Genomic DNA, 57671 nt, shown 5'->3' on the forward strand with positions numbered 1-57671 from the left:
TTGCGTGGATTGACCACGCGGCGGCCCGCACGCCTAGCCTGCCGCCCGATTCCCCGGCTGTGCGAGGCTCCTTTTAGGGTTAACAGGCCCTAGCCGCCACCACGTTTTTGGGATCCGCCATGCTGATACGCAAACCCGCCGATATCGTTCCCTCCGAGATCACCTCCGAAACCGTGTACCGGTCGCGCCGCCAGTGGATGGCGCGGGCGGGCGCGATGGCCGCCGCGGCGGGCCTGGGCGCGGCGGGGCTGTCCTCCCGCGAGGCCTGGGCCGCCGACGACGCACAAGGCGCGCCGCTGCCCGGCCGCGCCAATCCCGATTACGCGGTCATGGACAAGCAGACCTCGTTCAAGGACATCACCACCTACAACAATTACTACGAGTTCGGCCTGGACAAGTCCGATCCGGCCGACTACGCGCACAAGCTGGTCACCCGGCCCTGGACCGTCAGCGTCGAGGGCGCCGTGGCCCGCCCGCGCACCTTCGGTATCGACGACCTGCTCAAGCTCGCGCCCATGGAAGAGCGCATCTATCGCCTGCGCTGCGTCGAGGCCTGGTCCATGGTCATCCCGTGGGTGGGGTATTCGCTGTCCAGCCTGCTCAAGCAGGTCGAACCCACCGGCAATGCCAAGTTTGTCGAGTTCGTCACGGTCGTGCAGCGCGACAACATGCCGGGCGTGCGCTCCGGCGTGCTGGACTGGCCCTATGTCGAGGCCCTGCGGCTGGACGAGGCCATGCATCCGCTGACCATGCTGGTGTTCGGCCTGTATGGCCGCGTGCTGCCCAACCAGAACGGCGCGCCGCTGCGCCTGGCCGTGCCGTGGAAATACGGTTTCAAGTCGGCGAAGTCGCTGGTGGCCATCCGCCTGGTCGAGAAACGGCCGACCAGTTCGTGGATGAACTCGGCGCCGCAGGAGTACGGCTTCTACGCCAACGTGAACCCCGAGGTCTCGCATCCGCGCTGGAGCCAGGCCACCGAACGCCGTATCGGCGAAGGCGGGTTCTTCGCACCCAAGCGCAAGACCGAGATGTTCAATGGCTACGGCACCCAGGTCGCGTCCCTGTACACGGGACTGGATCTGCGCGCCAATTACTGACGCCGCCATGCGCGACTCCGCCAAGCCGGCCGCAGCCGCGGGCGCCCGTTGGGACGCCCGCGCGGTGGGCCGCGTCAAGCCGGTGCTGTTCGTCCTGGGGTTGCTGCCTTTCGCGCGCTGGTTCTGGCTGGGCCTGAACGACGGCCTGACCGCCAATCCGCTTGAATTCCTGACCCGTTCCTCCGGCACCTGGACGCTGGTGTGCCTGCTGGTCACTCTGGCCATCACGCCGTTGCGTCGGCTGTTGAACCAGCCCGCGCTGGTGCGGCTGCGGCGCATGTGCGGGCTGTTCGCGTTCTTCTACGGTTTCCTGCATTTCCTGGCGTGGGTGTGGTGGGACCGTGGGCTGGATCCGGCCTACATGCTGCAGGACGTGGTCGAGCGGCCCTTCATCACCGTGGGGTTCGCGGCCTTCGTGCTGATGACGGCGCTGGCCGCCACGTCCACCCAGTGGGCCATGCGCAAGCTCGGCCGCCGCTGGCAACTGTTGCACCGGGCCATCTACCTGATCGGCCTGCTGGCCATCCTGCACTATTGGTGGCACAAGGCCGGCAAGAACGATTTCGAGCAGCCGCTGATCTACGGCGCAGTGCTGGCCGTGCTGCTGGGATGGCGCGTGGTGGCGCGGTTGCGGCGGGACGGGGCGGGCTGATAGTCCCCGGATCGCAAAGCCGCTACAGCATCGCCAGCATGATCGCCGCCGTCTCGACGTCCGGCGTGCCGTCGTGCACGGCCGGCCGGTAGTGCATCTGGAAGGCGGCCAGCACGTTGCGCGTGGGCTGCTCCAGGCGGCCGTCCTGCGGGCAGTCGTAGCCCAGGCGCTTCAACTGCTGCTGGAACCACAGCACGTCGGGCAGGGGTTGCGTCTGCAGGCGCGCCAGGTGCGCGGCCTTGCCGCCCTCGTCGTACCAGCGCCCGATGCCCGCCTGCGCCAGATCGTGCCACGGGAACAGCGGACCCGGATCCACCTTGCGCTGCGGCGCCACGTCGCTGTGGCCCACCACGTTCTGGGGCTCGATGCCGTGGCGTTTCACGATGTCCTGCAGCAGCGCGATCAGCGACCGCACCTGGGCCGGGGCATAGGGTTGCCACTGGCGTCCGCCCGGGCCATCCGTCCAGCCGGCGTTGACGATCTCGATGCCGATCGAGGTGGCATTGATCGACGGCTGGCCATACCACCCGCTGGGGCCGGCGTGCCAGGCGTTGCGGTCTTCCGGCACCAGGCGGTAGATGTGCGGCCTGCTGTCGTCGGTGATGAGATAGTGCGAGCTGACGCCGCCCTGGGACAGCAGTTGCAGCGAGTGGTCGCGCGTGGTCGAGGTGTAGTGCAGCACCACGTGCCGCACGCGGCTGCCGTGGCTGACGGCCTGGATCGAGGTGTCGATGTCCAGGTCCGGCGGCGTGGGGGCTTGCGTGGCGCAGCCGGCCAGCAGCAGCAACGGCAGGCAGCACGGCAGCAGGGAATGACGGTGCGGCGTCGTCATCGATCAGCGCGCCAGGAACAGGAACAGCGTCGGCTTCTTGTCCAGGTCGGGGGCGGGATGGCGTTGCCATTCCGCGATGGTGCGCGTGCGCACCCATTCCTGATCGGTGGTCAGCGACCTTGCCACGCACAGGCGCGTGTCGGGACGCAACGCACCCAGCAACGCCTTGAACATCGCGGCGTTGCGGTAGGGCGTCTCGATCAGCATCTGCGTCTGGTTCTGCTTGGCGGAGTGCTGTTCCCAGCCTTTCAGCTGGCGGGTCCGCTCGGCCGGATCGACGGGCGCGTAGCCGTGGAACGCGAAGCGCTGACCATCCAGGCCGCTGGCCATCAGGCCCAGCAGCAGCGACGAAGGCCCCACCCACGGGCGCACGGCCAGGCCCTGGCGATGCGCTTCGGCCACTACCTTGGCGCCAGGATCGGCCACGGCGGGGCAGCCAGCCTCCGAGACCAGTCCGATATCCTTGCCCTCGCGCAGCGGGGCCAGCCATTGCTTGATCTGTTCGGTCTTGGTATCGGGCGACAGCGCGTGGATGGTGATTTCCTGCAAGGGCCGCGCGGTGCCCATCAGCTTGAGGAAGGCGCGCGCGGTCTTGGCGTTCTCGGCAATGTAGAGATCCAGCCGGCCAGCCAGCGCGCGCACTTCGGCGGGCAGCCAGCGCTCGGGCGGGGCATCGCCCAGGCCGACGGGAATCAGGTGCAGGGCAGGGGGCTGGTGTGCGCTTGTTGCGCCGTCTTGAGCTGGCGCCAGGGCGTTGTCTTGGGGCGCGGCGCTCATGCTTTGTCTCCTTCCAGCAACGGATCGATGCCGAACGCCAGCAGCATCCGGGTCAGGGCGATCAGGGGCAGGCCGATGATGGCGGTGGGGTCGTCGCTTTCAATGGCTTCCATCAATGCGATGCCCAGGCTTTCGGCCTTGGCGCTGCCCGCGGTATCGTACGGCTGCTCGGTGCGCAGGTAGGTGTCGATCGCCGCCGGCGACAGCGTGCGGAAACGGCAGCGGGTGATCACGTCTTCGCGCAGGACGCGGCTGCCATCGGTCAGCGCCAGCGCGCTGTGGAACTCGACGGCGCGGCCCGACAGGCTTTCCAGCTGCGCGCGGGCGCGCTCGAAATCGCCGGGCTTGCCGATCGGCGTGCCGTCCATGGTGGCCACCTGGTCCGAGCCGATCACCAGCGCGCCGGGGTGGCGCGCTGCCACGGCCTGGGCCTTTTCCACCGACAGGCGCAGCGCCAGGCCGGTCGGCGTCTCGCCTGGGCGGGGGGTCTCGTCGATGTCGGGCGAAATGGCCGTGAAGGGCAGGCGCAGGCGCGACAGCAGTTCGCGGCGGTACGGCGAACTGGACGCCAGGATCAGGCTCGGAATAGGCATGCGGTGATAATTGACGTTGATGCGTAAGTCACAGTATTATCTAACGTTTTGCGACGTTTTCGCTTTGTGTCCTTGCGCCGCTGGGCGCCGGCAGGGGCCGGCAGAGTGGGGCCGGTAGCGGGACGTTTGTGTGGCTGTGGGCTGCAGTGATCTGAACAGGACAGGGAGACCAGGAATGAAAGACGATTTCGATCCCCGTCGTGTCGATGTCTATGCCCTGGCCAGCCAAGGTAAAGCATTGCAGGGTAGCATTGCGCTGGTGCGCCTGTCGCGCCTGGTGGATGGGCTGCCCGAGCAGGCGACGGGTGAAGCCGGCCTGGCGCACTGGGAAGTACAGGGCGCGACCGGCCTGGGCACCGCCAGGACTGGCGTGGTCTCCGGCCAGCCGCTGCTGCATCTGCAGGTGCGGGCCGGCCTGGTGCTGGAGTGCCAGCGCTGTGGCGCGCCCTTCACGCACCCGGTGGATGCGCAATGCACGCTGCAGTTGGTCGAATCCGAGGATGACCTGGATGACGAGCTGGGCGCCCCGCAAGAAGACGATGAGAATTTTGCCGAGGACTATCCCGACAAGGTGGTGGGTTCGCGGCATTTCGACCTGTTGGCCCAGGTCGAGGACGAGCTGATTTTGAACGTCCCTTATGTGCCCAGGCATGATGTGTGCCCGGGACAGGCCGGAGCCGGCGACGCTTCGCAAGAGCCCGCCATCGAGCGCCCTTCACCGTTCGCGGTGCTCGAGCAGCTCAAGCGTAAATCGTAGCGTTAGATCAACATCGGGCCGCATCGCGTACAATGCGCCCCGTTTCTAGGAGTCATCATGGCTGTTCAACAAAACAAGAAGTCCCCGTCCAAGCGCGGCATGCACCGCTCGCACGATTTCCTGGTCAATCCCCCGACCGCCATCGAGCCGAACACGGGCGAAACGCACCTGCGTCACCACATCAGCCCCAACGGCTTCTACCGCGGCCGCAAGGTTCTGAAGACCAAGGCTGACGAATAAGCCCTGGACGCGTTCGCCCTCCGCCCGCTGCCGAGTGCTGACCTCTCACCCGTGATACGCATCGCCATAGACTGCATGGGCGGCGACGCCGGCTTGCCCGTCACCATCCCGGCAGCGGTCGAATTCGCTCAGCAGTTTCCGGATACCCGGTTGCTGCTGGTGGGCTTGCCCGATGCCATCGATGCTGCGCTGGCGCAGCATCGCAACGCCCCACGCGAACGCCTGGAAATCGTGCCTGCCTCCGAGGTCGTCGAAATGGACGATCCGGTCGAGATCGCCTTGCGCCGCAAGCGCGACTCGTCCATGCGCCTGGCCGCCCAGGCGGTCAAGGACGGGCGGGCCGATGCCTGCATCTCCGCGGGCAACACCGGCGCCTGGATGGCGATCTCGCGCTACGTGCTCAAGACGCTGGACGGCATCGATCGTCCGGCGATCGCCACGTCGATCCCCAACCAGACGGGCCGTGCCACCACGATGCTCGACCTGGGGGCCAACGTCGACTGTACCGCCGAGCACCTGCTGCAGTTCGCCATCATGGGGACCGCGCTGGCGCAGACGCTGGACCACCGCGAGAATCCCTCGGTGGGCCTGCTCAACATCGGCGAAGAGGTCATCAAGGGCAACGAGGTCGTCAAAGAGGCGGCTGAATTGCTGCGCGCCAGTCCGTTGAACTTCTACGGCAACGTCGAAGGCAACGACATCTTCAAGGGCAGCGTCGACGTCGTGGTCTGTGACGGCTTCGTCGGCAACGTGGTCCTGAAATCGGTCGAAGGCCTCGCGAAGATGCTGTCCAGCGTCATCCGCGAAGAATTCAAGCGCAATTTCATCACGCTGCTGGCCGGCGTCTTCGCCACGCCGGTGCTCAACCGGCTGCGCCAGCGTGTCGATAACCGGCGCTACAACGGCGCCGCGCTGCTCGGCCTGCGCGGCGTCGTCATCAAGAGCCATGGCTCCGCGGACGTGTATGCATACGGCTTTGCCCTGCAGCGCGCACGCGAGGCCGTGGCAAGTAAACTGCTGGAACGCACGGCACGCGCCGTGGCTCAGATAACCATGCGCGTTCAATCGGGCGAGGGTGCGCCCGGCGCGGCAGGGGGCACCGCCTGATGAGTATTCCCATGACGTATTCCGCCATTGCCGGCTCGGGCGGCTATCTGCCCGAGCGCGTGGTGTCCAACGACGAGTTGGCGGCCGAACTGGCCACGCGCGACATCGCCACCTCCGATCAGTGGATCGTCGAGCGCACCGGCATCCGCCAGCGCCACCTGGCCGAGCGCGGCGTCACCACCAGCGTGCTGGCCACCGAGGCCGCGCGCCTGGCCCTGCGGGACGCCGGCGTCGAGGCCTCCGAGGTCGACCTGATCATCGTCGCCACCTCGACGCCCGATTTCGTCTTTCCCAGCACCGCCTGCCTGGTGCAGGCCAACCTGGGCGCCGCCGGTTCCGCCGCATTCGACGTCCAGGCGGTGTGCAGCGGCTTCGTCTATGCCCTGACCACGGCCGACAGCTTCATCCGCGCCGGCCGCGCGCGCTGCGCGCTGGTCATCGGCGCCGAAGTCTTCTCGCGCATCCTCGACTGGAACGACCGCAGCACCTGCGTGCTGTTCGGCGACGGCGCCGGCGCCGTGGTGCTGAAGGCCTCGTCCGAGCCCGGCATCCTGTCCGCGCAACTGCATGCCGATGGCAGCCTGACCAAGATCCTGTGCGCCGCGGGCAACGTGGCCTATGGCGACGTCACCGGCGATCCCTTCCTGCGCATGGACGGCCAGGCCGTCTTCAAGCAGGCCGTCACGGTGCTCGACCGCTCGGCGCGCGCCGTGTGCGCCGAGGCCGGCGTCGACGTGCAGGATATCGATTGGCTGGTGCCGCATCAGGCCAACGTGCGCATCCTCAACTTCCTGGCGCGCAAGCTCGACATGCCCGCCGACAAGGTGGTCGTCACGGTCGACCGTCATGCCAACACTTCCGCCGCCAGCGTGCCGCTGGCCCTGGATGCCGCGCGCCGCGACGGTCGCGTCAAGCCCGGCGAACTCGTGCTGATGCAGGGCGTGGGCGGCGGTTTCACCTGGGGATCGGTGCTGGCGCGCATGTAGCGCGCCCGCCGTGCCGTGCGGCCCGAATGGACCGCGCGGCCCCGCCAGTACCAGAACGCAATCGTTATCGATCCATATGAAAATCGCGTTTGTTTTTCCCGGACAGGGTTCCCAATCGGTCGGCATGCTCGATGCCTGGGCCGGTAATGCCGCGGTGGCCGACGTGGTCGCCCGCGCGGGCGCCGCGCTCGGCCAGGATCTGGCCGCGCTGATCGCGCAGGGTCCGGCCGAACAGCTCAACCTCACCACTAATACCCAGCCCGCCATGCTGACCGCTGGCGTGGCGTGCTTCGAGGCCTGGCGCGCCGCTGGCGGCCGCATGCCCGACATCGTGGCGGGCCACAGCCTGGGTGAGTACGCCGCGCTGACCGCCGCTGGCGCGCTGGCGCTGGAAGACGCCGTGCGCCTGGTGCGCATCCGCGCCGACGCCATGCAGACCGCCGTGCCCGTGGGCACCGGCGCCATGGCCGCCATCCTGGGCCTGGACGACGACGCCGTGCGCGCCGCCTGCGCCCAGTCGGCGCAAGGCGAGGTCGTCGAGGCCGTCAATTTCAACGCGCCCGCGCAGGTCGTCATCGCCGGGCACAAGGCCGCGGTCGAGCGTGCCTGCGAGGCAGCAAAGGCTGCCGGCGCCAAGCGCGCGCTGCTGCTGCAGGTCTCCGCGCCGTTCCACTCCAGCCTGCTCAAGCCGGCCGCCGAGGTGCTGGCCGGCGCCTTGGCCCAAGCCGCGCTGCAGGCGCCTGCCGTGCCCGTGCTGAACAACGTCGACGTGGCGCAGCCCGCCGAGCCCGCCGCCATCCGCGATGCGCTGGTGCGCCAGGCATGGAATCCTGTACGCTGGGTCGAAACGCTGCGCGCGATGAAGCAGCAGGGCGTCACGCACGTCATCGAATGCGGTCCCGGCAAGGTGCTGGCAGGCCTGACCAAGCGTATCGATTCCGACCTGGTCGGCATGTCGATCACCGATCCCGCCTCCCTCGAAGCCGCGCTGGCGGCCGTCAATGGAAACTGAAATGTCTACCGTTGCTAACGAACTGCAAGGCAAGATCGCGCTGGTCACCGGCGCTACCCGCGGCATCGGCCGCGCCATCGCCCAGGAACTGGCGGCGCGCGGCGCCACGGTGGTCGGCACGGCAACGTCCGAGTCCGGCGCGCAGGCCATCACCGAAGCCCTGGCTGCCCAGGGCGGCCGCGGCGTGGTGCTCGACGTGACCGACGCGCAGGCCTGCGAGGCCCTGATCGACGCCTTGGGCAAGGAAGGCGGCGGTCCGCACATCCTGGTCAACAACGCGGGCATCACGCGCGATACGCTGGCCATGCGCATGAAGGACGACGACTGGTCGGCCGTCATCGACACCAACCTGGCCGCCGTGTTCCGCCTGTCGCGCGCGGTGCTGCGCGGCATGATGAAGGCGCGTTCCGGCCGTATCATCAACGTCACCTCGGTCGTGGGCGCCAGCGGCAACGCGGGCCAGGCCAATTACGCGGCCGCCAAGGCCGGTGTGGCGGGCATGGCGCGCGCCCTGGCGCGCGAGCTGGGCAGCCGCAACATCACCGTGAACTGCGTGGCTCCCGGCTTCATCGACACCGACATGACGCGCAGCCTGGGCGAGAACCAGACGGCCGCGCTGCTGCAGCAAATTCCCCTGGGCCGCCTCGGCGCGCCCGAAGACATCGCGCATGCGGTGGCCTTCCTGGCCGGTCCGCAGGCGGGTTACATTACCGGTACGACCCTGCACGTTAACGGCGGGATGTACATGCAATAACGCACGAACGCGCGTGTAGCCATCCGGTTCGCGCGCGTTTCATTGAGGCGCCGCGCGCGGGGCCGTGTCAACATCACGGTCTGCTTTTGAAAGTGCGCGGTTTTTGTCACGGCCAACGCTTGCATTGCTCAACGCTTGGCTATAATTCGCGGGATTTTTCCCATTTGGAGATCTGCATGGAAAGCATCGAACAGCGCGTCAAGAAGATCGTCGCTGAACAACTTGGCGTGAACGAAGCCGAGATCAAGAACGAGTCCTCCTTCCTTGACGACCTCGGTGCCGATTCGCTCGACATGGTCGAACTGGTCATGGCGCTCGAAGACGAATTCGAGACCGAGATCCCCGACGAAGAGGCCGAGAAGATCACGACCGTGCAACAGGCGATTGACTACATCAACTCGCACGGCAAGCAGTAAGCCCGGTAAGCCCTCGGGGCTTGCTCGCATTTGGCTTGCATCTATTTTTCCCGCGCGCAGGGCGCAGTCCCCGCGCTGCAGGGAATCGGGGCGGTTTCAGGAGTCGCCGCGCGGCGCGAACACGCAAGGGTTTTCCGGCCTTTGCGCAACGTTTTCCTCGTGTGCGGCGCATCCCGAAAACCGCCTTTGTTTTGTCTGTAATAGGAGTCATCCGTGAAGCGACGAGTCGTCATCACCGGCCTCGGTATCATCAGCCCCGTGGGCAATGACCTCACCACGGCCTGGGACAATATCGTCAACGGACGTTCGGGCATCACCCGCATCACGCGCTTCGATCCCTCCGCGCTGACCACGCACATCGCGGGTGAGGTCAAGGGCTTCGACGTCACGCAGTACATGGCCGCCAAAGAGGCGCGCCAGATGGATACCTTCATCCATTACGGCGTGGCGGCCGGCATGCAGGCATGGCGCGACAGCGGCCTCGAGGTCACCGAAGAAAACGCCGAACGCATCGGCGTCATCGTCGGCTCCGGCATCGGTGGCCTGCCGCGCATCGAAGAAACGCAGACCGAGCTGCTGGCCAAGGGCCCGCGCCGCATCTCGCCGTTCTTCGTTCCCGCGTCGCTGATCAACCTCATCTCCGGCCAGCTCAGCATCGCCTATGGCATGAAGGGGCCGAGCTACGCCGTCGTGTCGGCCTGCACCACCGGCCTGCACAGCATCGGCGACGCCGCCCGCCTGATCGAGTACGGCGACGCCGACGTCATGCTGGCGGGCGGCGCCGAGTCCACGGTCTCGCCGCTGGGCATCGGCGGCTTTGCCGCCATGCGCGCGCTGTCCACGCGCAACGACGATCCCGCCACCGCATCGCGTCCCTGGGACGTCGATCGCGACGGTTTCGTGCTGGGCGAGGGCGCCGGCGTCCTGGTGCTCGAAGAGTACGAACACGCCAAGCGCCGCGGCGCACGCATCTATGGCGAGTTCGTCGGCTACGGCATGAGCTCCGACGCGCATCACATCACGGCGCCGGATCGTGACGGTCCCCGCCGTGGCGTGGTCAACGCGCTGCGCAGCGGCGGCCTGAACCCGGAAGACGTGCAGTACGTGAACGCGCACGGCACGTCGACGCCGCTGGGCGACAAGAACGAGTCCGAGGCCCTGAAACTGGCGTTCGGCGATCACGCCCGCAAGCTGGTGGTCAACTCGACCAAGTCGATGACCGGCCACCTGTTGGGCGCGGCTGGCGGTATCGAGGCCGTGTTCACCACGCTGGCGCTGTACAACCAGGTCTCGCCTCCGACGATCAACATCTTCAATCAGGATCCCGAGTGCGATCTGGATTACTGCGCCAACGAGGCGCGGCAGATGAAGATCGACGTGGCCCTGTCCAACTCGTTCGGCTTCGGCGGCACCAACGGCTCCATGGCCGTGCGTCGTATCTGAGTTGATCGATAGCGCCCAGTCCCCGTCCTGGCAGTTGCGGCTGCCGGTCGCGCCTGCCTCCCTGCCGGGAACGCTGCGCGCTGCCGGCACGCTGGCGGCGTCCGGCTGCGCCGCCTGGTCGGTGCATCTGCTGGGCGTGCCGGGCTGGCTGGCCGCCGCCCTTCCCGCTGCGGCGGCGATGGCGGCCTGGGCGCTGGCACGCCGCCGGCCCGGCGTGCGGGTAGGGGGGCTGCGCGCCTCGTCCGACCCCGCCGCCTGGAGCCTGCTGCTGGAATCCGGCTGGCGCGGCGCGCGCCTGGTCGAATGCCGCCGGGGCGCGTTCTGGCTGTCGTTGTCGCTGTGTCCGGACGATGCGCGCGCCTTGCCGCGCCGTTTCGCCGTCACTGTGTGGCAGCCGACGCTGTTGCCGTCCGTCTGGCGGCGTCTTTGCATCGTTGCCGGCCGTGCCATGGCCGAGCGTGCGCCGATGGGGTCCGCATGAGCGAACGCGACGTCGACGCCGAACTTGTTGCACGCGTACAACGCGGCGACAAGAAAGCCTTCGATCTGCTGGTATTGAAGTATCAGCGCAAGATCTTGCGTCTTCTTGCCCGCATGATCCGCGATCCTGCCGAGATCGAGGACGTGGCACAAGAGGCCTTCATCAAGGCTTATCGTGCGCTGCCGCAATTTCGCGGCGAAAGTGCCTTCTACACTTGGCTCTACCGTATTGCCATCAACACGGCCCGCAACTGGTTGGCCTCATCCGGCCGGCGTCCCAGCGCACCCAATGCGATTGAAACCGAAGATGGTGAAACTTTTAACGAAACCGATAACCTAACCGACATCAGCACGCCGGAATCCGTCCTGGCCAGCCGCGAAATCGCCGAAACGGTGAACGCCGCCATCGAGGAACTGCCCGAGGAATTGCGGACAGCCATCGTCCTGCGTGAAATCGAAGGTATGAGTTACGAAGACATCGCCCAAAGCATGGACTGCCCGATCGGTACGGTGCGCTCCCGCATTTTTCGTGCGCGTGAAGCCATCTCCAATCGGTTGCGCCCCTTGCTGGACACCGATGCCGAGCGTCGTTGGTAAGGAGTGGCAGTCATGCAGACCGCAGCCCAGTTAGTCGAATCCCCCGAATCCCTCCAGGACGATGCCCTGGATGCCGCCATTTCCGCCTGGCTGGACGGCGAGGGATCCGACGATTTCCCGTCCCATCTCGCCACCCCTCGGGGCCGGCAGACCTGGGACACGTATCACCTGATCGGCGACGCGCTGCGCAGCACGGAACTCTCCGCGCAGCCCAGCGCCGATTTCCATGCCCGCCTGTCGCGCGCGCTCGAGGCCGAGATGCCCATCGTGGCCGCGCCGCGCCGCCGCGTGCCGATCCGCCTGGGCCTGTCCGGCCTGGCGGTCGCCGCCGCCGTCGCCACCGTGGCCTGGGTGTCCCAGCCGTACCTCGGCGGCGTGTCCAAGCCCGGCGACAGCGCTGTGCTGGCCGATGCCGGCACCAGCAACACCAGCACCAACATCGAAGACGCGGGCCTGCGCGACTACCTCGAGGCCCATCGCCAGATGGCGGGCCCCAGCGCCGTGCGCCAGGTGTCGTTCGATCCCGGGATGGGCCGTTGATGACGGTTTGGCAGTCAGTGTCCCGAACGGCACGCACTCGCGCTTCCTGGTCTCCCGCGTGGACGTCGCGCCACGCCGCCGGGTTTGCCCTGGCCGTGTTCACGGGCCTGATGGCCCTGCATGTCGAGGCGCGCGCCGAGGAGGACGCCTCGCGCGATTCCGTACAGCTCCTGTCCGACATCCAGCAGGCCGCCCGCAAGCAGGATTACGCCGGGGTGTTCATCTACCAGCAGGGCGAGACGATGCAGTCCTCGCGCGTGGTGCACCTGATCGACGGCACCGGCGAGCGCGAGCGCCTCGAGATCCTCGATGGCCAGCCGCGCGAATACCTGCGCCACAACGAAGGCGTGCAGTGCCTGCTGCCCGAAAGCAAGACCGTGCTGGTCGAACCGCGCCGCGGCGACCGCTTCCCGGGCCTGCTGCTGGGCAATCCGGCCGATCTGGCCAGGCACTACGACATCCGCGCCAGCGACAAGCTGCACCGCGTGGCCGACCGCCAGTGCCGCATCATCACCATTTCCCCGCGCGATGCCCTGCGCTACGGCTACCGCCTGTGCGCCGATGTCAGCACGAATCTGCTGTTGAAGGCGCAGACACTCGATTCGTCGCGCAAGATCGTCGAACAGGTGGCCTTCACGTCGCTGCGCCTGGGCAGCGACGTGGACCCGTCCTTGTTGAATTCACGCTGGAACACCCGCGACTGGAAGGTCATCGAGGCCTCGATGAAGCCGGTGGACCTGTCCACGCAGGGGTGGCGCATTCCGCAGCCCGACGGCTTCGCCATCGTCATGCAGGTGGCGCGCGCCATGGGGCAGGCCAACGTCAGCCAACTGGTGCTGTCGGACGGCCTGGCCGCCATCTCGGTGTTCATCGAGCCCTACGACAGCCAGCGGCACAGCCACCCTCCCGCGGGCCTGGCACGGCGGGGCGCCATCAATATCTACGGTACGCGCGTGGCCGATTTCTGGCTGACCGCGCTGGGTGAGGTGCCGGTGGCCACGCTGCAGCAGTTGGCCGGCTCCATCGAATACGTCCCCCAGGCTGCCGCCGCGCCGCAGCAAACCCAGTAAAGTACTGCTTCGCACGAAGTTTCCCCGGAGTCGTCCATGGCTTTTCACCCCGTGTCGAACGTGATGTTGCGGCGCTGTCTTTCCTTTATGGCCGCGAGCGCGATGCTGGCCGGCGCCGTGAGCACCCAGGCGCAGCCGGTGCAGACGCAGAACTCGTCCGCGCCGCCCGCCATCGTGTTGCCCGATTTCACCGGCATCGTCGAGCGCGCCGACCCCGCGGTGGTCAACATCCGTACCACGGCCACCGTGCCGGTGCGCGGCATGGGCCCTGGCGGCGGCAACGATCCCTACGAACTGTTCCGCTGGTTCTTCGGCCCCGATTTCCAGCCGCCCGGCCCTGGCGGCCAGCGCAGGCAGCCGCCGCAGCAACCCCAGCAGCCGTCGCAGCCGCAAGAGCGCACCGTGCCGCGCGGCGTGGGTTCCGGCTTTTTCATTTCCGATGACGGCTACGTGCTGACCAATACGCACGTCATCAGCGAAGCCACCGACATCTACGTCACCCTGACCGACGGGCGCGAGTTCAAGGCCAAAGTCATCGGTTCGGACGAGCGCACCGACGTGGCGCTGATAAAGATCGAGGGCAAGGACTTCACGCCGATGCCCATCGGCAATCCCAAGCAGTTGAAGAAGGGCCAGTGGGTGCTGGCGATCGGTTCGCCGTTCGGTCTGGATTCCACCGTGACCTCGGGCATCGTCAGCGCCATCGGCCGCGATACCGGCGAGTACCTGCCGTTCATCCAGACCGACGTGGCCGTGAATCCCGGCAACTCGGGCGGCCCGCTGATCAACCTGCAGGGCGAAGTGATCGGCATCAACTCGCAGATCATCTCGCGCAGCGGCGGCTTCATGGGCATTTCGCTGGCCATTCCCATCGACGAAGCCATGCGCGTGGTCGAGCAACTGCGCGCCACCGGCAAGGTCACGCGCGGCCGCATCGGCGTGCAGATCGGCGAGGTGGTGAAGGACGTGGCGGACGCCATCGGCCTGCCCAAGGCCGAAGGCGCGCTGGTCAGCAGCGTCGAGACCGGTGGCCCGGCGGAAGATTCCGGCGTGCAGCCGGGCGACGTCATCTTGTCGTTCAACGGCGAGGCCATCAAGCGCTGGTCCGACCTGCCGCGCATCGTGGGCGAAACCAAGCCCGGCACCAGCGCGCCCATGGAAGTATGGCGCAAGGGCAAGACGATCAAGCTCAGCGTCAAGGTCGGCGAAATCCCGAACGAGAAGACGGCGGCCGCCGCCAAGGGGGGCGAGGACGCGCCGGCCAAGACGCCGTCGGCCGACAACGTGCTGGGCCTGGGCGTGGCGGACGTGCCTGCCGACATGCAACGCAAGCTGCGCATCAAGGGCGGCGTCCAGGTCAAGGCCGTGAAGGGGCCGGCCTCGGCGGCCGGCCTGCAGGAAAACGACGTGATCCTGGCGGTCAACGACAGCGACGTCACCGGCGCCGAGCAATTCGCCAAGCTGGTGTCCAAGCTGGACAAGGGCCGCGCAGTGGGCCTGCTGGTGCGCCGTGGCGACCAGACCCAGTGGGTGGCCGTGCAGTTGAACAACAAATAAGCCCGCGTGCCCGGCGCGGTCACCGCTGCGTGGCGGGCATCGCGACCGGGGGGCGCCCGCTACGCACGTCCGGCACGGCAATCGAAGACCGGCTAAAATGTCTGGTTGCCGCAAGAGGGGGCGCATGGCGCCCCCTCGTTTTTGCCCGCTGGCCGGCAGGCGCATGCCGATATCCACCCGATATCCGCGGACATCCTGCCCCGGCCATCCGGCGAACCGCCGGCACGCTCCCGATTCGGCCATGCCGGGCGGCCCGCGACGGCCATGCCCAGGCGGAACCCGAAGCGGCCGAACCCCGAAGTCCCTGGGGCCCGTAAGCCCCCGGACGGATCCGGGTCGAAAGCCGGCGCAAGCCCTGCCCCTGACAATTTCTCGCCATGCAGCATATTCGCAATTTCTCCATCATCGCTCACATCGACCACGGCAAGTCCACGCTGGCGGATCGCCTGATCCACCGGTGCGGCGGCCTGGCCGACCGCGAGATGTCCGCCCAGGTGCTGGACTCGATGGACATCGAGCGCGAGCGTGGCATCACCATCAAGGCCCAGACCGCCGCGTTGCACTACACGGCCAAGGACGGCAAGGTCTACAACCTCAACCTGATCGACACCCCGGGACACGTCGACTTCTCGTATGAGGTCAGCCGTTCGCTGTCCGCCTGCGAAGGGGCGCTGCTGGTGGTCGATGCCTCGCAGGGCGTCGAGGCGCAGACGGTGGCCAACTGCTACACGGCCATCGAGCTGGGTGTGGAAGTGCTGCCGGTGCTGAACAAGATGGACCTGCCGCAGGCCGATCCCGAGGGCGCCCGCAAAGAGGTCGAGGATGTCATCGGCATCGACGCCTCGCGCGCCGTGCTGGCCAGCGCCAAGACCGGCATGGGCATCGACGAGATCCTCGAACTGATCGTCGCGCAGGTGCCGCCGCCCAAGGGCGATCCCACGCAGCCGCTGCAGGCGCTGATCATCGACTCGTGGTTCGACAACTACGTCGGCGTGGTCATGCTGGTGCGCATCGTCAACGGGTCGCTCAAGCCCAAGGACAAGCTGTTGTTCATGGCCTCCGGCGCCACCCACCTGTGCGAGCAGACCGGCGTGTTCACGCCCAAGTCGCAGTCGCGCCCGAACCTGTCGGCGGGCGAGGTGGGCTTCATCATCGCCGGCATCAAGGAGCTGGCCGACGCCAAGGTGGGCGACACCATCACCCTGGCCAACCATCCCGCCAGCGAGCCCGTGCCGGGCTTCAAGGAAGTGAAGCCGCAGGTGTTCGCGGGCCTGTACCCGGTGGAAAGCTCCGAGTACGACCAACTGCGCGACTCGCTGGAAAAGCTCAAGCTGAACGACGCGGCGCTGATGTTCGAGCCCGAAGTCTCGCAGGCGCTGGGCTTCGGTTTCCGCTGCGGCTTCCTGGGCCTCTTGCACATGGAGATCGTGCAGGAGCGCCTGGAGCGCGAATTCGACATGGATCTCATCACCACCGCGCCGTCGGTGGTGTACGAGGTCGAGCAGCGCGACGGCACGATCATCACGGTCGAAAGCCCCTCGCGCATGCCCGAGGTCGGCAAGATCGCCGACATCCGCGAACCCATCGTCACGGTCACGCTGTTCATGCCGCAGGAGTACGTGGGCGCGGTCATGACGCTGTGCAACGCCAAGCGCGGCGCGCAGATCGACATGAACTATTCCGGCCGCCAGGTGATCCTGAAGTACGAGATCCCGCTGGCCGAGATCGTGCTCGACTTCTTCGACAAGCTGAAGTCGGTGTCGCGCGGCTACGCCTCGATGGACTACGAGTTCCTCGAATACCGCTCGTCGGAAGTGGTCAAGGTGGACCTGCTGATCAACAGCGACCGGGTCGATGCCCTGGCCATGATCGTGCACCGCTCCAACGCCCGCTACCGCGCACGCGAAGTCGTGTCCAAGATGCGCGAACTGATTCCGCGCCAGATGTACGACGTGGCGATCCAGGCGGCCATCGGCGCCGAGGTCATCGCGCGCGAGAACGTCAAGGCGCTGCGCAAGAACGTGCTGGCCAAGTGCTACGGCGGCGACATCTCGCGCAAGAAGAAGCTGCTGGAAAAGCAGAAGGCCGGCAAGAAACGCATGAAGCAGGTGGGCAGCGTCGAAATCCCCCAAGAGGCTTTCCTGGCCATCCTGCAAGTGGAAGACAAGTAACTCGAATAGGCGACATTCGTCATGAGCTGGAACTTTGCCCTGATTCTCTTTGTTCTGCTGGTGGTTACCGGCGTGATCTGGGTGCTGGACCTGGCGGTGCTGCGCCAGCCCCGGCGCGCGCGCGCGCAGCAGGCCATGCAAGCGTACGACGCGAATCCTTCCGACGATCCGCAGCAGGCCGAGCGCGAACGCCGCGAGGCCGGCGAGCGTGCCGGCAAGGCGCCGTGGTGGGTCGAGTACGCGGTCAGCTTCTTCCCGGTGATCCTGTTCGTGTTCATGCTGCGTTCGTTCGTGGTCGAGCCGTTCCGCATTCCCTCGGGCTCGATGCTGCCCACGCTGGAGTCCGGCGACCTGATCCTGGTGAACAAGTTCAACTACGGCATCCGCCTGCCCATCGTCGACAAGAAGGTCGTCGACATCGGCAAGCCCGCGCGGGGCGACGTGATCGTGTTCCGCTACCCCGTGGACACCGACGTCGACTACATCAAGCGGGTGATCGGCCTGCCGGGTGACGAAATCGCCTACCTGGACAAGAAACTGTACGTGAACGGCCAATTGGTGACGCATACCCGCGACGGCGACTACTACGAGCCCGACCGTGTCTCCTACGTGGGTCGGTATGACGAGAAATTGGGCGACGTTACGCACAAGATCCTGCTTGAAGAAGACCGTTCGCAGGATTTTGGCCCCATCTGGAAGTTCCCTTTCATCGATCAGTGCCAGTACCTGCGCAATGGCGTGCGCTGCAAGGTGCCCGATGGCCATTACTTCGCCATGGGCGACAACCGTGACAATAGTGCGGACAGCCGCTATTGGGGCTTCGTGCCAGACGGTAATATCGTGGGTAGGGCGTTCTTCGTCTGGATGAATTTCGGCGACCTGAGCCGTATCGGTCGCTTCCACTGATCTCTCATGCTCATGTCCCTGGCCACCCTGGAATCCCGCCTGGACCACCGCTTCGGTGACCAGGCTCTGCTCGAACAAGCGCTGACGCATCGCAGTCACGGCGCGCGTCATAACGAGCGGCTGGAATTCCTGGGCGACGCGGTGCTGAACTTCGTCGTCGCCGCCATGCTGTTCGAGCGCTATGCCAAGCTGGACGAAGGCGACCTGTCGCGACTGCGCGCCAACCTGGTCAAGCAGGCGTCGCTGGCCGACATCGCGCAGCGCCTCGAACTGTCGCAGTACCTGCGGCTGGGCGAGGGCGAGCTCAAAAGCGGTGGGTTCCGCCGGCCGTCCATCCTGGCCGACGCGGTCGAGGCCATCTTCGGCGCGGTGTTCCTGGATGCCGGCTTCGATGCCGCGCGCAAGGTCATCGTCCGTCAATACCAACCCGTCATCGCCAACGTCGATCCCTCGACGCTGGGCAAGGACGCCAAGACGCTGCTGCAGGAGTTCCTGCAGGGCCGCAAGCTGCCGCTGCCGGTGTACACCGTGGTGGCCACGCACGGGGCGGCGCACAGCCAGCAGTTCGAAGTCGAGTGCGCCATTCCGGCGTTCGACATCAAGGTCGTGGCGCCCGGCGCCAGCCGCCGCGCGGCCGAGCAGTCCGCGGCCAAGCTGGCGCTCGAGGCGGCACAGGCCGTCAGCCCGCCCGCGCGCGCCGCGCGCAAGTCGGGCAAGCCGCGCAAGACCGCGCAATTGTCACTGCCGGTGGCAGTGGCGCAAGAGGTGAAATGAGCAATACCGAAGGGCAAGAGCCTGCTTCCACTGGCGACCACGCGTCGCAAACGCCCGCTTCCTCGATCGCCTCGGTGGAGCGCGCCGGCTTTGTCGCCGTCGTCGGACGTCCCAACGTGGGCAAGTCCACGCTGACCAACGCGCTGATCGGCAGCAAGATTTCCATCGTTTCGCGCAAGGCGCAGACGACGCGCCATCGCATCCACGGCGTGCTCACGCGCGAGCGCGAGCAGTTCGTGTTCGTGGATACCCCCGGCTTCCAGACCCGCCACGGCGGCGCGATGAACCGCATGATGAACCGCGTGGTCACGCAGGCGCTGGCCGACGTGGACGTGGTGGTGCACGTGGTCGAGGCGGGCAAGTGGAGCGACGGCGACGCGCGCCTCTTGCCGCTGTTGCCCGATCCCGCCCGCACCATCCTGGTCGTCAGCAAGATCGACGCCCTGAAGAACCGCGACGACCTGTTCCCCTTCGTGGCCAGGATCATGGCCCAGCATCCCTACGGCGCCGTGGTGCCCGTCAGCGCGGTGAAGGACCAGCAGCTGGATCAGTTGCTGGACGAGATCGCCACGCGCCTGCCCGCAGGCGAGGCGATGTTCGAGGAAGACACGCTGACCGACCGGCCCATGCGCTTCATCGCCGCCGAACTGGTGCGCGAGAAGATCTTCCGTCTGGTCGGCGATGAACTGCCCTATGGCTGCACCGTGGTCATCGAGCAATGGGAAGAGGCCGATACGCTGGCGCGCATCGCCGCCTGCGTGGTGGTCGAGCGCGAGAGCCATCGCCCCATCCTGCTGGGGGCCGGCGGCCAGCACATGAAGCGCATCGCCACCGAGGCGCGCCAGGACATTTCCAAGCTGCTGGACAAGACCGTGCACCTCGAGATCTATATCAAGGTGCGCAAGGGCTGGTCCGACCGCGAAAGCGCGCTACGCGACCTGGGCTATGAGTAAACGCGCGCTGCGCGTTCAGGATAGCTTTGCCTACATGCTCCACGCCACCGCGTGGCGCGAAACCTCGTTGGTCATCCAGGCCTTCTCGCGCAGCCACGGCTGCCTGGCCCTGGTGGCCAAGGGCGCCAAGCGCCCGTATTCCACCCTGCGTCCCGTGCTGTCGGCGTTCCAGCCGCTGGCCCTCTCCTGGAGCGGCGGCGGCGAGGTCAAGACCCTTACCCGCGCCGAAGTCTCCGGTGTGCGCCCGCTGACCGGTGGCGCGCTGATGTCCGCCTGGTACATGAACGAACTGCTGCTGCGCCTGTTGCCGCGCGAGGACGCGCATCCCGTGCTGTTCGATGCCTACGATACGGCGCTGGCGCAACTGGCCAGCGGTTCGCGTGCGTCGGCGGCGCTGCGCCGTTTCGAATGGGTGCTGCTGCGCGAGACGGGCTACGGCCTGGACGAGTCCGAGCCCGACTTCAGCGATTCCGCCACCGAGCCCGAATTGCGCCGCGCCCTGCGCGAGCGGCTCGAGGCCAATCTGACGGGCAGGCCGCTGGCGACGCGGCGGGTGCTGATGGATCTGCAGCGCTTCTGATCGCTTCCGCGACACCCAGGCGCCATGCAAAAGGCCCGCCAGTGATGGCGGGCCTTGTCGTTGCGGGCTGGCGCGCCGCATGCCGCGGCACGCCGCCCGCCAGACGGGCTTACTCGCGTTCGCCGCCGAAGATGCCCAGCAGGGCCAGCAGGTTGGCGAAGACGTTGTACACGTCCAGGTAGATGGCCAGGGTGGCCGAGACGTAGTTGGTCTCGCCGCCGTTGACCACGCGCTGCAGGTCGACCAGCATGAAAGCCGAGAAGATGACGACGGCCAGCGTGGACACCATCAGCATGATGCCGGTCATCTGCAGGAAGATGTTGGCGACGGCGGCGACCAGGATCACCATGGCGCCCGCGAACAGCCATTTCGACAGGCCGGACAGGTCGCGCTTGATGGTGGTGGCCAGCGTGGCCATCGTGCCGAACACCACGGCGGTGCCGCCGAAGGCCGTCATGACCAACTGCGAGCCGTTCGAGAAGTTCATCACGAAGCCCAGGATGCGGGACAGCATGATGCCCATGAAGAACGTGAAGGCCAGCAGCAGGACCACGCCCAGCGAGCTGTCCTTGTTCTTCTCGATGAGAAACATCATGCCGAACGCGCCGACCAGGAACAGGATGGACGAGACCATGGGGCTGGTGCCCATGACCTGGTTCAGGCCGCTGTACAGGCCGACGGCCGCACCCAGCACCGTGGGAATCAGGGACAGAGCGAGCAGCCAGTACGTGTTACGCAGTACACGATTCCGGACGACCTCGCCCGACGCGCCGTAGCCGGAGCGTTCGTAGGGAGTGGGACGGTATTCGTTCATGGCATTTCCTCTATCGATACCGGGTAAGGCACCCGACTAACATTTGAGGCGAAGAATACCTGACAGTTCCCTTAATTTCCAGAAATCCTGGCAATAATCCCGATGCGCTTCCTGGAGGCGGATACTGCCACGCAGCGAGCGCCACGCAGGTGCCTGCCTTTGAGAAAGCGCCGGGAGTGTCAGCCCGGGCGCACCCGGCCCAGGGTGCGCGCCACGATGGCGGGAAGCTCGGCTTCCAGGCGGGTACGCAGCAAGGCGGATGCTTCCTGGACGGCGGCGTGCACCGCCTGTTCGATCTCGGCCTGCAGGGCGGCGCGCAGCACGGCCTCGGGGATGCTGGCCGACGGAGCGCCCTGGGCCGCCACGGGCGGGGTCGCCGGCGCGGGAGACAGGTCAGGCTCCAGGCCCGGATGCACGGGCGGCACATAGCGGGGCGGCGCTTGCGGCACGGGGGCGGGGGGGCGGTAGCCGGGCATTTGCGGACGTGCGGGATACGGGGGACCCGAATCCAGCGGATACGGCGTGACCGGATGCTCGGCCAGCGGCCCCGCGGCTCGCAGCGGCGCCTGGGGCGGCAGGTTGCCGGCCCGGTCTTCCCAGGGCGTATGGGGCTCGGGCCGCTCTTGCGCCTGTTGGCTCAGGACGGGCACGTCTTCGTCGGTGTCATGCCCGGGGCCGATGTAGACGTCGCCCAGCACGGGCATGCCGTCGTCCGGGGGCGGGGCGGCGTCGGGGGAGAGCGTGGGTTCTGCACGCTGCGTCAGCGTGGGGATGCTGGCGTCGCGATGGGGTGAGAAGGGGCTAGGCATGGCATGTCTCGATAGGCGCCTGTCCGGTCCGGCTCGTGGCAGCCGGCTGGGGGCGCTCAGGCGCCCGCTGCCCGGGTCAGGTCGTGGCTTTGCAGGGGGTGCCCCGCGGCCTGGTAGGTACGCCAGCGCTGCCGCGCGGCCTGGCGGTCGGCAGGATCGTCGGAGACGAATTCCAGCAGCCTGACGAACCCATCATAGTTCGGGGGGCAGGCATCGTCCAAATTCAGCAGCCAGATGTCCGGCGCGCCCGCCCCGGCGCTCTGCTGCAGCACGGCGCCGGGATCGGCCGCCGTGAGCACGACGGGGGTGTCGGGCGCCAGCGGATCGTTGGCCAGCACGTGCGGCACGAAAGAGATGTCGTCGAAGGCCCACAGCATGCGGTCGAAGGCCGACAGGCGCCGGCCATCGCTGCAGTAGACCACCACGCGCTGTCCCGCCAGATAGCGCTTGCGCGCGGTCTGGCAGGCGGCGCGCAGGCGGTCTCCGGCGCCGAAGGCGAAGTCGATACGCGTCATGCGTCGGCGTGCCGCGGGATCAGCCGCGGTCCAGCAGGTACTGCGTCAGCAGCGGTACCGGGCGGCCCGTGGCGCCCTTGTCCTTGCCTCCCTTCCAGGCGGTGCCGGCGATGTCCAGGTGGGCCCACGGATAGGCCTTGGCAAAGCGCGACAGGAAGCATGCCGCCGTGACGGCGCCGGCCTGCGGGCCGCCGATGTTGGCGATGTCGGCGAAATTGGACTTCAGCTGTTCCTGGTAGGCGTCGTCCATCGGCATGCGCCAGGCCGTGTCCAGCGACTGGCGGCCAGCGGCCAGCAGCGCATCGGCCAGGGCGTCGTCCTTGGAGAACAGGCCGGTGTTGACGCCGCCCAGCGCCACGACGCAGGCGCCGGTGAGCGTGGCGATGTCGATCACCGCCGAGGGCTTGAAACGCTCGGCGTAGGTGAGGGCGTCGCACAGCACCAGGCGGCCTTCGGCGTCGGTGTTCAGGATTTCGATGGTCTGGCCCGACAGGCTGGTCACCACGTCGCCCGGCTTGTTTGCCTTGCCGCTGGGCATGTTTTCGCACGCCGCGATCAGGCCGACGACCTCGAACGGCAGTTCGAGTTCGGCCAGGGCGCGGAAGGTGCCCAGCACGCTGGCGGCGCCGCACATGTCGTACTTCATCTCGTCCATGGTGGCGGCAGGCTTGATCGAGATGCCGCCCGAATCGAACGTGATGCCCTTGCCGACCAGCACCACGGGGCCGGCGGCGGTCTTGGCCTTCTTGGCCGCCGTGGCGGGCGCTGCGCCATGGCGCAGCACGATGAAGCGCGGCGGTTCGTCGGAACCACGGGCCACCGACAGGAACGAGCCCATGCCCAGGGCCTCGATCTGCTTGCGCTCGAGCACCTCGACTTTCAGGCTCTTGAATTCGCGCGCCAGTTTCTTGGCGGTTTCGCCCAGGTAGGCGGGCGTGCAGATATTGCCGGGCAGGTTGCCCAGCGTGCGAGTGAGTTCCATGCCATTGGCGATGGCGGTGCCTTCGCGCAGGCCTTGCTGGGCCTGGGAGGCCTCGGCGCGCTCGACCACCTGCACGATCTTGCGCAGCTTGGGGCGCGCGTCGCGGTCGGGTTTGCCGAACGTGGCGTCGTAGTGATAAGTCGCGCTGCCTGCCGCGATGGCGGCGGTGCGGGCGCGCGCGCGCAGCGGCGTGCCGGGGATGTCCAGCGCAGCCAGGGTGGAAACGCCTTCGGTCAACTGGGCCGAGACGCAGACCGCGGCGAACGCCTGCTCGGCGGTGGCGTGGGTGCGGGCCGAGTATTCCTCGCGCTTGCCCAATCCCACCAGCACGACGCGCTGCGCGGTGACGCCGGGCAGATTGCGCAGCACCAGGGTGGCGCCGGGACGTGCCCGGAACTCGGCCTTGACGACGGCGCGCAGGGCGGCATTGGCGGCGCGATCGATCAATTCGGCGGCCGTGCTGAGCTGGCCGTCGGCGTAGACGCCCACCGCCAGCGCGGCAGTCTTGATCTGATGCAGGGAGGCGGTGGTCTGTGTGCTAAATTCCATGAGGAAGGTCCCCGAGTGGCTCATCGATTCCGCTCGATTATCCCGCATTTTTCTCATGTCCCTCTTCAAACGGTCTGTCGTCAGCGAGATTACCAGTCACGCCGGCGTGGTGTTCTCTACCCTGGTGGTTGTGTGGCTCAGCGTTCTGCTGGTGCGCCTGCTGGGCGAGGCGGCAGGCGGCTCCATCGGGGCCGACGTCGTCGTCGGCCTCGCGGCGTTCTCCACCGTCACCGCGCTGCCCACCATCATGGCGGTGGCGCTGTTCATCGCGGTGCTCACCACGGTCACGCGCAATTACCGCGAATCCGAAATGGTCGTGTGGTTCGCCAGCGGACTGTCGCTGGCCGACTGGCTGCGTCCGGTGCTGCGGGTGGCCTTGCCCACCGCCATCATGGTGGCCGTGCTCACGCTGGTGGCGTCGCCTTGGGCGTACCGCCAGATCGGCGAGTACCGCGAACGCTTCGAACAGCGTTCCGATCTTTCCAAGGTCACGGCCGGCCAGTTCGCCGAATCCGATCGCGGCAAGCGGGTGTTCTTCGCGGATGATCCTGCCAAGCCCACCGATGAACTGGGCAACGTCTTCGCGCGCGCCATCGACTCCGAGTGGCACAGCCTGCTGACCGCCAGCAGCGCGCATACCGAGACGATGCCCAATGGCGACCGCTTCCTGGTGCTGGGCGAGGGCCATCGCTACGACCTGAAGCCGGGTACGCCCGAGGTGCGGCTGGTCGACTTCGACCGCTACGGCATCCGTCTCGAAAGCAAGACCGGGGTCGATCCCGCCGCCGATGCGCGGGCCGCCGCCGAGCGCTCCAGCAAGGCGCGCACCACCATGCAACTGGTCGCCGACAACACCGACAACTCGTGGTCGCAGGTGATGTGGCGGATCGCCATGCCGCTGGCCACGCTCAACCTGGCGTTGCTGGCCATTCCTCTGGGCGCGGTCAACCCCCGCCTGGGCCGGTCGGGCGATCTGCTGATGGCGGGTCTCATCGCGCTGCTCTACATGAACCTGATCAACCTGTCGCGGGCCTGGATCAACGACGGCAAGATCAGCTTCAGCATCGGCGTGTGGGTCATCCATGCGATTGTGGCGGGCTTCTTCGCCTGGCTGCTGATGCGGCGCCTGCGCCTGAAGGCGCCGCGCGAAGCCAAGGCTTGATGGGCAGGGGGCGTCCGTTCAGGCGCGCCTTTTCAGGCATGGCGTGACGGCGCTCGGCCTACGCGGCCGGGTCGTCCTCTCTTGCCCGTCCCTCCGGCAGATACTGCATCCGCCCGTGCGCGCCCGCCAATAGCGGCGCATTGCGCGACACCGAGCGGCGCAGGAAATCCCACAGCACGGCCACGCGCTTCAGGCGCCGCAGGTCTTCGTGGCAGTACATCCAGAAGCTGCGCACGATGGCGATCTCTGCGGGCAGCACGGGTTGCAGCCGCGGATCCTGCGCGGCGATGAAGCACGGCAGGATCGCCAGTGAACGGCCCTGCAGGGCCGCGTGGTACTGCGCGATGACGCTGGTGCTGCGCAGCACGACGCGGCTGTCGGGCAGCAGGTCTTCCAGGTAGCGCAGCCGCTGGCTGAACACCAGTTCCTCGACATAGCCGATGAAGCTGTGGCCCGCCAGGTCGGCGCGTTCGCGGATGGGGGCGTGGCGCGCCAGATACCCGGGCGTGCCGTACAGCATCAGCGTGTAGTCGCACAGCTTGCTGCACACGTAGGGGCCGCGCTGCGGGCGTTCGATGGTGATGGCCAGGTCCGCCTCGCGCTTGGACAGGCTGACGAAGCGCGGCACCGGCAGGATGTCCAGCGTGATGTGCGGATAGCGGCGCTGGAAATCCGCCGCCAGCGGTGTCAGCACATAGCTGCCGAAACCCTCGGTGGCGCCGATGCGCAGGTGTCCCGACAGGGCCTGGCCGATGCCGGACAGGTTTTCGCGCGCGGCCGCCACCGCGTTCTCCATCTGCTCGGCGTGCACGAACAGCCGCTGTCCGTCGCCCGTCAGGATGAAGCCCGTGCTGCGCGACTTTTCGAACAGCAGGCTGTCCAACTCCGCTTCCAGCAGGCGGATGCGGCGCGATACCGTGGTGTGTTCGACGCCCAGCTGGCGCGCCGCCGCGCTGACGCGCTGGGTGCGGGCCACCGCCAGGAAGTAGCGCAGGCTGTCCCAATCGAGCATGGCTCGTGTCTCCGTATCGTTGTGCATCGATGCACAACGAATGTGCATCTGTAGTGTTGTTAGGGGATTTTCACACACATACACTGCATCAGGGACCGCCTGCGGGACCCACTACAACAATACCGAGGAGACACGAATGAAGATGCACGCACGCGGCCTGGCCGCAGGCTTGTTCCTGGGCGCGCTGGCCGCGGCCCAGGCGGGCGCGGCGGATCGTCCGCCCGTGAAGATCGGCGTCCTGACCGACATGTCCGGCACCTATGCCGCAATGGGAGGGGCCGGATCGGTGGCCGCGGCGCAACTCGCCATCGACGATTGCCTGGCCGCCGAATGCAAGGGCATGCGCATCGAGCTGGTGTCCGCCGACAACCAGAACAAGGCCGACGTCGGGGCGGCGCGGGCGCGCGAGTGGTTCGACCGGGACGGCGTCACCGCGATCGCCGATCTGACCAATTCCGCCGTGGCGCTGGCTGTGCAGGGCATCGCGCGCGAGAAGAACAAGGTGGTGATGTTCTCGGGGCCGGCCACCACGGCGCTGACCAACAAGGATTGCTCGCCGGTCGGCTTTCACTGGATGTTCGACACCTATTCGCAATCGGCGGGCGGCGCCAAGGCCACGGTGCGGGCGGGCGGCAAGTCCTGGTACTTCATCACCGTCGACTATGCCTTCGGCCACTCGCTGGAGGCCGACACGGCCAAGGCGGTGAAGGCGCTGGGCGGGTCGGTGACAGGCAGTGTGCGCCATCCCCTGAACGCGCCCGATTTCGCGTCCTACCTGCTGCAGGCGCAGAGTTCGAAGGCGCAGGTGGTGGCGCTGGCCAATGGCGGCCAGGACACGGTGAACGCCGTGAAGCAGGCGCGCGAGTTCGGCATCGTGGCGGGCGGGCAGCGGCTGGTGTCGCTGCTGATCTTCCTGTCCGACCTGCGCGCGCTGGGGCTGGATAACGCGCAGGGGCTGTCCTACGTGGACGGGTTCTACTGGGACTACGACGACGCGTCGCGGCAGTGGTCGGCGCGTTTCGAAAAGGCCTTTCGCGGCACCAAGCCGACCATGACGCAGGCGGGCGTGTATTCCAGCGTGCTGCATTACCTGCGCGCCGTGGCGGCGTCCAACAGCACGGACGGCAAGACGGTGGCGGACAAGATGCGCGAGCTGCCGATCCGCGATCCCATCATGCGCAATGCCGCCATCCGGCCCGACGGCCGCGTGATCCACGACATGTACCTGTACGAAGTGAAGACGCCGGGCCAGTCCAAAGGCGGCTGGGACTACTCCAAGCTGGTGGCCACCATTCCGGCCGCCGAGGCCTTCCAGCCCCTGTCCGAGTCGACCTGCCCGCTGGTCACGGCGGGCAAATAGGCCGCGCCGCGCATGGCGGCTTTCCGCAATCGAATCCCGCGCGGCGCGCGCCGCGCATGACAACCCAAGCAGTGCGAGGAGCAACGATATGGCCGAAGTCCCGAACCTGCCGCTGTTGATCGGCGGTGAACTGGTGCAGTCCAAGACCACGCAGTGGCGCGATGTGATCAACCCCGCCACGCAGGAGGTGGTGGCGCGGGTGCCCATGGCGACTGGCGAGGAACTGGACCGCGCCGTGGCCAATGCCAAGGAGGCCTACCAGAGCTGGCGCAACAGCGGCCAGGGCACGCGCATGCGGGTGATGCTGAAGCTGCAGCAACTGCTGCGCGACAACACCGGCAAGCTGGCCGAGATGATCACGCGCGAGCACGGCAAGACCCTGCCCGATGCCGAAGGCGAAGTCGGACGCGGCCTGGAAGTGGTGGAGCATGCGTGCTCGATCGCCAGCCTGCAACTGGGCGAGTACGCCGAGAACGCGGCCTCGGGCATCGACGTGTATACGCTGATCCAGCCGCTGGGCGTGTGCGCGGGCATCACCGCGTTCAACTTTCCGGTGATGCTGCCGTGCTTCATGTTTCCGCTGGCCGTGGCGTGCGGCAACACCTTCGTGTTGAAGCCGTCCGAGCAGGATCCGAGCGCCACGCTGTTCCTGGCGCAACTGGCGCTGGAGGCCGGCCTGCCGCCGGGCGTGCTGAATGTCGTGCACGGCGGTCCGGATATGGCCAACGGCCTGTGCGAGCATCCGGATATCAAGGCGGTGTCGTTCATCGGCTCGACCCGCGTGGGCACCGAGATCTACAACCGCGCCTCGGCGGCCGGCAAGCGTTGCCAGTCGATGATGGGCGCCAAGAACCACTGCGTGGTGCTGCCCGACGCCGATCCCGAAGTGGCGTTGAACCAGTTGCTGGGCGCCGCCTTCGGCGCGGCGGGCCAGCGCTGCATGGCGGCGTCGGTGGCGGTGCTGGTGGGCGAGGCCCGCAACTGGCTGCCCGAGTTCGTCGAGCGCGCGAAGCAACTGAAGGTGAACGCCGGTACGGACCGCCAGGCGGATCTGGGGCCGCTGGTGTCGGCCAATGCGCGCAAGCGCGTCGAGGGCCTGATCCAGCAGGGCGTGGACGAGGGTGCGAAGCTGCTGCTGGACGGTCGCGATGTGAAAGTGTCCGGTTTCGAGCAGGGCAATTTCGTCGGGCCGACGGTGTTTGGCGACGTGACCGAGAGCATGAAGGTCTACACCGAGGAAATCTTCGGGCCGGTGTTGTGCGTGGTGGGCGTGGACACCCTGGAAGAGGCCGTCGCGTTCATCAACCGCAATCCCAACGGCAACGGCGTGGCGCTGTTCACGCAGGACGGGGGCGCGGCGCGCTACTTCCAGAACAACATCGACGTGGGCCAGGTGGGGATCAATATTCCCATCCCGGTGCCGGTGGCCTGGTTCAGCTTCACCGGGTCACGGGGGTCGAAGCTGGGCGACCTGGGCCCCAACGGCAAGCAGGCCGTGCAGTTCTGGACGCAGACCAAGACGGTGACCGCACGCTGGTCGGCGCATGGGCGGACGGTGAACACCACCATCTCGATGCGCTGAGCGGCTCAGGCCCGGTGGGGACGCATGTAAGTATATATAAATAAGTTATTTAGAGATAATTCTATATTACTTATAATCGGATCCTTCCCAAGAGGGGCCGATTTCATGAACCTGCAGCAATTCCGCTTCGTGCGAGAGACCATCCGGCGCGACTTCAATCTGACCGAAGCTGCCCGGATGCTCTACACCTCTCAGCCAGGGGTGTCCAAGGCCATCATCGAGTTCGAGGACGAACTCGGCGTGAAGATCTTCGAGCGCCACGGCAAGCGCATCAAGGGACTGACCAAGCCCGGCCTGGCGGTCTCGCAGGTCATCGACCGCATCATGCGCGAGGTCGACAACCTGAAGAAGGTCAGCGACGAGTTCGCCCGCCGCGACGAAGGCGGACTGGTCATCGCATGTACCCATACCCAGGCGCGCTACCTGCTGCCGCGCGTCATCCCGGCCTTTCGCAAGCAATTCCCCAAGGTGCACCTGTCGCTGGCCGAAGGCAGTCCGGCGCAACTGGCCGAGATGGTGCTGCACGAGCAGGCGGATCTGGCGCTGGCCACCGAATCGCTGGCGCTGACGCCCGGCCTGGCCACCTTGCCCGTGTACGCCTGGGAACACACGGTGGTGGTGCGGCCAGATCATCCGCTGTCCGAGCTGACCTCCAGCGAGGCGCGCCGGCTGACGCTGGCCCAACTGGCCGAGTTTCCCATCGTCACCTATGACCGGGCGTTCACCGGCCGTTCGACCATCGACGAGGTGTTCGCCAGCCAGGGCATCCATCCCGACATCGTGCTCGAAGCCATCGACGCCGATGTGATCAAGACCTACGTGGACGTGGGCCTGGGCATCGGCATCATCGCCGGCGTGGCCTACGATCCGCGGCGCGACGGCAACCTGGTGGGGCTGCCGGTGGGGCATCTGTTCGGCACGCACACCACGCGCGTCGGCCTGAAGTCGGGCGTGTTCCTGCGCGACTACGTCTACACCTTCCTGGAGATGCTGGCGCCCGCGCTCTCGCGCCAGGCCGTGACCGAGGCGGTGCAGGGCGCGCGGGCCGAATAGCGCACGTCTTGCCCAACCGCCTCTGTTTCGAGGCAGATACGACCCAAACGCCGCTTCACGCGGCGTTTTTTTTCAGATGTTCCGAGGTGCGCGGCTATCGGATTCACGGGGGCATTAAAAAATTAAATAAGAACCGATCTCATTTGATTTGACTAAACAATAGGAATCATTATCATTAACACCAGTCTCAAACACATCGAAGGAAACCATCATGGTGGCAGTGGCGGCAGGGCTGAGTGCAGTGGTAGTGGGCGCCGACAGGCTCGGCAATATTCCTGACCTTCTGAAGGGTCACAACATCTCGATCACGCACCACATCAGCGGCCGTGATCCCTCGCATCAAAAGAAGACGCTGCAACTGCCCTCGGGCACGCAGTTGGTGATCCTGCTGACGGATTTCCTGGGTCACAACGTCATGAAGACCTTCCGGCACGCCGCGCAGCGCGCGGGCATCCGCGTGGTGGCTTGTCGCCGTTCGGTATGCAGCATGCAGCAGGCGCTGCAGCAATGCGGCTTGTGCGCCAACGCGGCGCAGTGCCCCAACGCGCGCTGAACCCCGTCCGGTAAGACCACCGCGGGTTGCGCCGCGGTTGTGATGCGAGACAACGAAGCGGCCGAGACGCGATGCGTCCGGCCGCTTCGTGCATTGTGGCCTGGGTTGGCGTAATGAGGAGCGCCAAATGGCATCGGGCCCGCAGAGGCGAGCCCGATCGGTATGCCTTGCCAGGAAGCGGACTCAGTCGGCCCGGGCAGACGCCACGTTGGTGCTGGAGATGCGGCGGGCGCCGTTGTAGCGCTTGTTCCAGTAAGCCATTTTCATGTCTTCGATGCGTACCCGGCCGCCAGCGCTGGGCGAGTGCACGAAGCGGTCGTCGCCCATATAGATGCCGACATGCGAAAAACGACGGCCCATGGTGTTGAAGAACACCAGGTCGCCGGGACGCAGTTCGCTGCGCGCGATCGAGGTGCCCCGGCCGGCGATTTCGGCGGCGTTGCGGGGCAGCTTCAGGCCCAGCGAGCGCTCGGCCGAGTATTGGACCAGGCCACTGCAATCGAAGCCGGTGTCGGGCGAGCTGCCGCCGAAGCGATAGCGCACGCCCAGTTGGGTGAGGGCCTCGCCGACCAGAGGATTGTCTTCGGTGCGGGACAGCGCACGGTGGGCTTCGGACTTGCGGCCCAGCTTCTGCGAGACCAGATCGCCGATGGGATCATTGGATGCCGTCCAGTCGCCATCGTAGCGGTCGATGCCGCCCTCATTGCTGTCTTCGTAGAGGTAGGCGTCGGCGCGGGGACCGTTGCTGGGGCTGTTTGCGCAACCTGCCATCACCGCCACGCATCCCATTGCGCCGAGCATCCGGGCCCACTGCATGACGCGGCGGGAGTGGGACACGGAGAGCGAGGAGCGGGGCCTGGTTCGAGGCATTGTTCTCGGGGAAAAAAGCTGCGCTGGTCGGGGGCCGCGACGGCCACCGAAGGGTAACAAACAATTCAGCGATTCTACCAAACCGATTGTGACAGTCTGTGTGTGGCACGCAGACATCTTGCACGGTTCTACGGGAAATGCGGGTTGATCTTGGCGCGATCCTCGGGGAGACTGAGGGCGCCGTGGCAAGCTTCATGAAAGCCGGGCGTGCCACGATAAGACCAAAAAGAGCAACTGGACGGGTGAAACCGTGCTGCAAAAGGCTACCGAAATATATCAGGAGACATACATGGAAAGAACTCGGGATTTCCACTATCGGTCCATTCATGACCGGGATGGATTCTGGCGCGAGGAGGCTCAGCGCATCCACTGGGAAACGCCGTTCTCCCAGGTGCTGGACGACAGCCGCCTGCCGTTCGCGCGCTGGTACGTCGGGGGGCGCACCAACCTCTGTTACAACGCCGTCGACCGCTGGCTGCCGCAGTATGCCGACCACACCGCGCTGGCCTGGGTCTCCACCGAGGTCGATCAGCAACGGGTCTATACGCGCGCCCAGTTGCACGCCGAGGTCAACGCGGTGGCCGCCATGTTGCGCGAACAGGGCGTGGGCCGCGGCGATCGCGTCCTGATCTACATGCCGATGGTGCCCGAGGCCGTGTTCGCCATGCTGGCGTGCGCCCGTATCGGCGCCGTGCATTCGGTGGTGTTCGGCGGCTTCGCGTCGGTCAACCTGGCGCAGCGCATCGACGACGCGGCGCCCAAGGTGCTGGTGTGCGCCGACGGCGGTTCGCGCGCGGGCAAGGTCGTGCCGTACAAGCCGCTGGTCGACAAGGCTCTGGGCCTGTGCAGGACGCCGCCGTCGGCCGTCATCGTGCTGGACCGGGGCCTGGTGCCCTTCGAACCGCAGGCGGGCCGCGACCTGGACTATGCCGAACTGCGCCGCCGCCACGAAGGCGCGCAGGTGCCGGTGCAATGGGTGGAGTCGTCCGAGCCCAGCTATGTGCTGTATACCTCGGGCACGACCGGCCGCCCCAAGGGCGTGCAGCGCGATACCGGCGGTTATGCCGTGGCGCTGGCGGCCTCCATGGAGTACCTGTTCGACGGCAAGCCCGGCGACACCTTCTTCTGCACCAGCGACATCGGCTGGGTGGTGGGGCATTCCTATATCGTCTACGGCCCGCTGATCGGCGGGCAGGCCACGGTGCTGTACGAAGGCACGCCGGTGCGCCCCGACGGCGCCATCCTGTGGAAGCTGGTCGAGCAGTTCGGCGTGAATACGCTGTTCTCGGCGCCCACGGCGGTGCGCGTATTGAAGCGCCAGGATCCGGCGCTGCTGCGCCGTCACGACCTGTCCTCGCTGCGTGCCGTGTACCTGGCCGGCGAACCGCTGGACGAACCGACGGCGCGCTGGGTGTCCGATGGCCTGGGCAAGCCCATCATCGACAACTACTGGCAGACCGAGTCGGGCTGGCCCATCCTGTCGGCCCAGCCGGGCGTGGAGCGCGTGCCCACGCGTTTCGGCAGCCCCTCGTTTCCCACTTATGGCTTCGACGTGCGCATCGTCGACGAAGCCACGGGCGAAGACCTGGAGGCGGGCGAGAAGGGCGTGGTGGCCATCGAGCCGCCGCTGCCGCCGGGCGCCATGACCACCATCTGGGGCGACGACGAGCGTTTCGTGCAGACCTATTTCACGTCCGTCCCGGGCCGCCAGGTGTATTCCACCTTTGACTGGGGGCGGGTGGACGACGACGGCTACTGGTACATCCTGGGCCGTACCGACGACGTCATCAACGTGGCCGGGCACCGCCTGGGCACGCGCGAGATCGAGGAATCCATCAACAGCCATGCCGGCGTGGCCGAATGCGCGGTGGTCGGGGTGGCCGACGAACTGAAGGGGCAGGCGGCCATGGCCTTCGTGGTGCTCAAGCGTCCCGACGATGTGCAGGGCGCCGACGCGGCGCACGCGCTGGAAGGCGATATCATGCGGGTCGTGGAAGAGCAGCTCGGCGCGGTGGCGCGGCCCGCGCGCATCCGCTTTGTCGGCGCGCTGCCCAAGACGCGCTCGGGCAAGGTGCTGCGCCGGGCGATCGTCGCCGTGTGCGAGAACCGCGACCCGGGCGACCTCACCACCATCGAAGATCCCTCAGCCCTGCAACAGATCAAGGAAGCCTTGCAATGAAGAGCAAACCCGTGCTGACCGCGGAAGACGTGAAGAAAATCCTGGCGGCGGCCGAAGCCCATGCGTTGGCCAACAAGTGGGCGGTGACCATCGCCGTGGCCGACGATGGCGGTCATCAGTTGGGCATGCTGCGCCTGGACGGCGTGGCGCCGGTATCGTCGTACATCGCTCCCGCCAAGGCGCGCACCGCCGCGCTGGGCCGCCGCGATTCCGCCGGCTACGAGGACATCATCAACAAGGGCCGCACCGCGTTCCTGTCCGCTCCGCAGTTGGATGGCATGCTGGAAGGCGGCGTGGTCATCGTGGCGGAAGGCCAGGTGATCGGCGCGGTGGGCGTGTCGGGCGTGAAGTCGACCGAAGACGCCGAGATCGCCCGCGCGGGCATCGCGGCGCTGGGCCTGTGACACAGGGCCTGCCCCCGGAAGCCTCGGCCGGCGCCTCCGGGGCGCCGGGCCAGGGGGCCTTGAATCCCGGCGTCACGCGCCGGGAACTCTGGGCCTGGGCGATGTACGACTTCGCCAATTCCGGGTACACCACCGTCATTCTCACGACGGTGTTCAGCACGTATTTCGTCAGCGTGGTGGCTGGCCGGGCACATTGGGCCACGCTGGCCTGGACGGCAGCCCTGTCGCTGTCCTACCTGGCCATCATGCTGACCATGCCGACGCTGGGGGCACGCGCCGATGCGCGCGCCGCCAAGCGCAGGCTGCTCTACACCAGCACCCTGGGCTGCGTGGCGGCCACGCTGGTGCTGACACAGGCCGGCCCCGGCAGCGTCTGGCTGGCGCTGGCCGCGATCGCGGTCTCCAATTACTGCTACTGCATCGGCGAATCCATCATCGCCGCGTTCCTGCCGGAACTGGCGCGCCCGCATGCGCTGGGCCGGGTGTCCGGCTGGGGCTGGAGCTTCGGCTACTGCGGCGGCATGCTCACGCTGGGCCTGTCGCTGGCCGTGGTCACCTGGGGCGAGTCGCGGGGCATGGGCGCCGCGCAGTTCGTGCCCTGGGTGGTCGGGGTCACGGCCCTGATGTTCGCCCTGGCGGCGCTGCCGTCGTTCTTCCTGTTGCGCGAGCGTTCGCAGCCGCATGCGCCCGCGCTGGGCCAGGCCGGCGTGCTGGACATGCTGGCGCGCCTGGGCCGCGCATGGCGCGATACCGGGCAGCACTATCCCGAATTCCGCCGGCTGCTGATATGCGGCGCCAGTTATCAGGCCGGCATTGCCGTGGTCGTCACGCTGGCTGCCGTGTATGCCGAGCAGGTCATGGGCTTCGGCATGGCGCAGACCATGATGCTGGTGTTCACCGTGAACATCGCCGCGGCGGTGGGCGCGTTCAGCTTCGGCTACGTGCAGGACCGCATCGGCCACAAGCGCGCGCTGGCCATCACGCTGGCGGGCTGGATCGTGATGGTGCTGACGGCCTACGCCGCCGTCACCGCGCCCGTGTTCTGGGCCTCGGCGATGCTGGCCGGCCTGTGCATGGGCACCAGCCAGAGCGCGGGCCGCGCCATGATCGGCGCGCTGGCGCCGCCGCAGCGCCTGGCCGAGTTCTTCGGGCTCTGGACCTTCGCCATCCAGCTGGCCGCGGTGATCGGGCCGCTGACCTACGGCCTGGTGACGTGGCTGACGCAGGGCAATCACCGGCTGGCCATCCTGATCACCGGGGTGTTCTTCGTGGCCGGCCTGCTGCTGCTGGCGCGCGTGGACCTGGCGCGCGGCATCGCCAGGCGCGATGCCGCCGTTCCCGCGTCCGGGATCGTGGGCCAGCCTTAGGATCGGCAGGCCCTAGGCTGCCTGGCGAGGCGCGCCGCCCGCGCCCATGTCCCAGTACAGCCCGGTCATCAACCGCAAGGCCTCGCGCAACAGTTCGGGCGGCAGGTGCTCGTTGGGCGCATGCTGCGAACAGCCGGGATACGAGTGCGGCGCCCGTCGCGCTGTATTGAACCTTTCACTCACGAACCGCGGCCAGCATAGGAGCCCGCCATGAACGACACGCTGATGCAGCAAGCCATAGACTTCGCCAATGCCCACGAGAGCACCTGGGACCGCAGCGTCGACGGCGTATGGGGCGTGCATCAGCAGGATCCTCCGCCCTGGAACCGCCTGCTGGGACCGGTGCACGACCGCGGCCCCGTGTCGGGCGTGGTGGTGGTGGATGGCAAGACCGTGGCGTCCTGGGGCGAACCGGATCGCGCCGACCTGACCTTCAGCGTGGCCAAGCTGTACCTGGCCATCCTGGCCGGCGTGGCGCACGACAGCGGCCTGTTGCCCGACGTGGACGAACCCGTGGGACGGCGCGTGCCCGGCATCGGCTTCGACGAGGGCCAGAACGCCGAGATCACCTGGCGCCAGCTGTTGCAGCAGACCAGCGAATGGGAAGGCGAACGCTTCGGCGTGTCCGACCAGGCGGACCGCTATCGCGCCGTCACCTTCGGCACGCCGCCCGATGGCAAGAAGGGCGATGCGCGGCCGCTGCAGCGCCCGGGCACCTACTGGGAATACAACGACGTGCGCATCAACCAGTTGTCGTATGCGCTGCTGCACCTGTTCCGCCGGCCGCTGCCCGAGGTGTTCCGCGAAGCCGTCACGCGGCCGCTGGGCGCCAGCGAGGATTGGAACTGGGTCGGCTACGACAACGCCTGGATCGAGCTGGACGGCCGCCGCATGCAGTCGGTGCCGGGCGGTTCGCACTGGGGCGGCGGCATGTCGATCAGCAGCGTCGACCAGGCCCTGATCGGCCAGATGCTGCTGGACGAGGGGCGCGCGCGCGACGGCCGGCAGGTGCTGTCGGCCGAATGGATCCGGGCGATGCGCACGCCTTGCGAGCTGGCGCCTTACTACGGTTTCCTGATCTGGCTGAATCACCAGGGCAAGGTGTTCCCCAGCGTGCCGGCCTCGAGTTTCTTCGGCGTGGGCGCCGGAAGCTCGTTCACCTGGGTCGAGCCCGAGCGGCGCATGGTGGTGATCGTGCGCTGGCTGAACTCGGCGCATGCCGACGCGCTGTTCGGCCGCATCCAGGCGGCGGTGGACGCGGACTAGGATTTGCCGGATCTCCGGATGCAGCGGCCGCGCGGCCGCTGCGTGTGGCTGCTATCCTTACGAGATGGCCCCAGGCCGAGGCGCCCCGGCGCACGTTCGCGTGCGTAAGGTGCCCGTAAGAGCCTGGCGATACGGTTGCGTGTCGTAAGAGAGAGCGTGCCCACAGGCCGGTTCTTCGGCCTGGCGGGCAATAAAAACGGCAGCACCAGAATCACACTGATCGGAGACCAACCATGTCCAATGCCATTCAATCCGTCCTGGTCGAGAACCGGGTGTTCCCCCCGCCGGCCTCGGCCGTCGAAGGCGCAGCCATTTCCGGCATGGATGCCTACCACAAGCTCTGCCAGGAGGCCGAGCAGGACTTCGAAGGATTCTGGGCCCGCCTGGCGCGCGAGAACCTGAAGTGGGCCAAGCCGTTCACCGAAGTGCTGGATGAATCCAAGGCGCCGTTCTACCGCTGGTTCGGCGACGGCGAGCTCAACGTCTCGGAGAACTGCCTCGACGTCCAGATCGAGCGCGGCAACGGCGACAAGGTCGCCATCATCTTCGAATCCGACGACGGCAAGATCGACCGCGTCACCTACCGCCAACTGCTGGCGCGCGTGTGCCGCTTCGCCAACGCGCTGAAGGAACTGGGCTACGAGAAGGGCGACCGCGCCATCGTCTACATGCCCATGTCGGTCGAGGCGGTGGTGGCCATGCAGGCCTGCGTGCGGCTGGGCGTCACGCACTCGGTGGTGTTCGGCGGATTCTCGGCCAAGAGCCTGCAGGAACGCATCGTCGACGTCGGCGCCTCGCTGGTCATCACCGCCGACGAGCAGATGCGCGGCGGCAAGAAGATCCCGCTCAAGCCCGCCGTGGACGAGGCGCTGGCCATGGGCGGCTGCGATGCCGTGAAGCAGGTCATCGTGTACCGCCGCACCGGCGGCCAGGTGGCCTGGAACGAAGGCCGCGACCTGTGGATGGACGAGATCGAGTCCAGGCAGCCCGATACCTGCGAACCGGTGGTGGTCGACGCCGAGCATCCGCTGTTCATCCTGTACACCTCGGGCTCCACCGGCAAGCCCAAGGGCGTGCAGCACGCCTCGGCGGGCTTCCTGCTGTGGTCGCTGCTCACGGTGAAATGGACCTTCGACGCGCGCCCCGACGACGTCTACTGGTGCACGGCCGACGTGGGCTGGATCACTGGCCACTCGTACATCGCCTACGGTCCGCTGGCCGCCGGCCTGACGCAGGTCATGTTCGAAGGCGTGCCCACCTATCCCGACGCGGGCCGCTTCTGGGACATGATCGCGCGCCACAAGGTCACGGTGTTCTACACCGCGCCCACCGCCATCCGGTCGCTCATCAAGGCCGCCGACGCCGCGCCCGCCACCCATCCGCAGAACTACGCGCTCGATTCGCTGCGCATCATCGGCACGGTGGGCGAGCCCATCAACCCCGAGGCCTGGATCTGGTATCACAAGAACGTGGGCCGCGAGCGCTGCCCCATCGTGGACACCTGGTGGCAGACCGAGACGGGCGGCCACATGATCACGCCGCTGCCGGGCGCCACGCCATTGAAGCCGGGCTCGTGCACGCTGCCGCTGCCGGGCATCACCGCGGCCATCGTCGACGAGACCGGCGGCGACGTCGAACAGGGCAACGGCGGTTTCCTGGTGATCAAGCGGCCGTGGCCCTCCATGATCCGCAACATCTGGGGCGACCCCGAGCGCTTCAAGAAAAGCTACTTCCCGCCCGAGCTGCGTGGCTACTACCTGGCGGGCGACGGCGCGCAACGCGATGCCGACGGCTATTTCTGGATCATGGGCCGCATCGACGACGTGCTGAACGTCTCGGGCCATCGCCTGGGCACGATGGAAATCGAATCGACCCTGGTGGCGCACGAGCTGGTGGCCGAGGCCGCCGTGGTGGGCCGTCCGGACGACACCACCGGCGAGGCCGTGGTGGCCTTCGTGGTGCTCAAGCGTTCGCGTCCCGAGGGCGACGAGGCGCAAGCCATCGCCAGGCAGTTGCGCGACTGGGTCGCTCGCGAGATCGGCCCCATCGCCAAACCCAAGGACATCCGCTTCGGCGACAACCTGCCCAAGACGCGCTCGGGCAAGATCATGCGCCGCCTGCTGCGCGTGGTGGCCAAGGGCGAGGAAGTCACGCAAGACGTGTCCACGCTCGAGAATCCCGCCATTCTCGAACAACTGTCCAAGCCCCTCTGACCGGCCATGCCGCCCGGGTCCCTGCCACAGGAACCGGGCGGCGGCCGATGACCGCGGGCCGGCCTTCATGCCGGCCCTTGCTTTTTCCTCTTCCGGAGTCCTGCAGTGAACCCCAGCAGTGCCGGCCGCAGCGGCCTGATCCTGATGCTCGTCACCATCCTGGTGTGGGCGGGCAGCTGGATCGCGATGAAATCGGTGGTTCCCTATATCGGGCCTTTCGACTTCGCGGCGGCGCGTTATCTGGGCGGATCTGCCGTGCTGTTCGCCGCGGCCCTGGCGCTGCGCCGCCCGCTGGGCGTGCCGTGGCGCCTGACGCTGCTGGTGGGCATCACGCAGAACGCCGCTTTCCAGGGCTTCGTGCAACTGGGGCTGGGGCAGGGCGGCGTGGGGCAGGTGGCGCTGACCACGTACACCATGCCGTTCTGGGTGGTGCTGCTGGGCTGGTGGCTGCTGGGCGACAAGCCCTCGATGCGGCATTGGGCGGGCATCGCGCTGGCTGCGCTCGGCCTGCTGTGGTTCGTGGCGCCCTGGAAGGGCCTGGACGCCGGGCTGCTGCCGATCGGCCTGGGCACGGCCGCGGGCTTTTTCTGGGCATTGGGCACGGTGCTGGCCAAGCGCACCTTCGACAGGCATTCCCCCGACGTGCTGGTGTTTTCCGCCTGGCAGATGTTGCTGGGCGGGCTGGCGCTGCTGCCTGCCGCCTTGCTGGTGCCGCAGAAGGCCCTGCAATGGAACGCCACGCTGATCGTCGGCATGCTGTACGTGGTGCTGATCGCCACGGCGCTCGGTTACCTGATGTGGATGCTGGTGATCCGGCGCGTGCCGGCGTCCATCGCGGGCCTGTCCGGCCTGGGCGTACCTGTGATGGCCGTGCTGATGGCGTGGGTCTTCCTGGGCGAGCAGCCGTCGGTCGACGAGGGCATCGCCATGGCGCTGATCCTGTCCGGCCTGTGGGTCGTCAGCCGTGCCGCCCGCAGGCCGTCCGAGAGCGGTGATACAGTCGTCCGATGACTCGCCAGGCCTTGCGCCGACCCGTTTCCCATTCGATTCTTGCCGGCGCGGTGCGCCGGCTTCTTCATCTAGCAATCCTGGAGCCAGCATGATCGATTTGCGTAGCGATACCGTCACCCGTCCTTCTCCCGCCATGCTGCAGGCCATGGGGCAGGCCGCCGTCGGCGACGACGTGATGGGCGACGATCCCACCGTGCACCGCCTGCAGGCCGCGGTGGCCGAGCGCGCCGGCAAGGAGGCCGGCCTGTTCTTCCCGTCCGGCACGCAAAGCAACCTGGCCGGCCTGATGGCGCATTGCGGCCGCGGCGACGAGTACCTGGTGGGCCAACTGGCCCACACGTACAAGTACGAAGGCGGCGGCGCCGCGGTGCTGGCCAGCATCCAGCCGCAGCCGATCGAACACGCCGCCGACGGCTCGCTGCCGCTGGAAAAGCTGAAGGCCGCCGTCAAGCCGGCGGACGATCCCCACTTTGCGCGCACCCGCCTGCTGGCGCTGGAGAACACTTTCCAAGGCAAGGTCATCCCCGCCGACTACATCAAGCAGGCGACCGACTGGGCGCGCGGCATCGGGCTGGGCGTGCATCTGGACGGCGCGCGCGCCTTCAACGCGGCCGTGGCCAGCGGCGTGCCGGTGCAAACCATCTGCGACCCTTTCGACTCGGTGTCGATCTGCTTCTCCAAGGGCCTGGGCGCGCCGGTGGGCTCGGTGCTGGTGGGCAGCAAGGCGCTGCTGGACCAGGCGCGCCGCTGGCGCAAGGTGCTGGGCGGCGGCATGCGTCAGTCGGGCGTCCTGGCCGCGGCCTGCCTGTATGCGCTGGAGCACAATGTCGAACGGCTGGCCGAAGACCATGCCAATGCCGAACGCCTGGCGCGTGGCCTGGCGGACATCGACGGCGTGCGCATCGCCGCGCAGAACACCAATATGGTGTTCGCGGAATTCGATCCGGTGAAGTGCGAGGGGCTGACCGAAGCCATGGCCCGGCAGGGCATCATGATGCGGGCGATCTACGACGGCCCCACGCGGCTGGTCACGCACCTGGACATGACGGCGGCGGACGTGGATCACGTGGTGGGCGCGGTGCGCGAGCATGCCGGCCGGCGGTAGGCGACCGTCGCCCGGGTCCGCCCGTTTGCATCGCTCGAGGGAGGCGTGAAGCCACCGGCAAGCAGGTAACAATTCGGTAACCTCCGGTTCATGATGCATGCGTAGGATGCGAGCCTTCCTTGACCTCCTTCGATGCGCCTGACCCCGGGGTGCTCTCTCGAAGTCGTGCGTGTCCTAGCCATGTTGATCGCGGTTTTGAGCATGAGCGCCGGCGAGCTGTCGGCGCAGCCGGCCCTCGAACAGGACCCGGCGCCCCGTCCGTCCACCCTGGCGGACGATGACGGCCCGGTCGTGGGGCCGATGCTTTTCGATCTGCCCAGCATGCCGTTGGCCATGGCGCTCGCGCGCTACGGCGAACTCACCCGTCGTTCGCTGCTGTACGAGACCCGCTGGGTATCGGGCCGGCATTCCTCGCCGGTACAGGGTGTGTATCCGCCCGACGAAGCCCTGGCGCGGTTGCTGAGCCAGTCCGGCCTGTCGGCCCGCGTGCTGTCGCCCGAAGCCGTGTCCGTCGCGCCGCAAGCCGGCTCGGGCGCGCGGGGGGGCGCACCCGCCAGCAGTCCGAGCGGCAGCGCCGCGCCGACGCCGCAGGCCTACGACAGCTACCTGCGGCAGCGCATCGCGGTGTCCCTGTGCGGCATGCCGGCCTTGCGCGACGAGATGCCGCGCATCGTGCTGCGCCTGGCGGTCGGCGAGGCGCGCCGGGCCGAGTCGCTGCGCGTGAGCATCGAGTCCCGGCCGGCCCTGGAGCCTTCCGTGCGCGCGGCGATCTCCGGGCTCGACCTGGCGCCGCCGCCGCCCGACATGGCGCAGCCCATCCTGATGATGATCCGCCCGGCCAGCAACGTCTGCGGCAGCCCGGTGGCGCGGCCATGACGCGTCCGAACCGCTTCAAGGGCGACCATTCCGGCGTCCAGCACGAGGGTCTGGCCGCGGCCGGTTCCGGGCAGGGCCGCCTGCAGAAACTGCTGGTCGAACGCTACGAGGCGCTGAAGGCGCAGATCGCGCACCGCCTGGGCGGCTCCGCCGCCGAATCGGCGGGCGATGCGCTGCACGATGCCTACGTGCGGCTGGCCTCGATGGAAAGCCTCGAACACGTGCAGTATCCGCGCACCTACCTCGTCAATGCCGCGGTCAACTCGGTCATCGACCGGTTGCGCGGCGACGTGCGCTTCGCCAGCGAGGAAGAGGTCGACGCCCTGTTCGAGACCGCGGCCGACGAGGCCCCGGGGCCCGACCAGGAACTGATGGACCGCCAGCGCATGCAGCATGCCTTCGCGGCGCTTGAAACCTTGCCGGCGCGGCAGCGCGAGCTGCTGCTGTCGTATCGCGTGGGCGAGGTCGATACCGAGACGCTGGCCCAGCGCTGGGGCATTTCGCCCGGCATGGTGCGGCGCGAGATCCGGCAGGCGCACAAGGCATGCGTGGCCGCGCTGCAGAAGATCGATGCGGGAGGGACGGCATGACCCGCGATGCCGCCTTGCGCCGCCAGGCGCACGATTGGGCGCTCAAGCTCAGGACGGGCCGTCCCACCACCGAGGACGTGGCGGCCTTCAAGCGCTGGCGCGACGGCAGCCCGGCGCATGCGCAGGCGTGGTCGCAGGCCGTCAAAGACTGGAAGACCGTGGGCGAGACGGCACAGGTCTTTCGCGCGGTTCATCCCGCCAGCGCCGCGACGCCGGTGCGCCGCGGCCGGCGCATGTTCCTGGGCGCGGGATTGTCCGCCGCGGGGGCGCTGGCGGTGGTCGGCGCCATTCATCCGCCGCTGGGACTCTGGCCCTCGCTGCAGGAATGGGGCGCGGACTATCGCACGCGCACCGGCGAGCAGCGCACCGTGCGGCTGGGCCGGCAACTCGACCTGGCGCTCAATACCCAGACCAGCGTCGACGTCAGCGAGGCCGACGGCATCGCGCGCATCGCCCTGATCTCGGGAGAAGCCGCGATCTCGGCCAAGGACGCGCGGTGCGAGGTCGTGGCGGGCGCGGGACGCCTGACGCTGGCCGACGCCGACATCGAGATCCGGTGCCTGTCCCATGCGCGCGTGCGCGTGGTGTGCCTGCGCGGGCATGCCGAACTGCACCATGGGGAACACAGCGTGCCGCTGCGGGCGGGCGAGCAGACCGTGTTCAACCGCGACCGCGCCAGTGCGCCGGCCGCGGCCGCCGGGGGCCAGTCCGCCTGGCGGCAGGGCCGCGTGGTGTTCGACGGCATGCCGCTGTCCGAAGCGGTCGACGAGATCAACCGCTACCGGCCTGGCCGGGTGGTGCTGGCCGACAGCAGCCTGGCGGGCCGGCGCTTCACGGCGAGCTTCAACATCAATGCGCTGGACGAGGCCATCGATGTGCTGCACGAGGTCTATGGTGTCCCCGTGCGGCGCATGGGCGAACTGGTTCTGCTGGGGTAGGCGGCGATGGATCGGCGATTGTCCGATCCGTCCTCATTTTCCATGACTGTGCGGGCGCCTCGCGGCGTCAGGTCCGCAGCCGCTCGGTCCGGCGCCAGGTACGTTTGTCATAAAAAATTCACGAGAAACCGGTTCTCCGGAGCGTTGCCAGAACGTCGAGTTCCCATCAGCACACCAAGGCTGCCCGGACTTCGCCGGGCATGCCGTTTCAACGGAATGGACCCGACATGACTGCGCATCGCCGGCCTGGCTTTCTCCCTGTTTCCCACGAACGCTCGCGTGCGGCGCCAGGCATGATGCCCCTTCGCCACAACGCCTGGCGCCTGACGCCGCTGGCCCTGTCCATGGCGATGGCCGCCGTGGGGGCGGCGCTGCCCCAGGGCGCGCAGGCGGCCGGCGCCTGGTTCGCGGCGTCGGGCGCGGGCAAGACGACCGCGGCGCAGAACGAGGGCCTGGGGCGTGCCGGCGGGCCGCTGCCCGGTACGGGCGCGGCCGCGGCCCAGCAGGCGGCCGCCAAGCAGAAGCTGGCGCGCTCCATCGACAACCTGAACCGCACGGCTGGCGCCATCGCCGCCCAGCAGGCCGCACAGGCCGCCGCGCGCAGCGCCGCCCAGCAAGCCGCTTCGGACATTCCCGACGGCCTGGCCGAGGGCGGCCTGAAGATCGACACCCAGGCCGCCACGGCAGGCTGGCTGAACGCCGCGGCCCCCGTGCAGACGGCCTCGGCAGGCAAGACCACCGTGACGGTGCAGCAGACCGCCGACCGCGCGATCCTGAACTGGGAGACCTTCAACGTCGGGCGCAACACCACGGTGGATTTCGCCCAGCAGGCCGACTGGTCGGTGCTCAACCGCGTCAACGACCCGAAGGCGCGGCCCTCGCAGATCCAGGGCGCGATCAAGGGCGGCGGCACAGTGCTGCTGGTCAACCGCAACGGCATCGTGTTCACGGGCACGTCGCAGGTCGACGTGCGCAACCTGGTGGCGGCGGCGACGGACTTCACCGACGCGCAATTCCAGGCCAACGGCATCTACGGCGCCAACGGCACGGGCCAGAGTTTCACCAACGCGGGCGGCAATGTGCGGGTGGAGGCGGGTGCGCAATTGAGCACGCTGGCGCCCACGTCCGTGACGCAGGGCGGCGGCTACGTGCTGCTGCTGGGCAAGGAGGTGCGCAACGCGGGCCGGATCGCCACGCCGCGCGGGCAGGCGCAACTGGCCGCGGGCGACAGCTTCGTCATCCGCAAGGGCTACGCGACCGACGGCAACACCTGGTCGACCACGCGCGGCAACGAGGTGTCGCCGCAGATGAACGGCCGCACCGACGTGGGCCTGGTCGAGAACACCGGCCTGTTGATGGCCGCCGAGGGCGACATCACCCTGGCCGGCCACGACGTGCGGCAGAACGGCGTGGCGGTGGCGACCACCACGGTGAACCAGCGCGGCACGGTGCACCTGCTGAATTCGGCCACGGACGCGACGGGCAGCGTGATGCTGGGCGCGGCCGCCACGACGGCGGTGGTGTTGCAGGATGATGGCACGACCGCGCTGGACAGCCAGCGCACGGCGCTGGTGGTGGATTCGGCCACGCAGGACGGGCTGCGCGTGTACACCGGCCTGTTCGACAACCTGTCGGTGCTGTCGGACCGCCGCGACCAGTCGCGCGTGGAGATCGTCTCGGGCAATACCGTGGATGTCGCCGGGGGCAGCCTGACGCTGGCCACGGGCGGGCAGATCGCGGTCAGCGCCGCCAAGCGGGCGCAGGTGGAAAGCGGCGCGACGCTGGATGTCTCGGGCGCGGTGGGCGTGCAACTGGCGATGTCCACGAACAACGTGCAGGTCAACATCCAGGGCAACGAGCAGCGCGACGCGCCGGTCAACCGCGACAGCGGCACGTTGAACAACTCGGACGTGTGGGTGGACATCCGCCGGCTGCTGTACGTACCGGCGGGCACGGGCGGCTATGCCGGCGACCGCTACTACACGTCGGGCGGCCTGCTGGAGGTCAGCGGCTACCTGGGCACGCAGGGCCACACCATCGGCCAGTGGGCGGCCACGGGCGGCACGGTGGCGCTGTCGGGCGCCGAGGTGGTGACGCGGCCGGGCGCGATGGTGAACCTGGCCGGCGGCAGCTACGACGTGCAGTCGGGCTATCGCAACGTGACCTGGCTGCGCGGCGGCGACGGGCGGCTGTACACGGTGGACGACGCCCCGGCGGACCTCGCGTTCGCGGGCGTGTACCAGGGCTATGAAGACAAGCACGCGCGCTGGGGCGACGAGTCGTCGCGGTTTTTCCGCAGTCCGCTGATCGCGCCCGAGCGCGTGTACGAAGCCGGCTACACGGTGGGCCGCGATGCCGGGCGGCTGATCGTCAGCGCTCCGACCGCCATCCTGGAAGGCGCGCTGGACACCAGCGTGTACGACGGCCCGCGCCAGGGCGACGCCGCCGACGCCGCGCAGCGCGACAGCTATCTGCAGTCGCAACTGGCGGTGGCCCGTCCGGGCGGCCTGGCCATCGGCCGGTACAACGCGCAGGGCCTGCAGGGCGGCTACGCGACCGACGTGAGGATCGGCGACATCGCGCCGCTGCAGGACGCGCCGGGCGTGAACGACGCGCTGCCCGAAGACCGCCTGAACACGGCCTGGCTCGACGCGGCGACGCTGAACGCGGCCGGGCTGGGCAGCCTGACGATCACCACGACGGACCGGATCAGCGTCGCGTCGCCGCTGCAACTGGCCACGGGCGGCAGCGTGAAGCTGTCCTCGACCACCATCGACGTGGCTTCGACCATCACGGCGCGCTCGGGCAGCATCGTCCTGGCGACGTTCTACGACAGCCCCAGCGGCAAGACGCTGATGGCCAGCAGCAGCGGCGCGAGCCCGAGCATCGTGCTGCAGCCCGGCGCCGCGCTGGACACGCACGGCCTGTGGGTGAACGCCTTGATCGATCCAGCCGGCACCGCCGGCCTGGCCTACCTGGACGGCGGCGATGTCACGCTGGATTCGTCGGGCGCGGTGACGCTGTCGGCGGGCAGCCTGATCGACGTGACGTCGGGCGGCGCGGTGCTGCAGAAGGGCAAGACGCAGGGCGGCAAGGGCGGCGACGTGACGCTGATCGCGGGCGATCCGTTCGGCGGCGGCGGCGTGGCGCCCACCACGCCGGAGAACGCCCTGCATGGCCTGATGACGCTGGATGGCGCGATACGCGCCTACGGCGTCAACGGCGGCGGCACGCTGACGGTGAATTCCACGGGCAACCTGCTGATCGGCGACATCGCCGAACTGGCCGGCGGCAAGCTCGCGGCTGGCACGGCCGCGCCGGTGGCGCTGAAGCTGGCCGAGGCATTGACCATTCCGGCGGGGGTGCCCTTGCCCATGGCCTACTCCGTGACGTTCTCCACGCTTGCGCTGGACACGCCCTCGCCGGCGGCTGTCTCGCTGGTCGTGCCGACAGTGAGAACCTCCGCCGCCTGGGTCTTGCCGGCGGGGCTGGGCGCCATCACGTTCGACCCGCTCGGTTTCTACAACGGCGGGGATGTATTGCCGGCCAATTCCAAGGTGCTTGCCTGGAACGGCACCCTGCCCGCGGGCGGCGTCGTGCCGTCGAGCGTCTTTCCGGGAGGCATCTCGATCAATCCGTACACGACCACGCTGGCCGCGGGCGCGGTGTCGCCCACGCCCGTGGTCTACGCGGCCGGCACCGACATCGCGCGCGGCCAGGTGCTGCCGCAGACCGTCGCCATCACGCCGGCGCCGTCGCTGGACCAGGATTTCTTCACGGCGGGTTTCGCCAAGTACGACCTGAACGGCGGCCAGGGCGTGATCGTGGCGCGCGGCGCGCAGATTGCACCCGTCATGCCGGTGTACCAGTTCACGGCCGGCGCGCGGTCGGCGCCCTCGGGCAGCGACGTCTCGGCGGGCCTGTCGGCCTGGCTGCCCTCGCTCTACACCGAGCACCCCGACACGGCCACGCTGACGCAGCGCGGCGGCGCCAGCCTGATCCTGCACACGATCACGCGCAGCGGCTCGAACGTCATCAACGGCGGCGGCGCGATGATCGTGGGCGAAGGCGCGGCGCTGACGGTCGATCCCGGCCAATCCATTACGTTGGACAGCTTCGGTCCGCTGACGCTGGACGGCAGCCTGGTGGCCCACGGCGGGGCGATCACGCTGACCGGCGCGGCCATCGGCGATTCCGCACAGACGCGCAACTTCGACAAGGCGGGCAACAACCTGGGCAACGCCTTGTGGATCGGCGGCAGCGCCGTGCTCGACGCGTCCGGCCAGGCGTATGGCGCGCTGGACCGCTACGGCCGCGCCTATGGCGTGGCCGGCAACGGCGGCGCCATCACGCTGGACGGCGCCACCTCCTTCGTGATCGTGCGCCCCGGCGCGCAACTGAACGCCGACGGCGCCGCGCAGACCGTGGACATGGCGGCGGGCCAGGATCGCGGCGTCGCGCAGGTCCCGCTGACGCTGGCCGGCAATGGCGGCAGCATCGTTTTCAGCTCGGGCAGCGGGCTGTACCTGAACGGCGATTTCCATGCGCACGGCGCGGGCCCCGGCGCGGCCGGCGGCAGCCTGTCGGTGACGCTGCGCACGCTGTCTTATAAGGTGGAGCCCTCGTACACCATTCCGGACAGCGTGCTGGTGCCCAGCACGATGGTGGTGACCCAGGCGGCGGCTGCCGACGTGCTGCCGGCCGACCAGGCGCCCGGCCAGGCCACGGGATTGAATTTCGGCTACAGCGCCCTCGGCGCGGACCAGGTCCGCGCCGGCGGCTTCGACGCGCTGTCGCTGTATTCGGGCGACTACATGCAGTTCCAGGGCGATGTGAGCCTGGACCTGGCTCGCAGCGTCAGCCTGAGCGCGGCCTCCTTCACGTCCGGCCCGCCCGCGTCGTTCACCGTTCCCGAGCCGCTGGGCACGGCGCCGGCCGTGATCGATCCTTCGACGCCCACCGCAACGGGCAATGTGCGGATCGCGGCGCCGTATGTCCACCTGACCGGCGTGAACACGGCCATTCCCGACGGTTCGGTCAGCGGCAGCGCCGGCAATCCCATGCGCCTGATCCCGCTGCCCACGGAAGCCACCTTCGAGGCCGATGCCGGCCTGCTGGACATCGACGGCATGATCGCCTTTTCTTCCACCCTGCGTAAATACGACAGCGCGACGTTCCGGTTCGTCCACCGGCCGTCGCCGGGTTTCAAGACGGTCCGGCTGGTGAGCCAGGGCAACCTGCGCTTTACCCCGACCGACGCGCCCAATGGCACGACGGTGCGCACGCCCTGGGACATCGAGTTGCTGGCCGCGCAGATCTACCCGACCACGGGCACGCGCGCCGCCGTGTATGCGGGCTATTACAACCGGGACTACGACGCGACGTTGACGGTGGGCCGCACCACGGGCACCGTGCCGGACGCACCGCTGTCGGTGCTCGGCAACCTGACGCTGGCCGCGCCCATCATCGAACAGGGCGGGATCGTGCGCGCGCCTTTCGGGGCGATCTATCTGGGGGTGACCGATGACAACCCCATCACCCAGCGGATCGACCTGCTGCCCGGCAGCCTGACGTCGGTCTCGCTGGCCGGCGTGACCGTGCCCTATGGCGGCACGGTCGACGGCGTGACGTACACCTACAACGGCACGGCCGTGTCCGCGCGCAGCCTGACCAACATGGACTCCAACGCGGTCACCATCCAGTTGGCCAGCCGGGCCGTGGACGTGCAGGACGGCGCGACCCTGGACCTGTCCGGTGGCGGCACCCTGGCCGGCGCGGGCTTCGTCAGCGGCCGGGGCGGCTCGGTGAACGTGCTGACCACGCCGCTGGTCAACGCCAACCCGTCCCACGCCGGCAGCCAGGCGGGCAACAAGGTCTACGCCCTGCTGCCCGGCTACGCCTCGGCCTATGCGCCCATGTCGCCGGAAAAGGGGGCGGGCGACCCCGCCATCGGCCAGCAGATCACGCTGACCAGCGCGGTGGGCGATCTGCCCGCCGGCACGTATACGCTGCTGCCGTCGAACTACGCGCTGCTGCCGGGCGCGTATCGCGTCGAACTGGGCAGGACGCTGCCGGCGGCGCTGCCGCGGACGGTCGCTCTGACGGACGGCAGCTATGCCGCCTCGGGGTACGTGGGCATCGCGGGCACGCAGGTGCGCGCCAGCCTGCCGGCGCAGTTGCTGATCACCCCGGGTTCGGTGGTGCGCACCTATTCGCAATACAACGAGCAGAGCTACAGCGCGTTCCAGATCGCGCGCGCCCAGCAGTTCGGCGGCGTGCGCCCCCTGCTGCCCGAGGACGGCAAGAGCCTGATGCTGTGGTTCAACGCACCGGCCGAGGCCGGCACGGCGGCCCTGACTTTCGACGGAACCGCGCTGCTGCAGGCCGCGCAGGGCGGCTATGCCGGCCAGGTCGTCACGCGCAACGTGGGCGAGCTCTACCTGGACGCGCCGACGGCGGACTTCACGGGCGTCTCGGTCTCCGCCGACGCCCTGAGCGCGATCGCCGCGCCGCGCCTGCTGGTCAACGGCCTGCTGCAGGTCAGCGACGGCCGCATCCGCCTCACGCAGGCGGGCAGCAACGACCTGATCGTGCGCGACGGCGTCACGTTGACGGCCGGCGAAATCATGCTGGTGGGCGGCAACATCACCATCGGACGCGATGCGATGCTGTCCACGGTGGGGCAGGGCGCCGGGTTCTTCGACACCGCCAGCACCGGCCTGGCCTATGAGGCATGGGCGACGGCGCTGGCGCTGTCCAACGGACAGGCCGACTTCATCACGTCGAGCAACGGCGGCGCCGGCACGATCACCGTCAGCGAAGGCGCGTCGCTGTATGGCGAAAACACGCTGGCGTTCGCCACCAAGGGGCAGGTCAGCCTGGACGATGGCGCGCACTTCGGCGCGCGCCGCATCAGCCTGGCGGTGAACAGCCTGAACATCGGCAGCGCCGAGGCCATCGCGGCCGCGGGCTCGCCGGCCGGCACCGTGTTCGACCAGAGGCTGTTCGACCTGCTGTTGCATGGCGATCCCCTGCACGGCGCGCCGGCGCTGGAGCGCCTGATCCTGACCACCGGCAACGCCATCAACCTGTTCGGCACGACGCAGCTCGACGCGCGCGGCACCGGCGTGAACCTGGTGCTCAACGCTTCGGCCCTGTACGGGTACGGCAGCGACGGCGACCAGGCCACGCTGGCGGCGGACCGCCTCCAGTGGAACGGCGTGGCGGGCGTGAACCCGCCGGCCATCCCGGCGGGCGGCGCCGGCACGGGAAGCGGCACGCTGACGCTGCGGGCCGACGAGATCGCGCTGGGACAATTCCTGTCCCTGGACAACAGCGTGATCAGCCGCACCGCGTATGGCTTCGCCAACGTCGATCTGGATGCGGGCCAGCGCATCGTGGCCGCCGGCAACGGCGCGCTGTATGTGTACCAGGCGCCCAGCACGGCCGCGGGCGCGGTGTTCGGCAAGAGCGGCACGGGCGGCAACCTGACGCTGCGCACGCCGTTGCTGACGGGCATTCAGAAGTCGATCGCCGCGTACACGGCGGGCGGGGCGTTGCGGGTGGTGGCCCCCGATGGCGTGGCGCCCAGCACGGCGGCGTCCACGGTGGCCGGGGCCGAGATCGACCTGTCGGGCGACAGCGTGGCCATCGGCAGCACCATCCTGCTGCCCAGCGGCAAGCTGGTCGTCAACGCGCAGCACGACATCGCCTTGCAGGACGGCAGCCGCATCGACCTGCGCGGCGTGCCGTCGATGATCCAGAGCGCGACGGTCTACGGCTTCGGCGGCGATGCGATCTTCATCAGCGCGCAAGGCGGCGTCGTCCAGGCGGCGGGCGGCACCATCGACGTGTCGGCCACCCACGCCGATGCCGGCACGATCAGCGTCAGCGCCGCCGACGGCGCCGTGGCGCTGGCGGGCGTGCTGAACGGCGCGGCCGACGACGGCTACGCCAGCGGCGCGTTCGACGTGAAGGCCGCCACGCTGGCCGACTTCGGCGGCCTGAACGCCAGGCTGACGCAGGGCGGCGTGCTGCAGTCGCGCAGCTTCGCGCTGACCACGGGCGACCTGATCCTCGGCGATGGTGTGAAGGCGCACACCGTCGAGGTGTCGGTGGACGAGGGCAGCCTGACGGTGGCCGGCCTCATCGACGCCAGCGGCGCCGCGCCGGGCACCATCCGCCTGTCCGCGAAGAACGGCCTGACCCTGGCCGCCAACGCCGTGCTCGACGCGCACGGCACCGTGCTGCAGACCGACAGCTACGGCGCGGCCATCGAGGCGCTGAACCGCGGCCACATCGAACTGGCCGCCACGGGCGGCACGTTGACGCTGTCGCGCGGCGCGACGCTGGATCTGTCCACGCCCGACGGCGTGGCCTACGGCGACGTGCAGCTCTTTGCGCCGCGCACGGGCGAGACCTCTGGCGACCTGGCCATCGACGCGGCGGGGCCGCTCACCCTTCGCGGCGCGCACGGCGTGGCGCTCAACGCCATGTGGACCTATGACCTGCCGGGCGGCAGCGTCATCACCCAGGGCACGCTGAACGGGTACGACGCGCAAAGCCAGGCCTTCATCGCGGCGGCCTATGGCGGCAACGCCAGCGCAGGGGCGCTGACCGCCACGCTGCGCGGCAAGCTGGCCGGCCTGCTGGCGCAGGGCGAGGCCTTCCACCTGCGCCCCGGCGTGCAGATCACCTCCAGCGGCGACCTGTCGACCTCCGGCGACATCGACCTGGCCGGGTACCGCTACGGTCCGCATGCCGACCGCGACACGGCCTCCGCGTTCTATGGGGCGGGCGAGCCGATGTACCTGTCGATCCGCGCCGCCGGCAACCTGGACATCAAGGGCAGCCTGTCCGATGGTTTCCAGGCGGTGCCGGGGATTCCGGGGGTATACGCCGACATCGACGTGCCTGGCAGCGGACTGTTCCAGCGCTACTCCAACAGCGGCTATACGTACTGGCAGGACAGCGGCACGGAAGTCGCCCTGGGAGCGGACTGGCTGATTCCGACCACCGGTTTCTACGCCTGGTGGCTCAACACCTGGTGGGGCGTGCCGCTGGTCGACACCAGCGGCAATAAATACTATCCCGGCTCGCTCGTGCGCGCGGGCACGACGCTGAACCCGCGCACCTCGGGCAACTACGGCACCATCGCCTTCGATGCCTCCGACCTGCCGAGACTGCAGATCGCGGTGAGCCCGGCGGTGCCCGGGTCGGCCGCCACGTCGCCGAAGGCGGCCATGCTCGCGGCGGGCTCGCTGTCCGCCTCGCTGCGCCTGGTGGCCGGCGCCGACCTCGGGGCGGCCGATACCCGCGCCGTGCAGTCCGCGGCGGCCTTGAACGGCGGCGGCAACCTGCGGCTGAACGACCCGGCCTATACCGCCGCCGGCAACGGCTCGTCCTTCAGCGTGCTGCGCACGGGCGCCGGCAGCCTCGATTTGCTGGCCGGCGGCAGTTTCAGCGAGGCCACGCCCTACGGCGTGTATACCGCGGGCACGCAGTCCGCCGCCGTCCTGGCGGCCGACGGCAGCAACCCGTACGACCTGATGGGGGCCGCGGGCGCGGGCCATGCCTGGTATCCGGAACAGGGCGGCGATCTGCTGCTGAAGGCGGGCCTGGACGTGCGGGGCTTCATCCAGACCAGCGACAACTCCCGGCGTTTCGTCGACAGCGATCTCACCAGCAACTGGCTGTGGCGCCAGGGCGCCAGCGCCGTCTCCAACGATCTGGGCGCGTGGTGGATCAACTTCGGCGCCTCCGCCAACACCAATCCCGCCGTCCATGCGCCGCTGCTGAACGCCCTGATCGGCTTCCAGGGCATCGGCACGCTGGGCGGCGGCAATGTGTCCGTGATCGCGGGACGCAATGCCGGCACCATGGACGGCACGGGCATCGCCGTCTCCAGCGGCCTGGACCTGGCGGCGGCGTCGACCGGACGCGTCCTGGCCGACGGTTCGCTGCTGCAGACCGGCGGCGGGAACATCGTGGTCAAGGTGGGCGGCGCACTGAACAAGATGACGCCGGTCAACCCATCGACCTATACGTCCGACTACTACGGCGCGATCACCGCGCTGCGCGGCGACGTGGCCATCGACGCCGGCAGCGTGGGCGCGATCGCCCAGAACACGTTCGCCGCCAACTGGACCTCGTACGACCCGCGCACGCTGGACGTCGCCACGCTCAAGCGCGCCCTGTTGGCGCAGGGGCCCACGGTGCTGCCGGGCGACGGCAGCGTCGTCGTGACGGCGCGTGGTGACCTGGTGTTCGGCGGGGCGGGAGACCCGGGCATGACCGCTTCCGCGGACCGTGACCAGTGGTGGTACACGCCGGCGGGGGCGGCCACTCCCGTGCGCGGCGCCCTGACGCAATTCACGCTGTGGCAGCCGGACACGGCCATCGCCCTCTATTCCGCGGGCGGCGACGTCACCCCGCAGAGCGGCCTGTCCGCCTCGCTTCAGAACAGCGGCAATTTCTTCCCGGGCACCTTGACCGTGGCGGCCGCCAACGGCGACATCCGTTTCGGCGAGGCCACGTCGGCCTCCAGCGGCACGGCTTCCCTGGAGCTGATCCCTTCGGCCCATGGCCAACTCGACCTGCTGGCGGCTGGATCGATCTACGGATCGGCGCATGTGGTGGCCATGTCGGGCGCCGATCCGGCCAGCCTGGCCACGCCGCTGCGCCCCGTGACGACCATCGGCAATGGCAGCAACGCCACGCAGGACGCCGCTTATCTGGCGGACAACAGCCGCCTCAATCCGCTGGCCTTCGGCGAGGATACGCCGACCGGCAATCTGCACGCCGACGACGCGCGGCCCGCGCGCGTCTATGCCGGCGTGGATATCGACGACCTGGTCATCGGCAAGGCGCAGAAGCTGATCGCCAATGTGGGCCAGGGCTTTCTACCCACGCATACGACCTGGTACGTCGCGGCCAAGCCGTTCGAGGTGATCGCCGGACGCGACATCGTCGGCACGGGATCCACGCCCAGCGTATTCGCCAACAACGGCGCGAACGACATCACCGTGTTCCAGGCCGGCCGCGACATCGTTTACCAGTCCATCGTCATCGCCGGACCCGGGCTTCTGGACGTGCAGGCCGGCCGCAACCTGAACCAGGGCTACTACGGCTCGCTGGACAGCGTGGGCCCGCTGTACGGGGTGAACAGCACCAGCCGGTCCGGCGGCGCGGGCATCGCCGTCTCGGTGGGCGCGGGTGCGCAAGGCCCGGACTACGCCGACTTCGCGCGCCTGTATTTCGACGCGGCCAACCAGGCGGACCTGACGGCGGGCCGCACCCTGGCCGAGCAGCCGGGCAAGGTGGCGCATGCCTACGCGGGCGAACTCGGCGAGTGGCTGGCGCAACGCTACGGCTACGCCGGTTCGCCGGATGAGGCGCTGGCGTACTTCCTGGCCTTGCCCGCCGCGCAGCAGGGCATCTTCGTGCGCCAGGTGTACTACGCCGAACTGACCGCCGGCGGCCGCGAGTACAACGATGAGGCCGGCCCGCGTTTCGGCAGCTACCTGCGCGGCCGGCAGGCCATCGCGGCGCTGTTCCCGGCGACGGATGCGGCGGGCAACGCCCGGTCGTACACCGGCGACCTGACGATGTTCAGCGGCATGGGCAAGCTCCCTTCGGGCACCGTGGCGCTGCTGGACAGCGGCATCCACACCGAATTCGGCGGCGACATCCAGATCCTGAATCCGGGCGGCCGCACGCTGATCGGCGTGGAAGGCATCACGCCGGGATCGGGCGCGGGCCTCATCACGCAGGGGTCGGGCAACATCGACATCTATTCGCTGGGCAGCATCCTGCTGGGCCAGAGCCGCATCATGACGACCTTCGGCGGCGGCATCCTGGCGTGGTCGGCCCAGGGCGACATCAACGCGGGCCGGGGCGCCAAGACCACCGTGGTCTATACCCCGCCGCGCCGGGTGTACGACAACATCGGCAACGTCACGCTGTCGCCGCAGGCGCCGGCCACGGGCGCGGGCATCGCCACGCTGAACCCGATTCCGGAAGTGCCGCCGGGCGACGTGGACCTGATCGCACCGCTGGGCACGATCGACGCCGGCGAGGCGGGCATCCGCGTCTCCGGCAACGTCAACATCGCGGCGCTGCAGGTCGTCAACGCGGCCAACATCCAGGTGCAGGGCGAGTCCAAGGGCATTCCGGTGACGGCGGTGGTGAACACCGGCGCCCTGACCAACGCCAGCTCGGCGGCCACCAGCGCGGCCACGGCGGCGCAGGACGCCGTGTCGCGCTCGCGGGCCGCGGCCCAGAAGGCCTTGCCGTCCATCATCAGCGTGCAGGTGCTGGGCTTCGGCATGCCCGACGGCGGTGGCGCGCCGGCCGCGCCGTCAGGCGGGCCGGGGGCGAGTTCGTCGGGGGCCGCCGGCTACCGCGCCGCCGGCATGGTGCAGGTGCTGGGACATGGCAACGATCCGGCCCAGGCGGCCAGCCTGACGCCGGGCGAGCGGCGCAACATGGGGTTCTGACGGCGGCCTCGCGTGCGGGCCGGCGCCTCGTGGCAGGCGCCGGCCCGCACGTGGCGCCGGCTCAGCCGGCCTCGATCAATGCGGCGTAGCCTGCACGCGAATCCGGCCATTGCAGCGTCAGTCCGCTGCCGCGAAGCCGCGCATTGGACAGCCGCTTGCTGCCCACGCCGGGTGGCGGCGGACCCTCGGCGGGCGCGGGCGCGCCCAGCAGCCCGGCCAGGTAGCCATACAGTACGTGCAGCGGCAACGGCGTGTCGTCGCAACCGATGTATACGGGCGCGACCTCGGGCGCATGCAGCAGGTGCGCCACGGCGGCGGCGGCATCGTCGATGTGCATGCGGTTGGCCCAATGCGGCGGGTCGTGCGGCGCGCGGGCATCGCCCGCGCGAACGCGCTCGATCAATTGCGCGCGCCCCGGGCCGTACAGCCCCGCCAGGCGCAACGCCGTCGCGGGCAAGCCCTGCCGGGCCAGCCACTGTTCGGCCTGCAGCAGAATCTCGCCATTGAATCCCTTGGGTTGCGTCGGCGCGCTTTCATCGATCCAGGCGCCGCCATGGCCGCCGTACACCGCCGACGACGAGATGAACACCACGCGTTCGAGCCGCGCGCGGTCCAGCGCGCCGAACACGTGGGGCAGGGGATCGGTGAAGACGCGGGCGTAGGCCTGCGGGTCGCGCTTGCCCGGCGAAGGCAGCCAGGCCACGCGGGTGATGCCTTCCGGCAATCGCGCCAACTGATCGGGCTGGCCCAGGTCGGCCTGCAGCCAGCGCAGGCCGGCGGGCGCGTCGGCGGGCGGCGCCGAACGGCGCAAGGCCCATACCTCGTCGCCGCGCGCCAGCAGCAGGCGAGCGGCGCGCATGCCCAGGTCGCCGCAGCCGACCATCAAGATGCGTTCCATCCGCGTCTCCCTGGAGAGTGGAGCCGCCGCGCGGCCAAGGCGCGGCGGGGCGTCCTCACATGCCGCTGTAGACCGGACCTTCGCCGCCCTGCGGCGCGACCCAGACGATGTTCTGGGTCGGATCCTTGATGTCGCAGGTCTTGCAGTGCACGCAGTTCTGCGCGTTGATCTGCAGCTTGTCCGCACCGTGGTCGTCCTTGATGAACTCGTACACGCCGGCCGGGCAATAGCGCGCCTCGGGACCGCCGTACTGCGCCAGGTTCACGGACACCGGGATGCTCGGATCCTTCAACGTCAGGTGGACCGGCTCGTTTTCGTCGTGGTTGGTGTTCGAGATGAACACCGAACTGAGCTTGTCGAACGTGAGCTTGCCGTCGGGCTTGGGGTAGTCGATGCGCGCGCACTGCGAGGCCGGCTGCAGGTAGGTGTGGTCGGCCTTGGTGCGGTGGATGGTCCAGGGGAAATTGCCCTTGAGCAGCCATTGTTCGACGCCGGTCATGAGCGTGGCCACCGTGCGGCCCTTCTTGAACCACTGCTTGAAATTGCGCGCCTTGTGCAGCTCGGCGTGCAGCCAGGAAGCGTCGAAGGCGGCGGGGTAGGACGTGAGCTCGTCCTGCTTGCGGTCGGCGCCCAGGGCCTCGAACGCAGCCTCGGCGGCCAGCTTGCCGGTCTTGATGGCGGCGTGGCTGCCCTTGATGCGCGAGGCGTTCATGAAGCCGGCTTCACAGCCGATCATGGCGCCGCCCGGGAACACCAGCTTGGGCAGCGACAG

48 protein-coding genes (1 of these 48 running past the window's edge) are annotated in these 57671 nt (G+C 68.4%); 36 read left to right on the forward strand and 12 right to left on the reverse strand.

Annotation, left to right across the window (positions count from 1 at the left end; all coding sequences use genetic code 11):
• The first annotated feature begins 119 nt into the window (after positions 1-119).
• Positions 120-1097 carry a protein-methionine-sulfoxide reductase catalytic subunit MsrP gene (msrP, locus tag A7W11_RS06250; protein WP_066410164.1) on the forward strand — a complete coding sequence of 326 codons (978 nt, stop codon included), beginning with the start codon at positions 120-122 and terminating at the stop codon, positions 1095-1097.
• 7 nt (positions 1098-1104) lie between these two features.
• Positions 1105-1749 (forward strand): protein-methionine-sulfoxide reductase heme-binding subunit MsrQ, encoded by a 645-nt coding sequence (gene msrQ, locus A7W11_RS06255; protein ID WP_066410165.1) that lies wholly within the window; start codon positions 1105-1107, stop codon positions 1747-1749.
• Positions 1750-1771: 22 nt separating this feature from the next.
• Here msrQ and A7W11_RS06260 read toward each other — a convergent pair whose 3' ends face one another.
• From A7W11_RS06260 to A7W11_RS06270, 3 genes are read right to left on the reverse strand one after another with little or no spacing between them, the layout of a single operon-like run.
• A complete protein-coding gene (locus A7W11_RS06260; protein WP_066410166.1) occupies positions 1772-2581 on the reverse strand; it encodes an N-acetylmuramoyl-L-alanine amidase in 810 nt (269 codons plus the stop codon).
• A gap of 3 nt (positions 2582-2584) precedes the next feature.
• Positions 2585-3358 (reverse strand): SAM-dependent methyltransferase, encoded by a 774-nt coding sequence (locus A7W11_RS06265; protein WP_082887125.1) that lies wholly within the window; start codon positions 3356-3358, stop codon positions 2585-2587.
• Entirely contained in the window at positions 3355-3951 is a 597-nt protein-coding gene (locus A7W11_RS06270; protein ID WP_066410167.1) for a Maf family nucleotide pyrophosphatase, read from the reverse strand. Before A7W11_RS06270 ends, A7W11_RS06265 begins: the two co-directional genes overlap by 4 nt.
• Positions 3952-4126: 175 nt before the next feature.
• Between A7W11_RS06270 and A7W11_RS06275 the strand changes: the two genes are divergently transcribed.
• From A7W11_RS06275 to recO, 18 genes are all read left to right on the forward strand, one after another.
• Positions 4127-4708, forward strand: coding sequence for a YceD family protein (locus A7W11_RS06275; protein ID WP_066410168.1), 582 nt, complete (start codon positions 4127-4129; stop codon positions 4706-4708).
• Positions 4709-4765: 57 nt separating this feature from the next.
• Positions 4766-4948: a 50S ribosomal protein L32 gene (rpmF, locus tag A7W11_RS06280; protein ID WP_025517921.1), complete on the forward strand. Its 183-nt coding sequence runs from the start codon at positions 4766-4768 to the stop codon at positions 4946-4948.
• A gap of 51 nt (positions 4949-4999) precedes the next feature.
• Positions 5000-6055 carry a phosphate acyltransferase PlsX gene (gene plsX, locus A7W11_RS06285; RefSeq protein WP_066410169.1) on the forward strand — a complete coding sequence of 352 codons (1056 nt, stop codon included), beginning with the start codon at positions 5000-5002 and terminating at the stop codon, positions 6053-6055.
• Positions 6055-7041 carry a beta-ketoacyl-ACP synthase III gene (locus tag A7W11_RS06290; RefSeq protein ID WP_066410170.1) on the forward strand — a complete coding sequence of 329 codons (987 nt, stop codon included), beginning with the start codon at positions 6055-6057 and terminating at the stop codon, positions 7039-7041. The genes plsX and A7W11_RS06290 overlap by 1 nt, the downstream gene beginning before the upstream one ends.
• A gap of 76 nt (positions 7042-7117) precedes the next feature.
• Positions 7118-8053 carry an ACP S-malonyltransferase gene (gene fabD / locus A7W11_RS06295; protein WP_066410171.1) on the forward strand — a complete coding sequence of 312 codons (936 nt, stop codon included), beginning with the start codon at positions 7118-7120 and terminating at the stop codon, positions 8051-8053.
• Between the two features lies 1 nt (position 8054).
• Positions 8055-8807, forward strand: a complete 753-nt coding sequence (gene fabG / locus A7W11_RS06300) for a 3-oxoacyl-ACP reductase FabG (RefSeq protein WP_066410172.1) — start codon at positions 8055-8057, stop codon at positions 8805-8807.
• A gap of 176 nt (positions 8808-8983) precedes the next feature.
• Positions 8984-9223 (forward strand): acyl carrier protein, encoded by a 240-nt coding sequence (acpP, locus tag A7W11_RS06305; protein ID WP_003813816.1) that lies wholly within the window; start codon positions 8984-8986, stop codon positions 9221-9223.
• Between the two features lie 213 nt (positions 9224-9436).
• On the forward strand, positions 9437-10666 hold the full coding sequence (fabF, locus tag A7W11_RS06310) for a beta-ketoacyl-ACP synthase II (RefSeq protein WP_066132515.1): 1230 nt from the start codon (positions 9437-9439) through the stop codon (positions 10664-10666).
• A gap of 1 nt (position 10667) precedes the next feature.
• A complete protein-coding gene (locus A7W11_RS06315) occupies positions 10668-11147 on the forward strand; it encodes a hypothetical protein (RefSeq protein ID WP_066410173.1) in 480 nt (159 codons plus the stop codon).
• Entirely contained in the window at positions 11144-11743 is a 600-nt protein-coding gene (rpoE, locus tag A7W11_RS06320; protein ID WP_066410174.1) for an RNA polymerase sigma factor RpoE, read from the forward strand. Before A7W11_RS06315 ends, rpoE begins: the two co-directional genes overlap by 4 nt.
• A 12-nt stretch (positions 11744-11755) precedes the next feature.
• The gene (locus A7W11_RS06325; protein WP_066410175.1) at positions 11756-12283 is read left to right on the forward strand and encodes a sigma-E factor negative regulatory protein; all 528 of its coding nucleotides are present in this window, start codon (positions 11756-11758) and stop codon (positions 12281-12283) included.
• The gene (locus A7W11_RS06330; protein ID WP_412778703.1) at positions 12280-13353 is read left to right on the forward strand and encodes a MucB/RseB C-terminal domain-containing protein; all 1074 of its coding nucleotides are present in this window, start codon (positions 12280-12282) and stop codon (positions 13351-13353) included. The genes A7W11_RS06325 and A7W11_RS06330 overlap by 4 nt, the downstream gene beginning before the upstream one ends.
• Before the next feature lie 36 nt (positions 13354-13389).
• Positions 13390-14910, forward strand: coding sequence for a DegQ family serine endoprotease (locus A7W11_RS06335; protein ID WP_066410177.1), 1521 nt, complete (start codon positions 13390-13392; stop codon positions 14908-14910).
• 377 nt (positions 14911-15287) lie between these two features.
• A complete protein-coding gene (gene lepA / locus A7W11_RS06340) occupies positions 15288-17081 on the forward strand; it encodes a translation elongation factor 4 (protein WP_066410178.1) in 1794 nt (597 codons plus the stop codon).
• Positions 17082-17102: 21 nt separating this feature from the next.
• On the forward strand, positions 17103-17987 hold the full coding sequence (gene lepB / locus A7W11_RS06345) for a signal peptidase I (protein ID WP_066410179.1): 885 nt from the start codon (positions 17103-17105) through the stop codon (positions 17985-17987).
• Positions 17988-17999: 12 nt separating this feature from the next.
• Positions 18000-18761: a ribonuclease III gene (rnc, locus tag A7W11_RS06350; protein WP_066410399.1), complete on the forward strand. Its 762-nt coding sequence runs from the start codon at positions 18000-18002 to the stop codon at positions 18759-18761.
• Positions 18758-19714, forward strand: a complete 957-nt coding sequence (gene era, locus A7W11_RS06355; protein ID WP_412778704.1) for a GTPase Era — start codon at positions 18758-18760, stop codon at positions 19712-19714. The genes rnc and era overlap by 4 nt, the downstream gene beginning before the upstream one ends.
• On the forward strand, positions 19707-20294 hold the full coding sequence (gene recO, locus A7W11_RS06360) for a DNA repair protein RecO (protein ID WP_066410180.1): 588 nt from the start codon (positions 19707-19709) through the stop codon (positions 20292-20294). Before era ends, recO begins: the two co-directional genes overlap by 8 nt.
• A gap of 109 nt (positions 20295-20403) precedes the next feature.
• Here recO and A7W11_RS06365 read toward each other — a convergent pair whose 3' ends face one another.
• From A7W11_RS06365 to A7W11_RS06380, 4 genes are all read right to left on the reverse strand, one after another.
• On the reverse strand, positions 20404-21108 hold the full coding sequence (locus tag A7W11_RS06365; RefSeq protein WP_066410181.1) for a Bax inhibitor-1/YccA family protein: 705 nt from the start codon (positions 21106-21108) through the stop codon (positions 20404-20406).
• Between the two features lie 179 nt (positions 21109-21287).
• Complete coding sequence (locus tag A7W11_RS27895) at positions 21288-21917, reverse strand: hypothetical protein (protein WP_156523012.1); 630 nt, start codon at positions 21915-21917, stop codon at positions 21288-21290.
• A 56-nt stretch (positions 21918-21973) separates the two neighbouring features.
• On the reverse strand, positions 21974-22432 hold the full coding sequence (locus A7W11_RS06375; protein ID WP_066410182.1) for a DNA polymerase III subunit chi: 459 nt from the start codon (positions 22430-22432) through the stop codon (positions 21974-21976).
• A gap of 19 nt (positions 22433-22451) precedes the next feature.
• Positions 22452-23963: a leucyl aminopeptidase gene (locus A7W11_RS06380; RefSeq protein WP_066410183.1), complete on the reverse strand. Its 1512-nt coding sequence runs from the start codon at positions 23961-23963 to the stop codon at positions 22452-22454.
• Positions 23964-24018: 55 nt separating this feature from the next.
• Between A7W11_RS06380 and lptF the strand changes: the two genes are divergently transcribed.
• The gene (lptF, locus tag A7W11_RS06385; RefSeq protein WP_066410184.1) at positions 24019-25125 is read left to right on the forward strand and encodes an LPS export ABC transporter permease LptF; all 1107 of its coding nucleotides are present in this window, start codon (positions 24019-24021) and stop codon (positions 25123-25125) included.
• A 58-nt stretch (positions 25126-25183) separates the two neighbouring features.
• Here lptF and A7W11_RS06390 read toward each other — a convergent pair whose 3' ends face one another.
• The gene (locus tag A7W11_RS06390; protein WP_066410185.1) at positions 25184-26137 is read right to left on the reverse strand and encodes a LysR family transcriptional regulator; all 954 of its coding nucleotides are present in this window, start codon (positions 26135-26137) and stop codon (positions 25184-25186) included.
• Between the two features lie 136 nt (positions 26138-26273).
• Here A7W11_RS06390 and A7W11_RS06395 point away from each other — a divergent pair, with 136 nt between their 5' ends.
• The 4 genes from A7W11_RS06395 to A7W11_RS06410 all read left to right on the forward strand — a co-directional run bounded on the left by A7W11_RS06395 (position 26274) and on the right by A7W11_RS06410 (position 30685).
• Entirely contained in the window at positions 26274-27497 is a 1224-nt protein-coding gene (locus A7W11_RS06395; protein WP_066410186.1) for an ABC transporter substrate-binding protein, read from the forward strand.
• 88 nt (positions 27498-27585) lie between these two features.
• On the forward strand, positions 27586-29079 hold the full coding sequence (locus A7W11_RS06400) for a CoA-acylating methylmalonate-semialdehyde dehydrogenase (RefSeq protein ID WP_066410187.1): 1494 nt from the start codon (positions 27586-27588) through the stop codon (positions 29077-29079).
• Between the two features lie 105 nt (positions 29080-29184).
• Positions 29185-30132: a CysB family HTH-type transcriptional regulator gene (locus A7W11_RS06405; protein WP_066410188.1), complete on the forward strand. Its 948-nt coding sequence runs from the start codon at positions 29185-29187 to the stop codon at positions 30130-30132.
• Between the two features lie 220 nt (positions 30133-30352).
• Positions 30353-30685 (forward strand): DUF2325 domain-containing protein, encoded by a 333-nt coding sequence (locus A7W11_RS06410; protein ID WP_066410402.1) that lies wholly within the window; start codon positions 30353-30355, stop codon positions 30683-30685.
• Positions 30686-30868: 183 nt separating this feature from the next.
• Here the strand turns inward: A7W11_RS06410 and A7W11_RS06415 are convergent, their stop codons facing one another.
• On the reverse strand, positions 30869-31501 hold the full coding sequence (locus tag A7W11_RS06415; protein WP_412778708.1) for a C40 family peptidase: 633 nt from the start codon (positions 31499-31501) through the stop codon (positions 30869-30871).
• A gap of 304 nt (positions 31502-31805) precedes the next feature.
• Here A7W11_RS06415 and A7W11_RS06420 point away from each other — a divergent pair, with 304 nt between their 5' ends.
• Genes A7W11_RS06420 through A7W11_RS06430 form a run of 3 tightly spaced genes read left to right on the forward strand, consistent with a single transcriptional unit; the run spans position 31806 to position 35505 of the window.
• Positions 31806-33734 carry a propionate--CoA ligase gene (locus A7W11_RS06420; protein ID WP_268874727.1) on the forward strand — a complete coding sequence of 643 codons (1929 nt, stop codon included), beginning with the start codon at positions 31806-31808 and terminating at the stop codon, positions 33732-33734.
• On the forward strand, positions 33731-34138 hold the full coding sequence (locus A7W11_RS06425; RefSeq protein WP_066410191.1) for a GlcG/HbpS family heme-binding protein: 408 nt from the start codon (positions 33731-33733) through the stop codon (positions 34136-34138). The genes A7W11_RS06420 and A7W11_RS06425 overlap by 4 nt, the downstream gene beginning before the upstream one ends.
• On the forward strand, positions 34135-35505 hold the full coding sequence (locus tag A7W11_RS06430) for an MFS transporter (protein WP_066410192.1): 1371 nt from the start codon (positions 34135-34137) through the stop codon (positions 35503-35505). Before A7W11_RS06425 ends, A7W11_RS06430 begins: the two co-directional genes overlap by 4 nt.
• A 12-nt stretch (positions 35506-35517) precedes the next feature.
• Here the strand turns inward: A7W11_RS06430 and A7W11_RS27900 are convergent, their stop codons facing one another.
• Entirely contained in the window at positions 35518-35688 is a 171-nt protein-coding gene (locus A7W11_RS27900) for a hypothetical protein (RefSeq protein WP_156523013.1), read from the reverse strand.
• 27 nt (positions 35689-35715) lie between these two features.
• Between A7W11_RS27900 and A7W11_RS06435 the strand changes: the two genes are divergently transcribed.
• From A7W11_RS06435 to A7W11_RS06470, 8 genes are all read left to right on the forward strand, one after another.
• Positions 35716-36771, forward strand: a complete 1056-nt coding sequence (locus tag A7W11_RS06435; RefSeq protein ID WP_066410193.1) for a serine hydrolase domain-containing protein — start codon at positions 35716-35718, stop codon at positions 36769-36771.
• Between the two features lie 233 nt (positions 36772-37004).
• Complete coding sequence (gene acs / locus A7W11_RS06440) at positions 37005-38984, forward strand: acetate--CoA ligase (protein ID WP_066410194.1); 1980 nt, start codon at positions 37005-37007, stop codon at positions 38982-38984.
• A gap of 105 nt (positions 38985-39089) precedes the next feature.
• A complete protein-coding gene (locus tag A7W11_RS06445) occupies positions 39090-39995 on the forward strand; it encodes a DMT family transporter (RefSeq protein WP_156523014.1) in 906 nt (301 codons plus the stop codon).
• An 88-nt stretch (positions 39996-40083) separates the two neighbouring features.
• Entirely contained in the window at positions 40084-41100 is a 1017-nt protein-coding gene (gene ltaE, locus A7W11_RS06450; RefSeq protein WP_066410195.1) for a low-specificity L-threonine aldolase, read from the forward strand.
• A gap of 201 nt (positions 41101-41301) precedes the next feature.
• On the forward strand, positions 41302-41976 hold the full coding sequence (locus A7W11_RS06455) for an STN domain-containing protein (RefSeq protein WP_156523015.1): 675 nt from the start codon (positions 41302-41304) through the stop codon (positions 41974-41976).
• On the forward strand, positions 41973-42566 hold the full coding sequence (locus A7W11_RS06460) for an RNA polymerase sigma factor (RefSeq protein WP_066410197.1): 594 nt from the start codon (positions 41973-41975) through the stop codon (positions 42564-42566). The genes A7W11_RS06455 and A7W11_RS06460 overlap by 4 nt, the downstream gene beginning before the upstream one ends.
• Positions 42563-43504, forward strand: coding sequence for a FecR family protein (locus tag A7W11_RS06465; RefSeq protein ID WP_066410198.1), 942 nt, complete (start codon positions 42563-42565; stop codon positions 43502-43504). Before A7W11_RS06460 ends, A7W11_RS06465 begins: the two co-directional genes overlap by 4 nt.
• A 293-nt stretch (positions 43505-43797) precedes the next feature.
• Complete coding sequence (locus A7W11_RS06470; protein ID WP_066410199.1) at positions 43798-56001, forward strand: filamentous haemagglutinin family protein; 12204 nt, start codon at positions 43798-43800, stop codon at positions 55999-56001.
• Positions 56002-56062: 61 nt separating this feature from the next.
• On the opposite strand, the gene A7W11_RS06475 is transcribed toward A7W11_RS06470, so the two are convergent.
• Together A7W11_RS06475 and A7W11_RS06480 are read right to left on the reverse strand one after the other, a co-directional pair.
• Positions 56063-56899 carry an NAD-dependent epimerase/dehydratase family protein gene (locus A7W11_RS06475; protein ID WP_066410200.1) on the reverse strand — a complete coding sequence of 279 codons (837 nt, stop codon included), beginning with the start codon at positions 56897-56899 and terminating at the stop codon, positions 56063-56065.
• A 55-nt stretch (positions 56900-56954) separates the two neighbouring features.
• A protein-coding gene (locus tag A7W11_RS06480; RefSeq protein ID WP_066410201.1) for an electron transfer flavoprotein-ubiquinone oxidoreductase crosses the window boundary here: on the reverse strand, positions 56955-57671 show its final stretch. 930 nt of this gene lie beyond the right edge of the window; the window shows 717 of its 1647 coding nt (coding positions 931-1647); the start codon falls outside the window, past its right edge; its stop codon occupies positions 56955-56957.

This window comes from Bordetella ansorpii (genome assembly GCF_900078315.1).
Classification (GTDB): Bacteria; Pseudomonadota; Gammaproteobacteria; order Burkholderiales; family Burkholderiaceae_B; genus Bordetella; species Bordetella ansorpii.

Excerpts from the sequence above, each read along its gene's own strand:
- A7W11_RS06260 (WP_066410166.1), bottom strand. The coding sequence starts at position 2,581 with ATGACGACGCCGCACCGTCATTCCCTGCTGCCGTGCTGCCTGCCGTTG.
- A7W11_RS06455 (WP_156523015.1), top strand. The coding sequence starts at position 41,302 with ATGAGCGCCGGCGAGCTGTCGGCGCAGCCGGCCCTCGAACAGGACCCG.
- acs (WP_066410194.1), top strand. The coding sequence starts at position 37,005 with ATGTCCAATGCCATTCAATCCGTCCTGGTCGAGAACCGGGTGTTCCCC.
- rpoE (WP_066410174.1), top strand. The coding sequence starts at position 11,144 with ATGAGCGAACGCGACGTCGACGCCGAACTTGTTGCACGCGTACAACGC.
- A7W11_RS06475 (WP_066410200.1), bottom strand. The coding sequence starts at position 56,899 with ATGGAACGCATCTTGATGGTCGGCTGCGGCGACCTGGGCATGCGCGCC.
- A7W11_RS06275 (WP_066410168.1), top strand. The coding sequence starts at position 4,127 with ATGAAAGACGATTTCGATCCCCGTCGTGTCGATGTCTATGCCCTGGCC.
- A7W11_RS27895 (WP_156523012.1), bottom strand. The coding sequence starts at position 21,917 with ATGCCTAGCCCCTTCTCACCCCATCGCGACGCCAGCATCCCCACGCTG.
- fabG (WP_066410172.1), top strand. The coding sequence starts at position 8,055 with ATGTCTACCGTTGCTAACGAACTGCAAGGCAAGATCGCGCTGGTCACC.
- A7W11_RS06265 (WP_082887125.1), bottom strand. The coding sequence starts at position 3,358 with ATGAGCGCCGCGCCCCAAGACAACGCCCTGGCGCCAGCTCAAGACGGC.
- era (WP_412778704.1), top strand. The coding sequence starts at position 18,758 with ATGAGCAATACCGAAGGGCAAGAGCCTGCTTCCACTGGCGACCACGCG.
- acpP (WP_003813816.1), top strand. The coding sequence starts at position 8,984 with ATGGAAAGCATCGAACAGCGCGTCAAGAAGATCGTCGCTGAACAACTT.
- lepB (WP_066410179.1), top strand. The coding sequence starts at position 17,103 with ATGAGCTGGAACTTTGCCCTGATTCTCTTTGTTCTGCTGGTGGTTACC.
- A7W11_RS06435 (WP_066410193.1), top strand. The coding sequence starts at position 35,716 with ATGAACGACACGCTGATGCAGCAAGCCATAGACTTCGCCAATGCCCAC.
- fabD (WP_066410171.1), top strand. The coding sequence starts at position 7,118 with ATGAAAATCGCGTTTGTTTTTCCCGGACAGGGTTCCCAATCGGTCGGC.
- msrQ (WP_066410165.1), top strand. The coding sequence starts at position 1,105 with ATGCGCGACTCCGCCAAGCCGGCCGCAGCCGCGGGCGCCCGTTGGGAC.
- A7W11_RS06395 (WP_066410186.1), top strand. The coding sequence starts at position 26,274 with ATGAAGATGCACGCACGCGGCCTGGCCGCAGGCTTGTTCCTGGGCGCG.
- A7W11_RS06465 (WP_066410198.1), top strand. The coding sequence starts at position 42,563 with ATGACCCGCGATGCCGCCTTGCGCCGCCAGGCGCACGATTGGGCGCTC.
- A7W11_RS06390 (WP_066410185.1), bottom strand. The coding sequence starts at position 26,137 with ATGCTCGATTGGGACAGCCTGCGCTACTTCCTGGCGGTGGCCCGCACC.
- lptF (WP_066410184.1), top strand. The coding sequence starts at position 24,019 with ATGTCCCTCTTCAAACGGTCTGTCGTCAGCGAGATTACCAGTCACGCC.
- A7W11_RS06415 (WP_412778708.1), bottom strand. The coding sequence starts at position 31,501 with ATGCAGTGGGCCCGGATGCTCGGCGCAATGGGATGCGTGGCGGTGATG.
- A7W11_RS06290 (WP_066410170.1), top strand. The coding sequence starts at position 6,055 with ATGAGTATTCCCATGACGTATTCCGCCATTGCCGGCTCGGGCGGCTAT.
- ltaE (WP_066410195.1), top strand. The coding sequence starts at position 40,084 with ATGATCGATTTGCGTAGCGATACCGTCACCCGTCCTTCTCCCGCCATG.
- A7W11_RS06365 (WP_066410181.1), bottom strand. The coding sequence starts at position 21,108 with ATGAACGAATACCGTCCCACTCCCTACGAACGCTCCGGCTACGGCGCG.
- rnc (WP_066410399.1), top strand. The coding sequence starts at position 18,000 with ATGTCCCTGGCCACCCTGGAATCCCGCCTGGACCACCGCTTCGGTGAC.
- A7W11_RS06425 (WP_066410191.1), top strand. The coding sequence starts at position 33,731 with ATGAAGAGCAAACCCGTGCTGACCGCGGAAGACGTGAAGAAAATCCTG.
- A7W11_RS06325 (WP_066410175.1), top strand. The coding sequence starts at position 11,756 with ATGCAGACCGCAGCCCAGTTAGTCGAATCCCCCGAATCCCTCCAGGAC.
- A7W11_RS06400 (WP_066410187.1), top strand. The coding sequence starts at position 27,586 with ATGGCCGAAGTCCCGAACCTGCCGCTGTTGATCGGCGGTGAACTGGTG.
- A7W11_RS06405 (WP_066410188.1), top strand. The coding sequence starts at position 29,185 with ATGAACCTGCAGCAATTCCGCTTCGTGCGAGAGACCATCCGGCGCGAC.
- A7W11_RS06470 (WP_066410199.1), top strand. The coding sequence starts at position 43,798 with ATGATGCCCCTTCGCCACAACGCCTGGCGCCTGACGCCGCTGGCCCTG.
- A7W11_RS06335 (WP_066410177.1), top strand. The coding sequence starts at position 13,390 with ATGGCTTTTCACCCCGTGTCGAACGTGATGTTGCGGCGCTGTCTTTCC.
- msrP (WP_066410164.1), top strand. The coding sequence starts at position 120 with ATGCTGATACGCAAACCCGCCGATATCGTTCCCTCCGAGATCACCTCC.
- lepA (WP_066410178.1), top strand. The coding sequence starts at position 15,288 with ATGCAGCATATTCGCAATTTCTCCATCATCGCTCACATCGACCACGGC.
- A7W11_RS06375 (WP_066410182.1), bottom strand. The coding sequence starts at position 22,432 with ATGACGCGTATCGACTTCGCCTTCGGCGCCGGAGACCGCCTGCGCGCC.
- recO (WP_066410180.1), top strand. The coding sequence starts at position 19,707 with ATGAGTAAACGCGCGCTGCGCGTTCAGGATAGCTTTGCCTACATGCTC.
- A7W11_RS06270 (WP_066410167.1), bottom strand. The coding sequence starts at position 3,951 with ATGCCTATTCCGAGCCTGATCCTGGCGTCCAGTTCGCCGTACCGCCGC.
- A7W11_RS06380 (WP_066410183.1), bottom strand. The coding sequence starts at position 23,963 with ATGGAATTTAGCACACAGACCACCGCCTCCCTGCATCAGATCAAGACT.
- A7W11_RS06460 (WP_066410197.1), top strand. The coding sequence starts at position 41,973 with ATGACGCGTCCGAACCGCTTCAAGGGCGACCATTCCGGCGTCCAGCAC.
- rpmF (WP_025517921.1), top strand. The coding sequence starts at position 4,766 with ATGGCTGTTCAACAAAACAAGAAGTCCCCGTCCAAGCGCGGCATGCAC.